This is a genomic window from Listeria sp. SHR_NRA_18, assembly GCF_003856515.1.
Classification (GTDB): Bacteria; Bacillota; Bacilli; order Lactobacillales; family Listeriaceae; genus Listeria_A; species Listeria_A newyorkensis.
This window is the reverse complement of sequence record NZ_QPKR01000006.1, coordinates 1-57,671: the sequence shown is the minus strand read 5'-3', so window position 1 is coordinate 57,671 and position 57,671 is coordinate 1. Positions and strand designations below refer to the sequence as shown.

The 57,671-nt window shown below is 41.6% G+C and carries 54 protein-coding genes; 42 read left to right on the top strand and 12 right to left on the bottom strand.

What is annotated here, in order from left to right:
• The first annotated feature begins 144 nt into the window (after positions 1–144).
• From DUK53_RS10215 to DUK53_RS10205, 3 genes are read left to right on the top strand one after another with little or no spacing between them, the layout of a single operon-like run.
• Positions 145–1,326, top strand: a complete 1,182-nt coding sequence (locus DUK53_RS10215) for a NupC/NupG family nucleoside CNT transporter (RefSeq protein ID WP_036094544.1) — start codon at positions 145–147, stop codon at positions 1,324–1,326.
• Positions 1,327–1,340: 14 nt separating this feature from the next.
• Positions 1,341–2,522 (top strand): phosphopentomutase, encoded by a 1,182-nt coding sequence (gene deoB, locus DUK53_RS10210; protein ID WP_036094543.1) that lies wholly within the window; start codon positions 1,341–1,343, stop codon positions 2,520–2,522.
• A 20-nt stretch (positions 2,523–2,542) separates the two neighbouring features.
• A complete protein-coding gene (locus DUK53_RS10205) occupies positions 2,543–3,844 on the top strand; it encodes a pyrimidine-nucleoside phosphorylase (RefSeq protein WP_036094542.1) in 1,302 nt (433 codons plus the stop codon).
• Between the two features lie 247 nt (positions 3,845–4,091).
• Here DUK53_RS10205 and DUK53_RS10200 read toward each other — a convergent pair whose 3' ends face one another.
• Complete coding sequence (locus DUK53_RS10200) at positions 4,092–4,556, bottom strand: DUF1877 family protein (protein WP_036094541.1); 465 nt, start codon at positions 4,554–4,556, stop codon at positions 4,092–4,094.
• 232 nt (positions 4,557–4,788) lie between these two features.
• Between DUK53_RS10200 and DUK53_RS10195 the strand changes: the two genes are divergently transcribed.
• Together DUK53_RS10195 and DUK53_RS10190 are read left to right on the top strand one after the other, a co-directional pair.
• Complete coding sequence (locus tag DUK53_RS10195; RefSeq protein ID WP_036094539.1) at positions 4,789–5,763, top strand: ABC transporter ATP-binding protein; 975 nt, start codon at positions 4,789–4,791, stop codon at positions 5,761–5,763.
• Positions 5,760–7,271, top strand: a complete 1,512-nt coding sequence (locus tag DUK53_RS10190) for an ABC transporter permease/substrate-binding protein (RefSeq protein ID WP_036094536.1) — start codon at positions 5,760–5,762, stop codon at positions 7,269–7,271. The genes DUK53_RS10195 and DUK53_RS10190 overlap by 4 nt, the downstream gene beginning before the upstream one ends.
• Before the next feature lie 58 nt (positions 7,272–7,329).
• Here DUK53_RS10190 and DUK53_RS10185 read toward each other — a convergent pair whose 3' ends face one another.
• A complete protein-coding gene (locus DUK53_RS10185) occupies positions 7,330–7,689 on the bottom strand; it encodes a Lin0512 family protein (protein ID WP_036094535.1) in 360 nt (119 codons plus the stop codon).
• Between the two features lie 12 nt (positions 7,690–7,701).
• Entirely contained in the window at positions 7,702–8,148 is a 447-nt protein-coding gene (locus DUK53_RS10180) for a MarR family winged helix-turn-helix transcriptional regulator (protein ID WP_036094534.1), read from the bottom strand.
• Positions 8,149–8,296: 148 nt separating this feature from the next.
• On the opposite strand from DUK53_RS10180, the gene DUK53_RS10175 reads away from it, so the two are divergent.
• Entirely contained in the window at positions 8,297–8,737 is a 441-nt protein-coding gene (locus DUK53_RS10175; protein WP_036094532.1) for a universal stress protein, read from the top strand.
• 57 nt (positions 8,738–8,794) lie between these two features.
• Here DUK53_RS10175 and DUK53_RS10170 read toward each other — a convergent pair whose 3' ends face one another.
• Both DUK53_RS10170 and DUK53_RS10165 read right to left on the bottom strand, forming a co-directional pair.
• Positions 8,795–10,051: a nucleoside permease gene (locus DUK53_RS10170; RefSeq protein WP_036094531.1), complete on the bottom strand. Its 1,257-nt coding sequence runs from the start codon at positions 10,049–10,051 to the stop codon at positions 8,795–8,797.
• A gap of 51 nt (positions 10,052–10,102) precedes the next feature.
• Positions 10,103–10,921 carry a purine-nucleoside phosphorylase gene (locus DUK53_RS10165; protein ID WP_036131874.1) on the bottom strand — a complete coding sequence of 273 codons (819 nt, stop codon included), beginning with the start codon at positions 10,919–10,921 and terminating at the stop codon, positions 10,103–10,105.
• A 184-nt stretch (positions 10,922–11,105) separates the two neighbouring features.
• Between DUK53_RS10165 and DUK53_RS10160 the strand changes: the two genes are divergently transcribed.
• Complete coding sequence (locus tag DUK53_RS10160; RefSeq protein WP_201740727.1) at positions 11,106–12,299, top strand: ROK family protein; 1,194 nt, start codon at positions 11,106–11,108, stop codon at positions 12,297–12,299.
• A 181-nt stretch (positions 12,300–12,480) separates the two neighbouring features.
• Here the strand turns inward: DUK53_RS10160 and DUK53_RS10155 are convergent, their stop codons facing one another.
• Positions 12,481–13,344 (bottom strand): alpha/beta hydrolase, encoded by an 864-nt coding sequence (locus DUK53_RS10155; RefSeq protein ID WP_036131872.1) that lies wholly within the window; start codon positions 13,342–13,344, stop codon positions 12,481–12,483.
• A gap of 25 nt (positions 13,345–13,369) precedes the next feature.
• A complete protein-coding gene (locus DUK53_RS10150; RefSeq protein WP_036094528.1) occupies positions 13,370–14,122 on the bottom strand; it encodes a MurR/RpiR family transcriptional regulator in 753 nt (250 codons plus the stop codon).
• Positions 14,123–14,404: 282 nt separating this feature from the next.
• On the opposite strand from DUK53_RS10150, the gene celB reads away from it, so the two are divergent.
• From celB to DUK53_RS10130, 4 genes are all read left to right on the top strand, one after another.
• Complete coding sequence (celB, locus tag DUK53_RS10145; RefSeq protein WP_036094527.1) at positions 14,405–15,748, top strand: PTS cellobiose transporter subunit IIC; 1,344 nt, start codon at positions 14,405–14,407, stop codon at positions 15,746–15,748.
• Positions 15,745–17,061, top strand: a complete 1,317-nt coding sequence (locus DUK53_RS10140) for a 6-phospho-beta-glucosidase (protein WP_036094526.1) — start codon at positions 15,745–15,747, stop codon at positions 17,059–17,061. The genes celB and DUK53_RS10140 overlap by 4 nt, the downstream gene beginning before the upstream one ends.
• A 21-nt stretch (positions 17,062–17,082) precedes the next feature.
• Entirely contained in the window at positions 17,083–17,808 is a 726-nt protein-coding gene (locus tag DUK53_RS10135) for a glucosamine-6-phosphate deaminase (RefSeq protein WP_036131870.1), read from the top strand.
• Positions 17,809–17,955: 147 nt separating this feature from the next.
• Positions 17,956–19,062, top strand: a complete 1,107-nt coding sequence (locus tag DUK53_RS10130) for an acyltransferase (protein ID WP_036131869.1) — start codon at positions 17,956–17,958, stop codon at positions 19,060–19,062.
• Positions 19,063–19,114: 52 nt separating this feature from the next.
• On the opposite strand, the gene DUK53_RS10125 is transcribed toward DUK53_RS10130, so the two are convergent.
• Entirely contained in the window at positions 19,115–19,726 is a 612-nt protein-coding gene (locus DUK53_RS10125; RefSeq protein WP_036094520.1) for an immunoglobulin-like domain-containing protein, read from the bottom strand.
• A gap of 154 nt (positions 19,727–19,880) precedes the next feature.
• Positions 19,881–21,203, bottom strand: coding sequence for a 6-phospho-beta-glucosidase (locus tag DUK53_RS10120; protein ID WP_036131867.1), 1,323 nt, complete (start codon positions 21,201–21,203; stop codon positions 19,881–19,883).
• A 213-nt stretch (positions 21,204–21,416) separates the two neighbouring features.
• On the opposite strand from DUK53_RS10120, the gene DUK53_RS10115 reads away from it, so the two are divergent.
• From DUK53_RS10115 to DUK53_RS10085, 7 genes are all read left to right on the top strand, one after another.
• Complete coding sequence (locus DUK53_RS10115) at positions 21,417–22,169, top strand: MurR/RpiR family transcriptional regulator (RefSeq protein ID WP_036131865.1); 753 nt, start codon at positions 21,417–21,419, stop codon at positions 22,167–22,169.
• 77 nt (positions 22,170–22,246) lie between these two features.
• On the top strand, positions 22,247–23,383 hold the full coding sequence (locus DUK53_RS10110; RefSeq protein WP_036131863.1) for a globin domain-containing protein: 1,137 nt from the start codon (positions 22,247–22,249) through the stop codon (positions 23,381–23,383).
• 361 nt (positions 23,384–23,744) lie between these two features.
• Positions 23,745–26,732 carry an immunoglobulin-like domain-containing protein gene (locus tag DUK53_RS10105; RefSeq protein ID WP_036131860.1) on the top strand — a complete coding sequence of 996 codons (2,988 nt, stop codon included), beginning with the start codon at positions 23,745–23,747 and terminating at the stop codon, positions 26,730–26,732.
• A 170-nt stretch (positions 26,733–26,902) separates the two neighbouring features.
• Positions 26,903–27,172 carry an ACT domain-containing protein gene (locus tag DUK53_RS10100; RefSeq protein ID WP_036094517.1) on the top strand — a complete coding sequence of 90 codons (270 nt, stop codon included), beginning with the start codon at positions 26,903–26,905 and terminating at the stop codon, positions 27,170–27,172.
• A 12-nt stretch (positions 27,173–27,184) separates the two neighbouring features.
• Positions 27,185–28,540 (top strand): PFL family protein, encoded by a 1,356-nt coding sequence (locus DUK53_RS10095; RefSeq protein WP_036094516.1) that lies wholly within the window; start codon positions 27,185–27,187, stop codon positions 28,538–28,540.
• 254 nt (positions 28,541–28,794) lie between these two features.
• The gene (locus tag DUK53_RS10090) at positions 28,795–29,250 is read left to right on the top strand and encodes a MarR family winged helix-turn-helix transcriptional regulator (protein ID WP_161564236.1); all 456 of its coding nucleotides are present in this window, start codon (positions 28,795–28,797) and stop codon (positions 29,248–29,250) included.
• Entirely contained in the window at positions 29,250–29,615 is a 366-nt protein-coding gene (locus tag DUK53_RS10085) for a DUF1304 domain-containing protein (protein WP_036094514.1), read from the top strand. Before DUK53_RS10090 ends, DUK53_RS10085 begins: the two co-directional genes overlap by 1 nt.
• A gap of 23 nt (positions 29,616–29,638) precedes the next feature.
• Here DUK53_RS10085 and DUK53_RS10080 read toward each other — a convergent pair whose 3' ends face one another.
• The gene (locus DUK53_RS10080; RefSeq protein WP_036131858.1) at positions 29,639–30,610 is read right to left on the bottom strand and encodes a LacI family DNA-binding transcriptional regulator; all 972 of its coding nucleotides are present in this window, start codon (positions 30,608–30,610) and stop codon (positions 29,639–29,641) included.
• 163 nt (positions 30,611–30,773) lie between these two features.
• Between DUK53_RS10080 and DUK53_RS10075 the strand changes: the two genes are divergently transcribed.
• The 6 genes from DUK53_RS10075 (at position 30,774) to DUK53_RS10050 (ending at position 37,411) form a co-directional block, all read left to right on the top strand.
• Entirely contained in the window at positions 30,774–32,108 is a 1,335-nt protein-coding gene (locus tag DUK53_RS10075; protein WP_036094511.1) for a 6-phospho-beta-glucosidase, read from the top strand.
• Between the two features lie 484 nt (positions 32,109–32,592).
• The gene (locus DUK53_RS10070) at positions 32,593–33,954 is read left to right on the top strand and encodes a PTS sugar transporter subunit IIC (protein WP_036131856.1); all 1,362 of its coding nucleotides are present in this window, start codon (positions 32,593–32,595) and stop codon (positions 33,952–33,954) included.
• A 506-nt stretch (positions 33,955–34,460) separates the two neighbouring features.
• A complete protein-coding gene (locus tag DUK53_RS10065) occupies positions 34,461–34,682 on the top strand; it encodes a hypothetical protein (protein WP_036061190.1) in 222 nt (73 codons plus the stop codon).
• The gene (locus tag DUK53_RS10060; protein WP_036094508.1) at positions 34,682–34,861 is read left to right on the top strand and encodes a DUF3188 domain-containing protein; all 180 of its coding nucleotides are present in this window, start codon (positions 34,682–34,684) and stop codon (positions 34,859–34,861) included. The genes DUK53_RS10065 and DUK53_RS10060 overlap by 1 nt, the downstream gene beginning before the upstream one ends.
• A gap of 15 nt (positions 34,862–34,876) precedes the next feature.
• Positions 34,877–35,305 carry a DUF3284 domain-containing protein gene (locus DUK53_RS10055; protein ID WP_036094506.1) on the top strand — a complete coding sequence of 143 codons (429 nt, stop codon included), beginning with the start codon at positions 34,877–34,879 and terminating at the stop codon, positions 35,303–35,305.
• Between the two features lie 216 nt (positions 35,306–35,521).
• Positions 35,522–37,411 carry an LTA synthase family protein gene (locus DUK53_RS10050; RefSeq protein ID WP_052164907.1) on the top strand — a complete coding sequence of 630 codons (1,890 nt, stop codon included), beginning with the start codon at positions 35,522–35,524 and terminating at the stop codon, positions 37,409–37,411.
• A gap of 87 nt (positions 37,412–37,498) precedes the next feature.
• Here the strand turns inward: DUK53_RS10050 and DUK53_RS10045 are convergent, their stop codons facing one another.
• Complete coding sequence (locus tag DUK53_RS10045) at positions 37,499–37,699, bottom strand: cold-shock protein (protein WP_036061193.1); 201 nt, start codon at positions 37,697–37,699, stop codon at positions 37,499–37,501.
• 184 nt (positions 37,700–37,883) lie between these two features.
• Positions 37,884–38,585, bottom strand: coding sequence for a Crp/Fnr family transcriptional regulator (locus DUK53_RS10040; RefSeq protein WP_036094505.1), 702 nt, complete (start codon positions 38,583–38,585; stop codon positions 37,884–37,886).
• Positions 38,586–39,128: 543 nt separating this feature from the next.
• Here DUK53_RS10040 and DUK53_RS10035 point away from each other — a divergent pair.
• The 18 genes from DUK53_RS10035 to DUK53_RS09950 all read left to right on the top strand — a co-directional run bounded on the left by DUK53_RS10035 (position 39,129) and on the right by DUK53_RS09950 (position 57,358).
• Positions 39,129–39,779 carry a helix-turn-helix domain-containing protein gene (locus tag DUK53_RS10035; RefSeq protein ID WP_036094503.1) on the top strand — a complete coding sequence of 217 codons (651 nt, stop codon included), beginning with the start codon at positions 39,129–39,131 and terminating at the stop codon, positions 39,777–39,779.
• 24 nt (positions 39,780–39,803) lie between these two features.
• Positions 39,804–40,526: a Crp/Fnr family transcriptional regulator gene (locus DUK53_RS10030; protein ID WP_052164906.1), complete on the top strand. Its 723-nt coding sequence runs from the start codon at positions 39,804–39,806 to the stop codon at positions 40,524–40,526.
• 2 nt (positions 40,527–40,528) lie between these two features.
• Positions 40,529–41,032 (top strand): DUF4352 domain-containing protein, encoded by a 504-nt coding sequence (locus tag DUK53_RS10025; protein WP_036094500.1) that lies wholly within the window; start codon positions 40,529–40,531, stop codon positions 41,030–41,032.
• Positions 41,033–41,046: 14 nt separating this feature from the next.
• Entirely contained in the window at positions 41,047–42,294 is a 1,248-nt protein-coding gene (locus DUK53_RS10020; protein ID WP_052164905.1) for a glycosyltransferase family 4 protein, read from the top strand.
• Entirely contained in the window at positions 42,291–43,610 is a 1,320-nt protein-coding gene (locus DUK53_RS10015) for a UDP-glucose dehydrogenase family protein (protein WP_036094498.1), read from the top strand. Before DUK53_RS10020 ends, DUK53_RS10015 begins: the two co-directional genes overlap by 4 nt.
• Before the next feature lie 21 nt (positions 43,611–43,631).
• Entirely contained in the window at positions 43,632–44,222 is a 591-nt protein-coding gene (locus tag DUK53_RS10010; RefSeq protein WP_373862727.1) for a sugar transferase, read from the top strand.
• Positions 44,188–44,919: a NeuD/PglB/VioB family sugar acetyltransferase gene (locus DUK53_RS10005; protein WP_052164904.1), complete on the top strand. Its 732-nt coding sequence runs from the start codon at positions 44,188–44,190 to the stop codon at positions 44,917–44,919. The genes DUK53_RS10010 and DUK53_RS10005 overlap by 35 nt, the downstream gene beginning before the upstream one ends.
• Before the next feature lie 298 nt (positions 44,920–45,217).
• Positions 45,218–46,195 carry an SDR family NAD(P)-dependent oxidoreductase gene (locus DUK53_RS10000; protein WP_036094493.1) on the top strand — a complete coding sequence of 326 codons (978 nt, stop codon included), beginning with the start codon at positions 45,218–45,220 and terminating at the stop codon, positions 46,193–46,195.
• A 20-nt stretch (positions 46,196–46,215) separates the two neighbouring features.
• Entirely contained in the window at positions 46,216–47,640 is a 1,425-nt protein-coding gene (locus DUK53_RS09995; RefSeq protein WP_052164903.1) for a polysaccharide biosynthesis protein, read from the top strand.
• 7 nt (positions 47,641–47,647) lie between these two features.
• Positions 47,648–48,571 (top strand): hypothetical protein, encoded by a 924-nt coding sequence (locus DUK53_RS09990; protein WP_036094491.1) that lies wholly within the window; start codon positions 47,648–47,650, stop codon positions 48,569–48,571.
• Positions 48,572–48,632: 61 nt separating this feature from the next.
• Positions 48,633–50,129 carry a murein biosynthesis integral membrane protein MurJ gene (murJ, locus tag DUK53_RS09985; protein WP_081964428.1) on the top strand — a complete coding sequence of 499 codons (1,497 nt, stop codon included), beginning with the start codon at positions 48,633–48,635 and terminating at the stop codon, positions 50,127–50,129.
• Between the two features lie 29 nt (positions 50,130–50,158).
• A complete protein-coding gene (locus DUK53_RS09980; RefSeq protein WP_036131853.1) occupies positions 50,159–51,376 on the top strand; it encodes a glycosyltransferase in 1,218 nt (405 codons plus the stop codon).
• A gap of 41 nt (positions 51,377–51,417) precedes the next feature.
• The gene (locus DUK53_RS09975) at positions 51,418–52,530 is read left to right on the top strand and encodes a glycosyltransferase family 4 protein (RefSeq protein WP_081964427.1); all 1,113 of its coding nucleotides are present in this window, start codon (positions 51,418–51,420) and stop codon (positions 52,528–52,530) included.
• Between the two features lie 33 nt (positions 52,531–52,563).
• The gene (locus DUK53_RS09970; protein ID WP_036094485.1) at positions 52,564–53,235 is read left to right on the top strand and encodes a YveK family protein; all 672 of its coding nucleotides are present in this window, start codon (positions 52,564–52,566) and stop codon (positions 53,233–53,235) included.
• 20 nt (positions 53,236–53,255) lie between these two features.
• The gene (locus DUK53_RS09965; RefSeq protein WP_052164900.1) at positions 53,256–53,954 is read left to right on the top strand and encodes a CpsD/CapB family tyrosine-protein kinase; all 699 of its coding nucleotides are present in this window, start codon (positions 53,256–53,258) and stop codon (positions 53,952–53,954) included.
• A gap of 630 nt (positions 53,955–54,584) precedes the next feature.
• A complete protein-coding gene (locus tag DUK53_RS17500; protein WP_159106226.1) occupies positions 54,585–55,391 on the top strand; it encodes an O-antigen ligase family protein in 807 nt (268 codons plus the stop codon).
• A gap of 39 nt (positions 55,392–55,430) precedes the next feature.
• Positions 55,431–56,207 carry an accessory Sec system protein Asp2 gene (locus DUK53_RS09955; RefSeq protein ID WP_036094481.1) on the top strand — a complete coding sequence of 259 codons (777 nt, stop codon included), beginning with the start codon at positions 55,431–55,433 and terminating at the stop codon, positions 56,205–56,207.
• Positions 56,208–56,332: 125 nt separating this feature from the next.
• On the top strand, positions 56,333–57,358 hold the full coding sequence (locus DUK53_RS09950; RefSeq protein WP_036094479.1) for an Mrp/NBP35 family ATP-binding protein: 1,026 nt from the start codon (positions 56,333–56,335) through the stop codon (positions 57,356–57,358).
• Positions 57,359–57,671 lie beyond the last annotated feature (313 nt).

The window sequence follows — 57,671 nt, the reverse complement described above, 5'->3', positions numbered from 1 at the left end:
ATGATATACTACTCAAAGTAAACCGTTTTACTTTTTCGAAAGCTAAATGTAACCGCTTGCTGAAAAAGTATAACTACCATCAGTAAACCGTTTTACTGAACATAGCAATAATTGTTTCATACTTTAAATTATTGGGGGATTCATATGAAATATCTAATTGGTATTATTGGCTTGATTGTCGTGCTAGGAATTGCTTGGATCGCGAGTAACGATCGCAGAAAAGTGAAGTTCAAACCGATCATCATCATGATTGTTTTACAGTTTATTTTAGGATTTATCTTGCTGAACACGAGCGCAGGGAACTGGCTTATCGGCGGGATTGCAGACGGTTTCGGTAAATTATTATCGTACGCTGCAGAAGGTGTGAATTTTGTGTTCGGGGGAATTGTGAACACCGGTCAAATGTCCTTTTTCCTAAGTGTGTTATTGCCGATTGTCTTTATTTCGGCACTCATCGGGATCTTGCAACATTGGCGCATCCTTCCGTTTATCATCAAATATATTGGTCTCGCGCTGAGTAAAATCAATGGAATGGGGAAATTAGAATCCTATAACGCTGTTGCATCCGCGATTCTTGGTCAATCCGAAGTTTTTATTTCCGTGAAAAAAGAACTCGGCTTACTGCCAAAACATCGTCTATATACGCTTTGTGCTTCCGCGATGTCAACCGTTTCTATGAGCATCGTCGGCTCTTATATGGTACTCTTAAAGCCAGAGTATGTCGTCACTGCGCTAGTTCTTAACCTATTCGGTGGCTTCATTATCGCTTCGATTGTCAATCCCTACGAAGTCACCGAACAAGAAGATATTCTCGAAGTCAAAGAAGAAGCGAAACAGAGCTTTTTCGAAGTGTTAGGCGAGTACATTATGGACGGTTTCAAAGTAGCGGTCACGGTTGCTGCGATGCTGATCGGGTTCGTCGCAATTATCGCGATGATCAACGCGATTTTCAGTGGTATTTTCGGACTTTCGTTCCAAGAATTACTCGGTTATGTTTTTGCACCATTTGCCTTCCTAGTCGGCGTACCGTGGGATGAAGCGGTCAAAGCGGGAAGCATTATGGCAACGAAAATGGTATCCAATGAATTTGTCGCGATGACTGATTTGAAGAATGGTAATTTCAACTTCTCAGGCAGAACAACCGCGATTGTATCCGTATTCCTAGTATCTTTCGCAAACTTTTCATCAATCGGCATTATCGCTGGAGCAGTCAAAAGCTTGAACGACAAACAAGGTATCGTTGTTGCCAGATTCGGCTTAAAACTGTTATTCGGCGCCACATTAGTTAGTTTCTTAACAGCCACAATCGTTGGCTTAATCTATTAAGGAGGTTTTTGAAAATGGCATTTAAAAGAATTCACGTTGTAGTTATGGACTCGGTAGGTATTGGGGAAGCGCCAGACGCGGCACAATTTGATGATTTTGACGTTGATACGTTAGGTCACATCGCACGCGAAAAAGGAGGGCTAAAAATGCCGAATATGGCGATGCTTGGCCTCTCGAATATTCGCGAAATCGAAGGCGTACCAGTTGCAGACAAGCCACAAGCCTACTTCACAAAAATGCAAGAAACGTCCGCAGGGAAAGACACGATGACAGGGCATTGGGAAATCATGGGGCTCTATATTGACACACCATTCCGCGTTTTCCCAGACGGATTTCCAGATGAATTGATCCAAAAAATTGAGGACTTCTCTGGTCGCAAAGTGATCGGGAATAAACCGGCGAGCGGTACGGAAATCATGGAAGAGCTTGGTGAAGAACAATTGGAAACAGGTGCTTTGATTGTCTACACGTCGGCGGATTCTGTTTTGCAAATTGCGGCGAACGAAGAACTGATTCCACTCGAAGAATTGTATCGTATTTGTGAGTATTGCCGAGAAATTACGCGCGATGAGCCTTATATGCTAGGCCGCATTATCGCTCGTCCTTTTGTTGGTAAAACGGCGAAAACATTCGAACGTACTTCCAATCGTCACGATTACGCGCTAAAACCATTCGACAAAACGGTGATGGATCACTTGAAAGATGGCGGTTTAGACTCGATCGCAATCGGAAAAATTTCAGATATCTTTGATGATGAAGGCGTTACGAGATCGATTCGCACGAAATCAAATATGGACGGTATGGATAAATTTATCGACCTGCTGACCGAAGATTTTCACGGCATGAGTTTCCTAAATCTAGTTGATTTTGACGCGTTGTTTGGACATCGTCGCGACCCAATCGGTTACGGTGACGCGCTAGAAGCATTCGACGCAAGACTTCCAGAAGTGTTCGCGAACATGCAAGAAGACGATTTGCTACTTATCACGGCCGATCACGGAAACGATCCAACATACCGCGGCACTGACCACACACGCGAATACGTGCCACTTTTAGCTTATTCGAAACAATTCAAAGACGGCGGCAAAGAACTTGATTTGCGCAAAACATTCTCAGATTTAGGCGCGACCGTCGCAGATAATTTTAAAGTGAAAATGCCTGAATACGGCACAAGTTTCCTAAACGACTTAAAATAAAAAAGGATTGGTGAACTAAAATGAGAATGGTAGACGTAATTTCGAAAAAGCGTGATGGTAAAGAGTTAACAACAGAGGAAATCCAATTTGTAGTTGATGGTTATACGGCTGGCAAGATTCCTGATTATCAAGTCAGCGCTTTGGCTATGGCGATTTTCTTTCAAGATATGACGGACCGTGAGCGCGCGGATCTAACGATGGCGATGGTCAATTCCGGCGAAACGATTGATTTGTCCGCGATTGAAGGCATCAAGGTAGATAAGCACTCGACTGGAGGTGTGGGCGACACGACGACGCTTGTATTGGCGCCACTTGTTGCAGCGCTTGACGTGCCCGTTGCGAAAATGTCTGGACGCGGATTGGGCCATACGGGAGGCACGATTGATAAATTAGAGGCGATCGAAGGTTTCCATGTGGAGATCACGAAAGAGCAGTTTATAGATTTGGTAAACCGTGATAAAGTCGCGGTTATCGGCCAATCGGGGAACTTAACTCCCGCTGATAAAAAATTGTATGCGTTGCGCGATGTAACTGGTACGGTCAACTCGATTCCACTTATTGCAAGCTCGATTATGAGTAAAAAAATTGCAGCAGGCGCCGACGCGATTGTGTTGGATGTTAAAACGGGCGCTGGTGCGTTCATGAAAACCGACAAAGATGCGGAAAACTTGGCGCACGCGATGGTTCGGATTGGGAATAATGTAGGTCGCCAAACGATGGCGGTTATTTCCGACATGTCGCAGCCACTAGGTTTTGCGATTGGGAACGCTTTGGAAGTACAAGAAGCGATTGATACGCTAAAAGGCGAAGGACCGGAAGATTTGACGGAATTAGTTTTAATTTTAGGAAGTCAAATGGTTGTTTTGGCTAAGAAAGCGAAGGACTTGGATGAAGCTCGCGAGATGTTGAAAGAAGTGATGGCGAACGGGAAAGCTTTGGCGAAGTTCAAGGACTTCTTGAATAATCAAGGCGGCGACGGTTCGATTGTGGATGATCCAAGTAAATTGCCGCAAGCGAAGTTCAAAATCGATGTGCCAGCGAAGGAAAGCGGCGTTGTGTCTGAGATTGTGGCGGATGAGATTGGCATTGCTGCGATGCTTTTAGGAGCTGGGCGCGCGACGAAAGAGGACGAAATCGACTTGGCAGTGGGCATCATGTTGCGTAAGAAAGTCGGGGATAAGGTGGCAGCAGGTGAGCCGCTTGTGACGATTTACGCGAATAAGGAAGATGTGAAAGCTGTTGAGGCGAAGATTTACGAGAATATTCGAGTGAGCGATAAGGCTGAGGCGCCGAAGTTGATTCATACGATTATTACGGAATAGTAGGAATGAGAAAAACCACCGATTGCAAAATTTGAATCGGTGGTTTTGCTTATTTAGGAGCTCAGTGTGTAGTGGAATGTAATGAGACTGCCTTCCTTGCTCTGCGTCATACTCCGGCGCCTTCGGATCTGGCTTCAACAGCCAGCCTCTCGGAAATTTCGTGGCCTCCGCAAAAGTCAAAGGAGGACTTTTACTGCGCCCCCTAACAATTTCTGTCGAGGCTAACGGGCTGTTTCAGCTTTTCGTGTTATACAACATAAAATATAATGCAATCATCGCTCTGTGCGACTTTATTAAAAAATGTTCGCAAGGCTTGGAAATTTATTCGTAGTTCTTTCTCTAGCTTCTCTTTTTTGGTCCGCCAAGTTATCCCGTATAAACCGGCTTTTTTCAGTTCTTTAAAGCTGTATGTTGCGACGAATTCTTCTTCGGTGATGCTGAATAAGGCGTCTTTTGCCATGCGCACTTGTTCTGGATAGATGAAGTAAACGGTTGCTAGAGAGTCGCGAATTTCATTTTCGATTTTAAGTGGGACGATGTAGCCCCACGGAGATTTGCCGTTTTTGGTTTTCCCGCAAAAAATATAATGAATAATCTCCCAATATTCATCTAGTGACAGAAGCATCGGTAGCGTAAACACGGACTCATATCCCGCTTTTATTTCGCGCATTCCCGGCTCGTCAATATAATAGTAGTACCCATGTAATGCCATTTTGTCATTCCCCTTTCAAGTTGTCCCTTGTCTGTTTTATTGCTTGATAAAGAGTTACTTCACTGTGATAAAGTTTATTATGCGCAATTTTAGTTGATTTGTCAACGAAATGCTTAACTGTGTAATTTTGTAGTCGATAGTGGTAGAATTAAGAACAAATGTTTCTAGTTTTGAAAATTAGGGTAAGATAATAAACATGTTTTTAATGACAAAATGGAAGGGAAAGTGACCCATGATACGCTTCGAAAATGTAACGAAACAATATCAAAATGGTGAACATGCCGTCAAAAATATCGATTTAGACATAAAAGATGGCGAGTTTTTCGTATTGATTGGACCGAGTGGTTGCGGTAAAACGACGACGCTGAAAATGATTAATCGGCTTATTCCACTGACAACGGGCACAATTTATATCGATGAAAAGCGAATTAGTGATTATAACATTCATGAATTGCGCTGGAATATTGGCTATGTACTGCAACAAATTGCGCTTTTTCCACATATGACGATTGAGGAAAATATCGCGGTCGTGCCAGAACTGAAGAAATGGGAGAAGGAAAAAACGCATGATCGGATTACCGAATTGCTGAATAGCGTTGGACTAGACGCGGAAAGTTATCGGAATCGGAAACCGTCTGAGCTCTCCGGTGGGGAACAGCAACGTGTTGGCGTCGTTCGTGCTTTAGCGGCGGATCCTGAAATCATTTTAATGGATGAACCGTTCAGCGCGCTTGACCCGATTAGTCGCCAGAAACTGCAACAAGACATCATCGTTTTACAACGCCAAATCAAAAAAACCATCGTGTTCGTCACGCATGACATGCAAGAAGCGCTGATGCTAGGCGACCGAATTTGTATCATGAAAGATGGGGAAGTCGTGCAATGCGACACGCCAAACGAAATTTTGCAAAACCCAGCGAATGAATTTGTGCAGAATTTCTTGGAATCAGGCAACGTGAACAAACACGTATTGTCGTCTAAATTCACCGTACAAGACATGGTGGAACAAGGCTATTTCGAGGCGCAATCTATAGATGGAGAAGCCGATTTTGCAGAACGCATCGCGGTGGAAGTGTTACTACAACAACTAGCAAACCAGGCGTACGTATCCGTTGCGCGAGACGGCAAGCCAGTTGGAACCATCACACAGCAACACGTCATCCAATTCTTGGCGAAGCAACTAGAAAGGGAGGCTGAGCGCGTATGAGTCAATTAATCGATACGTTTCAGATACGACAGGACGCTCTCTGGGCCGCTTTAGTCCAGCACATTGAATTATCCTTTGTGTCGCTATTTATCGCCGTATTCATCGCTGTACCGCTTGGAATCTACCTAACGAGTCACAAGCGCGCGGCAGAACCAATCATCCAAGTGACCGCTATTTTACAAACAATTCCATCACTTGCCTTGCTCGGTTTACTTATTCCACTAGTCGGAATCGGCACAGTACCAGCGATTATCGCGCTTGTTATCTATGCCTTACTACCAATTTTGCGGAATACATATACTGGTATTAAAGAAATTGATCCAGTTTTGATGGAAGCCGCCGAAGCAATGGGAATGAACAAATGGAAAAAATTATATAAAGTCCAATTACCGCTTGCGATGCCAGTCATTATGGCCGGAATCCGTACAGCGATGGTCTTAATCATCGGAACTGCGACACTGGCTGCCCTCATCGGAGCCGGCGGACTAGGGGATCTGATTCTACTCGGAATCGACCGCAACGACAACAGCTTAATCCTACTCGGAGCTATTCCAGCAGCACTACTCGCGATCCTGTTCGACGTCATTTTGCGCTATATGGAAAAAGCAACGTTCAAACGCACACTCATCACGATTACCGGCGCACTCGTTATCACCGCGAGCATCATCATCGTGCCTTACTTCACCGGCCCGCAAAAAGAGCTTGTTATCGCCGGAAAACTAGGTTCTGAGCCCGAAATCCTAATCAATATGTACAAACAACTCATCGAAAATGATACCGACTTAAGCGTCACCGTCAAGCCAAATCTCGGTAAAACCAGCTTCGTTTACAACGCCTTAAAATCAGGCGACGTCGACATTTATCCAGAGTTCACAGGAACCGTTTTAGAAACCTTCCTCAAAGAACCAGCGAAAAATCACGACCCACAAGCCGTGTATGAACAAGCGCGCGACGGATTGGCGAAAGAGAATATGGCGTTCCTAAAACCGATGAAATACAACAACACATACGCCGTCGCGGTCGCACCAGAATTCGCAAAAGCCTACAACCTGAAAACTATTTCCGATTTAAAAGCCGTGCAAAACTCCGTCAAAGCAGGATTCACACTCGAATTTTCCGATCGTGACGATGGCTACAAAGGCTTGCAAAAACGATACGGTTTGCAATTCGACTCCCTAAAAACAATGGAGCCAAAACTGCGCTATTCCGCACTGAAAGCAGGCGACATCAACACACTCGACGCCTATTCCACAGACAGCGAAATCGCCCAATACAAACTCAAAGTACTAAAAGACGACAAACAACTATTCCCGCCATACCAAGGCGCACCACTCATGCTCAAGTCAACCTTAGAAAAATACCCAGAATTAAAAGCACCACTAGAGAAACTAGCAGGCAAAATCACCGACCAAGAAATGAGTGAAATGAACTACGAAGTCAACGTCCAAGGCAAATCAGCAGAAGAAGTAGCCAAAAACTACCTCCAAAAAGAAGGTTTGCTGAACTAAGCAAAAAGGAAGGCAGGAACTGGTGATAACTCACCGGTTTCTGCCTTCCTTTTTTGAATTAAAAGCCAGTTTCGACGGATGCATTCACGATATACATCAAATCATTCTTATCCGCTTTATCTGCAAGAAAAATCCCGCTCGTCGTCAACATTCCACCCGGCATCGTTTCCACCGTGACCGTCCCATAAGGAATAATCGCTCGAATCGCGTTCTCATCAAGCAATTCCGCGTCCGTCGGCAAAGCAAGCTTCACGTTGACAACCATATTATTCAAATCCTTACCCGGCAACAAATCCTCAATACCAGGCATCGAATTCGTAAAAATGGCATTTCTCACCGCTCGAATCGCGGCTTTCGTAATATCTTGGCCATGCACATCCACACCAAAACCAGTTTGGATAAACAATATTTTCTCCATCTCATCACGCTCCTATTTAAAGAATGCTAATCCTGGTCGTTCCTTTGCATACTGCTCTAAAATATGCGTCCAAACCTTACCTTCTGGATCATCACTCGCCGATAACGCAGCCGCCATCTGACGCCGTTGAGCCTCCCCAAGCTCAGCCTCAATCGCAGCTCCTGCCTCCGTCAAAAACACGCAACGCACACGCTTGTCCTTGGCAGACGGCTCCATGGTAATGTATCCCTTTTCCTTCAATTCTAACAACGGCTGATGTAGCGCCTGCTTCGAAACCTCGAGCAACGTCAACAACTCATTCATCTTAACACCCGGCGAATGCGCCACAAAAAATAAAATTCGGTGATGCGTCCGCGTAATGCCATACTTTCCAATGAGCCGATCCGCCGTTTCAACAAACGTCTTGTAAGCAAAATAAAATAGAGCGATCTGTTGATTTAATCGATCCTCTTTATCCATAATGTATCCCCTTTTTACTAAAATATAGATTCAGTATAGCACAGATTGCGCAAAGTAGGAATACACGAAACAGCGCCAGCTAACATCTCAAAACGATGCATAAAAACTGTAGTTTGCGGGTATTGTCGTAAGGAAGGAGTGGATGATGATGGGAAATAAATATCAACGTATTTTAGTAGCTTTAGATGGGTCAACACAAGCCGAAATCGCCTTTTTAAAAGCCGTAGAACTAGCCAAAGCAACAGATTCAGAACTTGGAATTGCAAGCATTGTAGACATCCGGTCATTCTCGCCGAACATCTCATACGATGGCGGACTAGAAAAAGCAGCACACGAAGAATCCACTGCCAGACTCGCCGAATACAAAAAACTCGCCGAAGAAGCCGGTATCGAGCAAGTACACACGTTCCTAGAAATCGGAAATCCAAAAACCCTACTCGCCCGCGATATTCCCGCCAAATTCGACGCCGATGTCCTCATTTGTGGCGCAACAGGCCTCAACCGCATCGAAAAAATCGTGCTGGGAAGCGTCTCCGCATACGTCCTACAACACGCAATCTGCGACGTCCTAGTCGTCCGCGAGAAGTAAAAAAAGCATGATACCAGCCAGCTCCGAATTTTGAGCTACTGCTATCATGCTTTTTAATCAATGCGTAATCTCTAAATCTTTCATTTTCTCAGGTTCATGTTTGTAGTGGAAGGTGAATTTGAAAACAATTGCCAGAATTAGCGTATAGGCCGCAAAAATCAGCCAGATAGTTTGCCAATCTTTCACGCCATCAATCGTATAATAATCGACAACCATACCGCTCAAAATCGCACCAACGTAGGCACCGACACCGTTTACCATCGTCATAAACAACCCTTGCGCACTCGCCCGAATATCCTTACTCACTTCTTGCTCCACGAAAATCGCGCCAGAAATGTTGAAGAAATCAAACGCACAGCCGTAAACAATCATCGAAAGTAGCAACAATACCGTACCAAATGGAGACGGATCGCCGAATGCAAACAGGCCAAAGCGCAACGTCCACGCAATCATGCTGACCAACATGACCGTTTTGATGCCGTAGCGTTTCAAGAAGAACGGAATCGCCAAGATAAACAGGACTTCCGCCATTTGTGAGACGGACAATAGAATCGACGGATATTTCACGACCAAGCTATCCGCAAACGCCGGATTCAAGCCGAAATCATGCAAGAACGGGTTACCAAACGTATTCGTGATTTGTAAAACCGCCCCAAGCAACATCGCAAATAGGAAAAATACCGCCATTTTTGGCTTCTTAAAAAGAACAAATGCATTCAAGCCGAGCATGCTCACCCAGCCTTGGTTTTTCTTTTTGTTCGCCGTCGGAATCGTAGGCATTGTCAGCGAATAAAGTGCAAGTAGGAGAGACGCGCCAGCCGCGATATAAAGCTGCACATTACTAAGCTCAAGTCCCGCAAAACTGATCGTCCACATCGCGATAATAAAGCCAACCGTTCCGAAAACACGAATCGGTGGGAAATTTGTTACCGTATCCATCCCAGCCTTTTCCAAACAATAGTAGGAAACCGTGTTCGACAGTGCCAAAGTAGGCATGAAGAACATCGCGTTCACCAGCATCACCCAGAACATCACAGTCGGATCCGACACAGTAGCCGCGTAAAACAGCGCCCCCGCACAGATAACATGGCAAGCGGTGTACAAATAATTCGCCTTAATCCATTTATCCGCTACAATCCCCATCAAGGTAGGCATAATCACGGCTGCGATTCCTTTAGAACTATAAACAATTCCAACCTCGACGCCCGAAAAGCCAAGCGTGTTAATCATATAAGAACCGAGCGTAATCAGCCAGCTCCCCCAAATAAAGTACTGCAAAAAAGACATAAAGCGAAGACGCGTTTTAATCCCCATGATGTTCTCCCTCCAAAAACTTATTTTCAATATGATAAAAAGAAACCGTGATTAGAAACGAGCAACAACTTCGGCAACTAATTTCAAGAAAGTAGCTTTGACACGTTCTGCCGTCTCAATAACTTCATCATGACTAAGCGGCTGATCCAAAATACCACAAGCCATATTCGTCAAACAAGAAATACCAACTGTTTCAATACCAGCATGGCGAGCAATCAAAGCCTCTGGAACCGTTGACATACCAACTGCATCCGCTCCAAAACCGCGAATCATCCGAATTTCTGCCGGCGTTTCGTAAGTAGGTCCAGTCCACCAAGCGTAAACACCCTCACGCAAAGTCACATTTTGATCCGTAGCCACGTCTTTTACAATGCCGCGTAACCGCTTACTATACACTTCTGAAACGTCCAAGAAACGCACACCAAGCTCTGGATTATTTGGCCCCATCAACGGATTGTTCGCCGTCAAATTAATATGATCCGTAATCAACATCAAATCACCAGGATTAAAATCTGTATTCACCGCGCCACATGCATTCGTAATAATCAATTTCTCCACGCCAAGCGCTTTCATAACACGCACCGGGAAAGTCACTTCATCCAGCGGGAACCCTTCATAATAGTGGAATCTCCCCTTCATCGCGACGATATTTTTGCCACCGATTTGACCGATAACTAGCTCGTTCGCATGACCAACCGCAGCAGACTTCGCAAAATGAGGAATATCGTTGTACGGAATGTGAATCGCATCCTCAATTGTATCCGCAAAAGGCCCAAGTCCAGATCCTAAAATAATACCAATCGTTGGTTTAACCACTGTCAACTGTGCAATGTAACGGACAGCCTCATTAATTTGTTCTGTTTTATGCATTGTCATTTCCTCCTCGAAATCATTAGGCATTTACAAAATTATATTGTAAAGCGCTTTCAGGATAATCTTAACACGGATGAAACGGAAAGTAAATAACTTTTTTTCATTTTGATAAAAAGAGTTGGAAATTGCTTTTTTGTTAGGTATTTGATACATTTTTACTATACAAGAGGGGGTCGTGGCTGTGGAAAGCAATATGTTGGAGGCGTTCCGAACAACGCAGAATTCAAAAATTAAGAAGTTGAAGACGCTATATAATTTGATACGAAAGCACGCGTCCATCACGGTAGAAGAATTGCTAGCTGAGACTGGCATGAAGCCGGCTACATGCGCGCGCTTGCTCGATGAACTGAGTAAAAGTGATCTGATTAACAGCGGCGAATTAGGTGCCTCAACAGGAGGAAGAAAACCGATTTTATACCGCATTAATCCCGAAAAAGCGTATTTGATAGGCATTGAAGTCACAAATATTTATTCTACGATTGTGCTTTCTGATCTCAATTTGAAAGAAATGGGACATAAGAAAATCAAAATGGGTGCGCCGATGTCGATATACAGAACGCTCGATATGTTTGTGGAGCAGTTGCTGGATTTGCTGAGTGAACACGAGAAACAGATTGCCGAAATTCTTGGGATTGGGATTTCTATCGATGACTTATTCGATCAGGTGAGCCAGAATACAGACGTGACGCCGAGTGATATCGAGCATTATTTAGCCGCGAAAATCCCGACTTATATCATGGTTGGAAGTGGTGTGAATTTTGCGGCGCTCGCAGAATATCGCGTCCATTATTGGCAGACGAGCGAGCGCTTTTTGATGACGACGTGTGATATTGAAATTCGTAGCGCGGAAATTGTGGCAGGCGTTGTGACATCAGGAAGTAACGGCATGACGAGCGCATTTGGGCACACGATTATCGACACGAACGGTTCGCGCTGTTATTGCGGCTCTTACGGTTGCCTGCACACGTACAGCTCCTTGCCAGCGATTAAGGCTAAAATTCAGCACGATTTGAAGCAGGGGAAGGCATCCATGTTGACGGAACTGGTAGAAAATCCAGATGAAATCGATTACTTCACGATTTTCCAAGCGCTAGAACAGGACGACCCAATGTGCCACGAAATTCTGAAAAATGCGGCTTACTATTATGGTATCGCGCTATCTAATCTGATTTTGACGACCCAACCCGACACCGTTGTCTGCGGCGGAACCCTCGTCCCAAAAGCCACGTTTTTCGAGGACGTTAAAAATACCGTAGAAGAACGACTGAGAGCCTTTCCAAAAATAAAAACCACGATCCATCCAGCGAAAGAGTCCTATGAAATCGTGGCTCAAGGCGCAGGCGGCATGGTTTTAGAAAAATTCTTAAATGAATAGAGAATGGCGCTGCCTCGGATGCAGCGCCCAGCGTGTTGACAAACACTCATTTTCGTCGTTAAAAGCTCCGTTCCAGTGCTCTTGTACTCTAGTACACTCCGCGCTGGTACTCGTTTTTGCCTAGAAACTAAGTATTTGTCGACACGCTGAAGTTTGGAGAAATATCACATTAAGCATTTTTTTAACTATGAGCAAGTTCGACTTCTTTCTTATCTCCCTTGTACGTATACAAAAACCAAGCCACTTTTTTCTGGATATCGGGGTTCGCAAACATCGTTCTGTGGTCATATTCGGCGCCTTTATAATAGCTTTCCAAGTACACTTTAGCAGTATCTTTAAAAATAAGGCGCGACCCCAAAGCACTCAGAACCGGGACGATATCATCCGAAAAACTCCCATCATCAATATCCGCAGCAATGGACAACACTAGCAAATTAGAATCTATTTTAGTGCGATTATCTTCGTATGTTTTCAAAAGAGGCGTCGTCACAGGAACATCGTCAAACGCCAAATCCCCGTCATTATCCTCCTCATCCAAATCATTATACGGCGCACCCATCGCAACTAAACGCTCGAGTGTCGGCGTTGTCTTGGCATATTTCTGCGAGTAAGTCGACAAGACCAGCCCGCCATTCGAATGTCCAACACCATCAAACGTAGCCAAATGATACCGTTTTTCGAGATCCTGCATGGCGATGCGAAGCCAATCTGTTTGCTGTTCAATGGACGCATCGATACTATCCGCGAACCCAATTTGAACGATAGGATGTTTGGCATTTTTAGTAAATACGCCATGATAAGTCAGCTTGCCATCCGTCCCAACCTCGAGTTTAATCCGCTCATTCGAAAGTTTGTAATCCTTGATAAACGTGTCGCTAAAGCCATCAAACGTATCGGTGCTACCGCCAGTTCCATGAACGAGAATGAGGGCGGTTTCCCCAGAGAGATTTGGCAAATTTTCGAGTTCTTTTTCCGAGGCCTTCGAATTCCCACATCCCGCCAAAACGAGAAGAAGTAATCCAAGGCCGAGTATCCATTTTTTCATGTGACTAAATCCTTTCTTTGGCGTGTTATTTCGCTTCACTATCCAGTTTACGCCTGATTTCCCGCGCGATACATTCGACTGTATAAAGCGCCGGAAGTTGGGACGTAATATCAGCACCTTGATACGTTTCCCGGTGAATATAATACGGGATATTAACGTCGGAAAGTCTTGCCACCGTTGACTTTTCGCTATTTGTGATCGAAAGAATTTTGCATTGGTGGGCGTTGATATGTTGAATGTATTTAATGACTTCACTCGTTTCGCCGGAGACCGAGACCGCGATGATGCACAGTTTCCCGGAAAGTCCTTTAGAAAGGTGATTAAATGGGTGGTTCAGCGGGTCCTCGATGTGCAAAGCGAGCGTGAACAACGAGGAAAAATAGAGCGCACCATACTCGGCGACAATGCCCGACGAGCCAACGCCGACAAATAAAACCAGCTCGGCATCTTTCAACAACTCGGCAGCCTGCGCAATCCGCGACTTAAATTCCGCCTGTGATGTCCGTTTTAAAAAATCAATATATGTTGTTTCATCCGCCAAGTCCACCTGCGTCGCACTCGATTGTTCCGCATACATCCGCAAACGCACCCGAAACTCCGAAAAACCACTGCATTCAAACTTACGGCAAAATCGTAAAATCGTCGCTGTACTAACATGTGTCGCATCCGCTAAATCACGAATCCGCATCAAACTAACCTTGTCCAAATTGGCGGTGACATACTTATAAATCATCATGTCCACATCGCTCAATTCAGGCGTCTTATCCAAAAATAGCACAACGTTTCGACCTCCTCTAGGAATCAACCTATATCAAAAGTCTAGCATATAACATCTAGCGTTACAACCTGTTACTTTCGCGACACAAGTTTCATCTTTGCAAACGCTTTTCTAAATGGCTATGCGCTATATCAATTCCAATGAGCAGCATCTATAATAAAGACAAGAAAGCGCTATCTTTTTTGAGGTCCTGTGAAGGAAACGAATTAGGGCCTCAATATGCAGAGAAACGAAGTGAGTCTGTAGTCATTTCAATTTAAAAAAAGGTGAGGAGAAAAGACAATGAATAAGTTTTACGCATTTTTGGAAAACCGTTTGGCGCCAGTCGCAGCGAAATTATCGGCGCAACGACATTTAGCATCGGTTCGTGACGGTATCATGCTAGCCATGCCATTTTTAATTATTGGTTCTGTTTTTATGATTATTCAATATTTACCGATTCCAGGTTATGAAGACTTTATGGCGAACATTTTTGGTTCCCAGTGGCAAGTGAAACTCGGGTATCCCGTCGAAGCTTCCTACAATATTATGGCGATTCTAGCCTGTTTTGGCGTCGCTTACCGGCTCGCTGAGAAATATAAAACCGCCGATCCCTTGATGAGCGGAGCGGTTGCCCTTGTTAGTTTTATCCTAACGATTCCACAAATCACGTCCTTCACACCAGAAGGTAGCAAAACGGCGTACGATGTTGGCGGTGTCATCCCAACGATTCTTACCGGGAGTCAAGGCCTGTTCGTCGCAATCGTTATAGCCCTAGGTGCCACCGAGATTTTTCGCGTGATTTTCGAGAAAAACTGGGTCATCAAAATGCCGGATGGTGTGCCCGAAGCCGTCGGAAAATCGTTTATTGCCCTGATTCCAGGATTTATCACGATTACAACGGTCTGGATTTTACGCCTGCTCATCGAGTTAACACCATTTTCGAGCATCAATGAAATTATCTCGACAGTCATCGGTATCCCTATGCATTATATTGGAAGCACATTACCTGGCATGATTGTAACCGTTATCATCATTGCTCTACTTTGGAGTATCGGCTTGCACGGCGACGCCATCATCGGCGCCTTCACCAATCCCGTTTGGCTTGCCAACATGGACGAAAATCGCGCCGCATTCCAAGCAGGCAAAGAATTACCGAACGTCGTTACGCAACAATTTTACGAATTATGGATTGTGCCCGGCGGAACTGGCGCCTTGCTTGGCCTCGTTATCCTGCTATTCTGGCGCGCGAAAAGTAAGCAAATGAAGCAACTCGCCAAAATTTCCGGACCAGCGAGCGTATTCAACATCAGCGAACCAATCGTATTCGGTGTCCCAATCGTTTTGAATCCCTATTTCATCATTCCATTCGTGCTCACACCAGTACTTCTCGTAATCATGACCTATTTCGGTATGGAATCCGGCCTTGTCGCAAAACCAGCCGGCATCGCGCTTCCATGGACCACACCGCCAATCATCAGCGGCTTCCTAGCAACCGGTGGCAAAATATCCGGATCGATCATGCAAATCATCAATATCCTCGTTGCCATGCTCATCTACTGGCCATTTTTCAAAGTCTGGGATGCGCAAAAATATAAAGAAGAACAAGCTTTAACAAATGAAGAAGTTGGGAGTCCTAAAGCATGAAAAAATCATTGAAAATCGCAACAATCGGCGGTGGATCAAGCTACACACCCGAACTAATCGAAGGCTTCATCAACCGCTACGACGAATTACCAATCAGCGAACTATGGCTTGTTGATGTTGAAGAAGGCCGCGAAAAACTAGAAATCGTCGGCGCGTTAGCAAAACGAATGGTGGAAAAAGCCGGCGTCCCAATCCAGATTCACCTCACGATGGACCGCGAAGAAGCCTTAAAAAACGCCGACTTTGTAACGACACAATTTCGCGTTGGGCGTCTCGAAGCCCGGATGCTAGATGAAAGCATTCCGCTAAAATACGATGTCATTGGCCAAGAAACAAACGGCCCCGGCGGACTTTTCAAAGGATTGCGGACGATTCCAGTCATCCTCGACATTTGCCGTGACATCGAGCGCCTATGCCCAGACGCCTGGCTTGTCAATTTCACCAATCCAGCAGGAATGGTCACTGAAGCCGTGTTGCGCTACAGCAATATCACGAAAGTCGTCGGATTATGCAACGGTCCAATCGGCATCGAAAAAGGCATCGCCAAAGAACTCGGCGTCGACACATCCCGCATCTACGTAGAATTCGCAGGCCTTAACCACATGGTCTTCGCGAAAAACGTCTATCTCGACGGCAAAAACGTCACGCCCACTGTCATGGAAAAAATGACAAAAAACGAAGACGGCATTTCCCTAAAAAATATCGCAGACGTCGGCTGGGACCCGCTATTCCTAAATACGCTCGGCATGGTCCCAATCGGCTATCTACGCTATTACTACCAAACATCTATCATGCTCGCTGAACAAAAAGCTGCTGTTGCCAAAGAAGGAACCCGAGCAGAAGTCGTGAAGCGCGTCGAAACCGAACTTTTCGAACTATATAAGAATCTTGATTTGGCCGAAAAACCGAAACAACTCGAACAACGCGGAGGTGCCTATTACAGTGAAGCCGCTTGCAATTTAATCCATTCCATTTATAATGATAAGCGAGACATCCAAACCGTCAATACACGCAACAATGGCGCGGTGGCAGGCATTGATCCAGATTCCGCCGTCGAAGTAAACTGTGTCATTACCAGTCAAGGCCCGATTCCGCTAACAACGGGCCCACTTCCAATCGCGGTAAACGGCCTCGTCCAGTCCATCAAGTCCTTCGAGCGCCTAGCTGCAGAAGCCGCCGTGACAGGCGATTACAACACAGCATTACTCGCGATGACCATCAACCCACTCGTGCCAAGTGATGCGGTCGCGCACCAACTTTTAGATGAGCTACTCGAGGCACACCAAGCGTATTTACCACAATTCAATAAATAAAGAGAGGAAGATGGAACCAAGATGAACGCATTAAATTTGAAAGTACTAGCAGATTACGAAACGATGAGCGACGCAGCAACAGCGCTTGTCATCGAAACATTCCAACGCGCACCAGAAGGCCTATACTGTTTTGCCGGAGGAGACACACCAGTTGGCACATTACGCCGACTCGTTGCCGCCCACAAAGCCGGTGAAATCGACTTGCAAAAAGCCTATTTTGTAGAGCTTGACGAATGGGTAGGACTAGACGGAGACGACGAAGGCAGCTGCCTGAACTATCTCGAAACCGAACTCTTCGGCCCAGCACAAATCGACCCGTCCCATTACCACTACTTCCACGCCAAATCCGCCGATCTCGAAGGCGAATGCCGCGCAGCAGACCTATTCATAAAACAACACGGCGGACTCGAACTCATCTTACTCGGCGTAGGCGTCAATGGCCATCTCGGCTTCAATGAACCAGGCGTCAGCTTCGAAAACTACGCCCACATCATCGACCTCGACAGCACAACACAAAACGTCGGCCAAAAATACTTCACAAAAGAAGTCGACCGCACAAAAGGCATCACACTGGGCATAAAACACATTCTCGAAGCAAAAACGGCCATTCTAGTCGCAAATGGAGAGAAGAAACAAGTCGCAATCACCCATTTACTAGAAAAAAAAGTCACCGCTGAATGGCCAGTAACCGTTCTCAGAGAACACACCAATGCCAACATCTTTATCGATAAACTAGCCCATTCCTAATAAGAGAACCTTGCGCTAATAAAAGCCGGCGCAAGGTTTCTTTATGTAAATATTGAGTATTCTCCTAATATGTAGTATTCTTAAGAAAGAAATGATACATAAAAGCGTTATCAAATAAACAAATATGAAAAGGGAGAAAAGATCGAAATGGAGAGAAAAGACAATCTAGATTTGTTAAGGTGTTTATCGATTTTAATGGTCATCGTTATCCACGTATCCGCAACACATCTACTTGGAAATGCTGCTAAAATGAACACAAATTTCGATATCGCCAATTTTTACGATTCGATATCGCGCACAGCTGTGCCATTATTCGTGCTATTAAGCGGCTACTTCACATTACGAAAAAGCAAAAACCTAAAAATGTACTTCAAAAAACTAACATTAGGCTTAATCATCCCGACACTCGTTTGGATGGTGCTCTACGAAGTATTCGAATTCCTAGATGCAGGCGGTTGGAACGGCTTCATTCAATTCGTAAAAGACGGCGGATTATGGGGCTCATTCGACAACCTATTCCTAAACAATCTCGGCAGACATCTCTGGTTTATGCCGATGTTCATAGGGTTACAGATTCTAGCGCCACTACTTATCTTTATCCGAAAACAAATCGGTGAAGTAGCTTTCTTCATTCTCGGTCTATTTTTCCTAGCAGTCGGACTACTCGAAGCCTTTTTCGCATTCCGAGGAACAGACATGATCATCGCCAACGTACTCAGCTGCGTACTCTATCTCGGCTACTTCATCCTTGGCTACAGCTTACCAAAAACCATCCTATCCCGATTAAAAAAAGTAATTTGGTTTGCATTTTTCGCGCTTAGCACAGCAGCCATCTACTTTCTCACCAACTGGGCTATGGAAAATCGCGCAGACATCAGCTTTAAACCACTCTACTTCTACGATTACCTATCAATAGTTGTCGTCATCGCAGCGTTTTCACTCTTCATGCTATTCACCAAGATCCAGATCCGCAACACCGGCTTACAAAAAATATCGCGTAGCATCACACCACACATCTTCTTCATCTATTTCGTACACCTCATCATTCTGCGCTACGTCACACGATTCTTCGCAGAAATAATGCCAGTAGAAGATCACTTATCGTGGGCCATTCCACTTATGAGCATCATCATTTTCATCCTATCCTACCTCAGCAGCCTCCTATTCAGCACGCTAAAATCACTATTCGTAAAAAAGAAACAACCGGGACCACTAGATTTTAAAATGACGAACTCCCCGATCGAAAAAGTATAGCAAAAAGAGTTTGAGTATCGTTCCTAATCAGGACGCGTACCCAAACTCTTTGCTATTTCACCGTTACATAAATAGTTTTTTCCGTCGTCAATCCGTAAAAATTCGAAGCCGTATACGTTACGAAATATTTACCAGGAACATCCGAATTCAAATCACTGCTTTTCACGTGTAAGAAAATTCGAATATCGCCAGCAAGTTCATCAAACGCCGATACATTCGTCCAATAATCGAAAAAAGTTCCGCGAGTAATGCTTGCATCCTCCGCTTCGATAATCGGTCTAGCAACAACATTCACTTCGACGCGACGCTCTTTCCAACGACCGTCACCAGCAATGGCGCGATACGTCACGTGATACGTTCCAACTTTATGTGTATCCACATCATTTTCAGTCACGAAAATGGAATTTGTTAAATCCGTGTGATTATCATCATCATACGCAGTTAAAGAAATCGGTGGCATCATTGGATCAAAATCGCTATGCTTCTCAATGAAATACCGGTGCGCATGCAAAGAAATACCTTTAATACGATCACTGCCAGAAATCGCAAGTTTATTCTTATGCGGAATTGTTTTCGCTTTTGCCGAGTGGTGGGCAAGACTTGCAGGAAGGACAAGCATTAGAGCGGATGTAACGAGGGCAGTTGTGGTCATTTTTTTATACATGTGTGTTCACTCCTAAGTTATCTTATACACTTATTATACAGCAAAATGGTATTAAATAGTGTTAACAAATTAACAAAAATTGTGGCGATAATGTGTACTTTTCGACATAAAATAAAGACGCAGCGTTTTTATAAACGCCGCGCCTGGAATCATCTTATTTATTTTGGAAGAACAGTGGTAAATGCTCTTTGTGCGCTTCCAGTAACTCGTCAAGTAAAATACGAGCATCTGTATCGCTTGGTACGAGAGGGTTCACCGTCATAGCTAACAACGCTTTATCGTAATCGCCAGTTACCGCAGCATCGACAGTCAAACGTTCCACTGTCTTGATTTGCTGGATAATCCCGTTAATCGCAACAGGAAGGTGACCGCTTGCGAGTGGAATCGGACCTTGACGCGTAATCACGCAGTTCGTTTCAATCGCAGACTCAGGATCGATATCCAAAATCGCACCATTATTGCGCGTATTCACGATTTGAATATCCCGTTTATCATTATAAATCGAGTTAATCAAGTTACACGCCGCTTCACTATAATAAGCACCGCCACGTTGTTCCAATTGTTTCGGTTTATCCGTCAAATTCACATCTTTATACAACTCGAAAAGTTCCGCTTCGACATTTTTCACGACTTCGGCACGCGTGCCATGTTTTTCATACGCGGCTTGTTGATCTTCCAGCTGCGTACGGGTTTGCCAGTAGTAGCGCAAGTAATCGATTGGAATCATGTTTAAAGTGCGTAAGAACGTTGCATCCCAACCAGTTGCGTTAATATTTTTCAGCGTTGAGCCAGATTCGCCCTCGGTCATTTTAGTCACAACCTCAGCGGTTACATCTTCGCCATCTTTATAAACCGTTTTCGCGAAAACCATATGATTCAAGCCGACAAATTCCACATAAATTTCCGTATGATCCACGCCTAGAATATCCGCAATGTTTTTCTCAATGCCGATTGGGCCGTTACATAAACCAACTACTTTATTGATATTACTGTAACGCAACACGGCTTCTGTAACCATTCCTGCAGGATTCGCAAAGTTAATCAACCAGGCATTCGGACAAAGACGCTCCATATCCTTACAAATATCAAGAATAATGGGAACCGTCCGGAACGCTTTAAACATCCCACCAGGACCATTCGTTTCTTGACCAACAACACCGTGCGAGTTCGGAATACGTTCATCTTTCACACGCGCATCCAATTGTCCCACGCGTAATTGTGTTGTTACGAAATCCGCATCTTTCAACGCTTCCTCACGATCCATCGTCAAATGTATTTCCATATCCACGCCAGCTTTTTCAACCATCCGCTTCGCTAAATTACCAACGATTTCGAGTTTTTCCTTACCAGCAGGCACGTCGACAAGCCACAGTTCACGTACTGGGAGTTCCTTTTGACGTTTGATGAAACCTTCAATTAATTCGGGAGTATAACTTGAGCCACCGCCGATTGTAGCGATTTTAATACCTTTAGCCATCATTTTTTCCTCCAATATATTTAAGATTTGATTATGTTTTGTTTAACGCTTTCTTCTCCCATAGTATAGGCTGAAAATGAAAAAATAGCTATTAATTCGCGAGTATTTGTTAAGGATTTTTGAAGTTGGAAATTGTTCCTTTTATGTAACGCCTTGTCACATCGGATGGCATCGTGCTAAAATAGTGATATAAAGAAGATCGGGGGCATCAAAATGCTTTTTTTAGATAAAACGATTGAACTGAACGACACCGAAATGACTATTTATAATTATATCGCGACGAATTTAGACACCGTCACGTATATGCGGATTCGTGATTTAGCGGATGCGACACATGTTAGCACCACTACGATTCTGCGTTTTTGTCGCAAGTTTGACTGTAGCGGTTTTTCCGAGTTTCGGGTGAAGTTGCAGATGTATGCGCAAGAGCGGACGAAGATCAACGTCGACATGTCGGACGAAACAACGTATATCGATTTCCTGAAGCGAACGGCGCAACCAGAATTCAAAGCGAACATTGCTGCGTCTGCGAAAATTTTGCGCGATGCCGAATTAGTCTTGTTTGTTGGCATCGGCTCATCAGGCATTATCGCGGAGTACGGCGCGCTCTATTTTTCTTCGTTGTTCACGTTGGCGCTCCACATCGAAGACCCGCTAAATCACCCATTTTACCACTTGTCGAGCAAATTATCCGATAAAATATGCATGATCGCGATTTCCGTTTCAGGCGAAAACGAGGACATCATTAAATACATCCACCAACTCAAAATGCAAAAATGCAAAATTATCACAATCACAAATAGCGCGAAGTCAACGATGGCGAAATTATCTGATGCGAATATTGCCTACTATATAAATAAAGAAATGTACCAAGAAGCGGACATCACCTCCCAGCTCCCAGCGATTTACACCGTGGAATGCATCGCGCGCGAAATCCGAACACAACTCGATCGCGAAGGTAAATAAGGGAAAACCCTGAGAGATTCGCGGGACATGATATGGTATGATAAATGTTGTATACCATTTTTTAGGGGGGATTAAGAATGACGACGATTACAGAGGAACAAAAACAAATCGTGAAATCCACAGCACCAATTTTAAAAGAACATGGGAAAGAGATTACATCGATTTTTTATAAAAAGATGTTTGCGGCGCATCCAGAACTGCTGAATTATTTCAACCTTACGAATCAAGAAATTGGAACGCAGCCGTTAGCGTTGGCGAACACCGTTTATTTAGCAGCAGAAAATATTGAGCAATTAGAAGTGCTACTGCCACAAGTCAAAACCATCGCACACAAACACCGCAGTCTAACGATTAAAGCAGAACACTATCCAATTGTCGGCGAATACTTATTAAAAGGAATCGCGGAATATTTAGGCGACGCGGCAACACCAGAACTCTTGGACGCTTGGGGCGCAGCATACGGCATTATTGCTGACATTTTCATCGAAGTCGAGCAGGAGATGTACGACGCGCTGGGCGACGAGCGAAACCGTGATTTTATCGCCTTCAAAATTATTGAAAAACGCCAGATTGCACCGAATATTTTTACATTAAATCTAGCTCGAAATGATGGTAGCGAACTAGTCGATTTCACGCCAGGGCAATATATATCGCTACGTGTGAAACTGAATGAGTTATTTCACAATCGCCAATACAGTTTGACGAAAGCGTTTGATGGAAAAAGCTATCAAGTCGCGATCAAACAGGAAAATGAGAAAGATCCAGCTGGCGTCGTTTCCAATCATATTTTTGAGAATTACGAAGTTGGAGACACGATACTTGCGACGCTTCCAGCAGGAGATTTCGAATTAGATAAAACGGCGAGTAGCCACGTTTTCATCGCGGGAGGCATTGGGATAACACCGATTGCGGCGATGATTGACAGTTTAGAAGCAGCAAACGAGGCGCAGTTGATACATTGCGTGAGGTCGAAAGAGTACGCCGTATTTGCAGAAGAATTTCGCATGAAGCTAGGCGCGAAATATCACTTATTTTCCAATAGATATGTGACAAAAGCTGATTTAGTTGAAATGGTGAAACAAGGAGCGGCGATTTATTTATGCGGGCCTGTGCCTTTTATGAGTGCAGTTGAAAAGATTTTATTAGAATTAGGGCACAAGCAGTTGGATATTCATTTTGAAGCATTCCAGCCAATGTTGAGTTTAATAAGATAGATAAAATATAAGTCCCAATTTAAGCATTATCAAGCTATGACCTAGGCTGGATAATGCTTTTTTGTGTCTAATATTGTGTCAAGCGCTATGTGCTTTTTAAAGGGTATAGTTCTATACTCATTCATGAAGGTCATATCAATTTAAAGTATAATTGTGGTAATCTTATATTTTGGTCTTAGGGTTATCTTCGTTAAATTGCGGTATAAATTTATAAACAGAATAATTGTCGCTAAAAATACATATTTGAGGTCTCTTAAAGGGAAGTATAGTGTTTTTTGAAAATAGCATTATTGTTATGATTTGTTTATTGATACGAATTGCAAAGATACGTGTCCTGATAAATAAGGAGGAGTAAATAGTAATGAAATTAAAAAAAATAGGGGTAACAACTGTGGTGATGTTAGTATGCACTGTATTACCAATACAGCCTTTTGTTTCGGCATCAGAAAACCTAGCGATATATTCAACAAGAGGAGAGGATAAATTAAAAGAAATACAAAAAGCGGTTTCAAGTGCTACACTTCAAAGCAATCTTACCAAACCTTTAGAAATTCCCAAATTAGCTGCTGATAATGAAACTATTCAATTAGTCAATGGTAGCTTTGAGAATCCTGTTATTGATAAAACTTATGCGCTTTTAGACGCATCTCTAGTACCTGGCTGGAATACGACGGCTGTGAGTAATTTAATAGAGATACAGCGTAATTATGGAGGTGTTAAGGCAGCAGATGGTGATCAACATGCGGAATTAAACTCTGATTCTGTAGCGGCACTATACCAAGATGTAGAAACTATACCAGGAAAAACTATTCGCTGGAAGGTTTCACATAGAGGTAGAAGTGGTATTGACACAGCGGTTGTGAAATTCGGGGCCCCAGATAAAGACCTATCACTGATTACAACGATGAGCTCTGGTAATAAAGCATGGGTCAATTATCAAGGAACATATACAATTCCAGAAGGGCAGACCGTAACTCGCTTTGAATTTGAGGCTATTTCAACAGCTGATGGGAATAAAGGGAGCGGTAATTTTATAGACGACATTGTATTCTCGACGCCATCTGTTCTTAGGATGAGTGATTCAGTGGCACAAGCAAGTATCAAGAAAAATGATACAACAATATATGAGGTTAGTTTAAATAATACAGGTGGCATGGATGCGGGGAATGTCAAACTTGAAATTCCGTTACCAGAGCAACTCGCTTATATTCCAGATTCTGTGTCAGTGGATGGTAATGTGACAAATGACGTGACATATGATGCTTTATCTCATACGGTATCCGTTCATCTAGACAAAGTAAACGTGAATTCTACATCTGTCGTTAGCGTTGGTGTTAAGGCTTTAACCGTAACAAATAATGAAGTTAATATAAAAACAAAAGTTTTATATGAGGACGATGGATTTAAAGATGCAGAGTATTCTGCTAGTTCAACTGGTACAGACTTGATGATTGTTACTGGGGAATTTCCGGTAATCAGATGTTCTGATACGACAATAAAAAAAGGAAAATTATTTAATTCTCTTGCTGGCGTGAGTTCATCTGATTTAGAAGACGGCGATTTGACAAATAAAATCAAGATAGTCGAGAACACAGTTAATACTGCGGTAGTTGGAACGTACTACGTGACTTATAGCGTAACCGATTCAGACGATAACACAACAACAAAAACAATCGCTGTAACGGTGACAAGCAATGATGCGCCTACAATTTCAGCGACAGACAAGACCTTGAAAAAAGGTAGCATGTTTGATCCAAAAGTGGGCGTGACAGCAACCGATACAGAAGATGGCAATCTCACTCCAAAAATTTCAGTGATAGCAAACGATGTCAACACAAGCGAAGTCGGGACATATCACATAACCTATAGTGTCACAGACTCAGACGACAATACGACGACAAAAACAGTCACTGTGACAGTAACAAGTAATGATGCACCTATCATCGAAGCATCCGATGTTGTACAGCACATCCACAAGGCATATAACGTGAAAAAAGATGTGACAGCATCCGATACAGAAGACGGTGATATCACTAATAAAATCATTGTTACGAGCAACGATGTCGATACAGAAAAAGTGGGTGTGTATCACGTGACGTATAGCGTGACGGATTCAGATGATAATACAACAACGAAGACGATTCAAGTGACCATTTTGACAAATGATGCACCGGTAATTACGACAAACGATGACTATTTGAAAGTTGGGGATATATTTAACCCAATGGTCGGCATCACAGCGAGTGATTTGGAAGATGGCGACTTAACAGATAATATTAGTATTATATCAAACAATGTCAACATGGAATCAGAAGGTCAGTATGCAGTGGTTTATTCTGTCACAGATTCTGATAACAATACAACAAGCGTTACGCGCCATGTCTATGTCAGAACGAACGATAAACCTGAAATTCACGTATCTGATCAGACCATCAAAGCAGGTTTGCCCTTTGACCCAAAAGCCATTGTTTCGGCGAGTGATTTAGAAGACGGAGACGTGACGCACTCTATAGAAATTGTTTCTAATGACGTGAATACAGCTGTTACAGGGACATATCACATTACGTATAGTGTGACAGATTCTGATAAAAACACAACGACCAGAACAATCAAGGTCACCGTTCTGACTAATGAAAAACCAATGATTATCGCCACAAATCGTATTGTCAAAGCACATTTTCCATTTGATCCAATGTTGGGTGTTTCAGCGAGTGATTTGGAAGATGGCGATCTGAGTCCTGCAGTTAAAATCATCGCAAACGATGTGAACATTGATGTACCAGGAGATTATCATATCACGTATAGCGTGCTCGATTCTGATGGCAACACAACGGAACAAACATACACGGTGACCGTTTTGACGAATGAAAAACCAGTCATCCATGCGAACGACATCACGCTAACATTTGGCCAAGCCTTCGATCCAATGGCGGGCGTGACGGCAGAAGACTTAGAAGATGGCGACATTACCAGTCAAATCCAAGTCATCAGTAATGACGTCAATCCGAATGTAGCAGGCATCTACCACGTAACGTACAGCGTGACAGACAGCGACGGCAACGAAACACAGTTCACCATCACCGTCCTTGTTGGCGCGCAACCGATCGTACCGGTAGATCCAATCTCACCAGTGGCACCCGCTGTTCCAACAACACCAGCGAAACCAAGCCCAAGCGTGAAACCAGCACCATCCGCAAGCCCAGTTGTCCCAGTGAAAGTGGCACAACCAACGAAAGCAGCACCGACCAACGCATTACCAACAACAGGCGATAGCGACACCACATCCACTGTTCTTTTTGGAGGCTTACTAGCCGCACTTGGCGCGCTTTTCTTGCGTAGAAAAAAATAAGGATATAGCAAAAGTAGCACAAACACGATTCTAGACGTGTTTTGTGCTACTTTTTTGTTATTATAAGAAACCGCAATACACACTCAAGATTTTATTTTCAAAAAATTAGTGAAATTCAGCACGATAAGAAGTATAATAGAATCTATCAACTAAAAAAGGAGCTGGATTTATTGAAAGCAATTTTAACAGTTATCGGGAAAGACAACGTTGGTATCATCGCCGGCGTCAGCAATGAGCTTAGCGAGCTCGAAATCAATATTTTAGATGTATCGCAGACGATTATGGATGGCTATTTCACCATGATGATGATGCTTGACCTCAGCACGACGACAAAGGCATTTGACGAGGTAAAAGAGCAACTTGCAAAAAAAGGCACGGATCTACAAGTCAAAGTCAGCATTCAACGCGAAGAAATATTCAATTCAATGCATAAACTATAAGGAGGTGCGGATATGGAGACGAAACAAATCCTAGAAACAATTCGAATGATTGAAGAAGAAAAACTAGACATTCGAACAATAACGATGGGAATTTCACTGCTTGATTGCATCGATAGTGACGGCGAGAAAGCACGCGCGAAAATATACGAAAAAATCACTACATATGCAGAAAAACTGGTCGAAACAGGCGAACAGATTGAATCTGAATTCGGGATACCAATTATCAATAAACGGATATCTGTGACGCCAATCGCGATTATTGCAGGCGCTTCTGCGGACAAAGATTATGTTGCTTTTGCCAAAACACTAGATGATGCGGCGAAAAAAGTCGGCGTCAATTTTATCGGTGGATTCTCGGCCTTAGTGGAGAAAGGGTACACAAAAGGCGATGCGATTTTGATTGCGTCGATACCTGAGGCGCTTGCACAAACAGAACGTGTTTGCTCTTCGGTAAATATTGGATCCACACGAACAGGAATCAACATGGACGCCGTTCGAGACATGGGCGAAGTCATCAAGAAAACCGCCGAATTGACGATCGATACACAAGGCCTTGGCTGCGCAAAACTAGTCGTGTTCGCAAATGCAGTAGAAGATAATCCCTTCATGGCAGGCGCTTTTCACGGAGTTGGTGAGGCCGATTGCGTCATCAACGTCGGGGTTAGCGGACCCGGAGTTGTCAAGCGAGCGATTGAAAAAGTAAAAGGCGAGAGTTTTGATAAAGTTGCTGAAATGGTCAAACAAACCGCTTTCAAAATCACGCGAATGGGCGAACTCGTTGGACAAGAAGCATCCAAGCGTCTAGGCGTACCATTTGGCATTGTAGACTTGTCCCTTGCACCAACCCCAGCCGTCGGAGATTCCGTCGCACACGTCTTGGAGGAAATGGGCCTCGAAACCGTTGGGACACACGGAACAACCGCCGCGCTCGCCCTTCTAAACGATGCCGTCAAAAAAGGCGGAGTTATGGCATGCGGTCACGTCGGCGGGCTGAGTGGCGCGTTCATACCCGTTTCAGAAGATATTGGCATGATCGAAGCGGTCAATAATGGCTCACTAAACCTAGAAAAATTAGAAGCGATGACAGCGATTTGCTCCGTAGGCCTTGACATGATTGCGATTCCAGGAGACACACCAGCAACCACCATAGCTGCCATGATTGCCGACGAAGCAGCAATTGGAGTCATCAATAATAAAACAACAGCCGTTCGGATCATTCCCGCAGAAGGAACAAAAGTTGGTGATATGGTCGAATTTGGCGGTTTGCTTGGAACAGCTCCCGTTATGAAAGTAAATAAAAATTCATCCGCCGAATTCATTGCACGTGGTGGGAGGATTCCAGCACCGATCCACTCCTTCAAAAACTGAGGCGGAGCGAAGCGAGGAATGCTCAGATGCTAGGCAAAGCCGAGCACCGAAGCGGAGTGTACGATTTGTACACGAGCATCGGAGCACAGGCTTTAACGACGCAGGTGAGCGTTCCTCGCTTCGCTCTGGTTTGGTGGTGTATTCAAAGAATATTGGTTTTTCAATGTACTAAAATCCAAAAGGTTGCATCTCATTCTAAAATAGTTCATAATGGAACTATACCAAATGGAACTAATGTCAAAGGAAGTGGTTTTTTGTCGGATTTACAACAAGCAGGAGATGTTATTAAGGCGGTCGTTAGTATCAATAATACGCTTGTCCAGATTACTCGGAAATATGAATCAGAGCTTGGTTTGACATTTTTGCAGTTGGCGATTGTGAATACCATTCGTTTTCATGAGGGTGGGACGTTGAAGCAAGTAACTGAGCAATTATCGCTGTCAAAAAGTACCGCGAGTACCCAGGTTGATCAGCTTGTCGTAAAGGGTGTGATTCACCGGGAAACTTCAAAAATAGATCGTCGAGAAACCGTGCTCAGCCTCACAGAACGAGGTGCTCATGCGGCGCAAAAAAGTATCACCATTTTACCGTTTTATCAAGTAACTACGGAACAACTTCGGGCAAAAGAGCCTGAGGATGTCCAGAGCCTCATCGAAACATTAGGGCAGCTACTGGAAGAGTTGCAACATTTGAAAGGGGAGAGGAAATAATGGCAATGTTAACTACTATTTTCATTCTAATCGTGGCGCTACTGCATTTCTATATTATGTACTTCGAAATGTTTGCCTTCACGAAACCAAGAACATTGAAAACCTTCAACATGACAAAAGAAAAAGCGGAAAATGGAAAAGAACTTGCGGCAAATCAAGGTTTGTATAATGGTTTTCTAGCGGCTGGCCTCGTTTGGAGTGTGCTATATCCAGACCCAGCTATCGGCCTGCAAATTGCGATTTTCTTCCTAAGTTGTGTCGTCATCGCGGCGCTTTATGGTGCGGCAACCGTGTCCAAACGCATCTTTTTTGCGCAAGGGATGCCAGCGATTATCGCGCTAATTTTGACAATCATCACGATGTGAAAAAAACGACATGAGACCAGCTCTCATGTCGTTTTTCGCGCCACCAATCGAAATTCCAGCTCCTGCAAAGGCTCATCCTTATCATCCAGTCGATTCGAAATAATCCGAAACGCATTCTCAGCCTGCAAATCAATCGGATAATGAATCGTCGTCATATCGAACAAGCGCGCCACATTATTCGTATCATCAAAACCAACGACCGCCACATCCTCAGGAACCCGAATCCCAATCCGCCGCGCCTCCGCAATGAATCCCGACGCCAAATAATCCGTCGGGCACAAAATCGCGTCAGCCTTCACATCCTGCGCCAACCACCAATGCGCAATCTCCTCGCCATGCGTAATCCGCCCCTTATTATAAAAATGCTCCATCTCATTCGCATCCAACCCATACTTCTCGCAAAAATCAGCAAAAGCCCGCATCCGGCCACGCGTATTTTTCCCAGACATCCGTCCATAAATATTCACAATGCGTCGATATCCTCTAGTATACAAATGTTCCAAACCGAGCATATAACCATCATATTGATCCATAAAAACCGACGCCACTTTTTGCAGTTCCACCCGTTCCCACGTCACAATCGGTCCATATTTCGCATAGCCCTCAATCACATCCCAAGGACTCACCCGCAACACAAAAACAAGCGCATCCAACTGCTTATGCCGCAACATTTCAAGTGCTTCCAGTTCCCGCGCCTGATCCCCATTCGTCACAAAAACAGTCACATTATAGCCCTCACTCTGCGCCGCCATCGAGAAACTCCGCAGAAAAACGCCCATCGAACTATCAAACGTCAACGCCACAATCCCGAGCATCATCGTTTTTCCCTTTTTGAGAGAAACCGCATTTCGATTCGGCGCATAATCAAGCTGATCCACAATCTTTTGCACCTGCGCCCGCGTCTCATCACTCACATAGCCACGCCCACTCACAACCCGAGAAACAGTCGCCGCAGAAACCCCAGCCAATTTTGCGATATCCTGAATATTTGCCATTCGACCCAACTCCTTACCATCAGTTCCCCTCCAGTATACCGCAAATTTCTCCCTAATCAAAAAGTTTTTAAATAATCCTTGACCTGTAATGCATTACATAAACTACAATGAAGACGAGCAGAAATAAGAAAACGCTTTACAAAATTTCAGGAGGTATGTGTAAATGAAGAAAGGCGTAAAAATCGTAACCATTGGTGGAGGATCAAGCTACACTCCAGAACTAGTAGAAGGATTTATTAAACGTTTCGACGAATTACCAATCAGAGAATTATGGCTAGTCGACATTGAAGCAGGCCGTGAAAAATTAGAAATCGTTGGCGCAATGGCAAAACGTATGGTGGAAGCAGCCGGAATTGACTGCGAAGTACACCTGACACTCGATCGCCGTGCCGCGTTAAAAGATGCAGACTTCGTAACAACACAATTCCGCGTAGGCTTACTTGACGCACGTATTAAAGATGAAAGTATCCCATTAAAACACGGCATTATCGGCCAAGAAACAAACGGAGCAGGAGGCATGTTCAAAGCATTCCGCACAATACCAGTTATCCTAGGCATCGTAGAAGATATGAAAGAACTATGCCCAAACGCGTGGCTTATCAACTTCACCAACCCAGCAGGAATGGTAACAGAAGCCGTTCTTCGCTACGGAAAATGGGAAAAAGTCATCGGTCTATGTAACGTTCCAATCGGCGCCATCAAAAGTGCATCCGACGTCCTCAAAAAACCAGAAGAAGACCTATTCTTCAAATTTGCCGGAATCAATCACTTACACTGGCACCGCATTTTCGATAAAGACGGCACAGAGCTAACAGAACAAGTTATCGACGGCCTATACGCACCAGACGCAAACCCAGACAAAGTCGTAGAAAACATCAAAAATATGCGCTTCCTATATGAACAAGTTCGTAATCTAAAAATGTTGCCATGCCCATATCACCGTTACTACTATATGACAGACGACATGCTGGCAGAAGAACTAGAAGCATTCAAAACAGAAGGAAGTCGCGGCCAAGTCGTAAAACGCTTAGAAGAAAGTCTATTCGAACTTTACAAAGATCCAAATTTAGACCACAAACCAGAAGAATTATCCAAACGCGGCGGCGCTCATTACAGCGATGCAGCCTGCGAAATCATCAACTCAATCTACAATAATAAAGGCACGATGATGGTTGTATCCACACGCAATAACGGAGCAATCGACGACGTACCATACGATAGCGCCATCGAAATCACAAGCGTTATCCGCGCACACGGAGCAGAGCCAGTCAACTTCGGAAAGTTCCCACCAGCACAACGCGGCCTACTGCAAGTCATGAAAGCAATGGAAGAGCTGACAATCGAAGCAGCCGTAACAGGAAGCTACGATACAGCACTCCAGGCATTCACACTAAACCCACTAGTTCCAAGCGGCGACATCGCCCAAACGGTGCTAGACGAGTTACTTGAAGCTCACAAAGAACACCTACCACAATTCTTCACAAAAGTAGAAGCATAAAATAGTCATCAAAAACACACAAGTCATCGCGGCTTGTGTGTTTTTATGCAATTCAATTTCGCCATAAAATCAAGATTGTGAAATTAAATTACAAAATAGAAATATAGGTATCACATTAAAAGTCTATACATACCAAGTGTGTACAGCGTTTTTTCTCTTTACACAGAATGTTCCTATGTGTGTAAACGCTTCATATTCACAAAAGAATCCAGTCATATGAAGCGCTTCCAGTATATTTTATCCCTTTTAAAAACTTGGCACGCTTTTTGCATTATAGTTAAGTGAATCCATAAAACCTTAATCCGAATACGAGAGGAGGACATCCCTAGCCATTCACAGGTCGCATGGAGGTTGTTCGCATTCAGTCGCTAAAAAGCAGACAAAATCAATAAACTCGAAAAGCAAAAAAGGGTAGCAGTTTAAACGAGTTTATTTCGAGGAATGCCGATAAACCACAAATCGTTTCAAAATAGGGAGGATAATTATGAACGGACTAACTAATTTTTTAGAAAAGTATTTCGTACCAGTTGCAGCTAAAATCGGCTCGCAAAAGCATTTAGTCGCGTTACGTGATGCATTCATTTCAACAATGCCTATCACAATGGCCGGCTCAATCGCAGTTCTTTTAAATGCATTTTTCAGGGATTTCCCAACGTCATGGGGTTGGACAGGATTTGTCGAAGCCATGCAGCCACTTATTGGTGTCAATGGATATGTTTGGGCAGCGACTCTTGCAATCGTTTCCTTAGTATTCTCGGTCTCATTAGGTTATAACTTATCGAAAGTGTATGAAGTTGACCGCTTAGCCGGTGCACTTGTTTCACTTGCAGCATTCGTTATGAACTTGTCACAAACAGTAGCAGTAGATCCAATCAAAAACGCGATCTTAGCAGCTAATCCAAAAGCAGACGTTTCGATGATTCAACCAGTTTGGGGATTCCTTGATTTAAACCAAGTGAACGGTACTGGTTTGTTTACAGCCATGTTATTCGGTTTTATTTCTACTATTATCTACGCAAAATTAATGCGTGCCAACATCACTATCAAAATGCCAGACTCCGTACCGCCAGCAGTAAGTAAAGCATTCGCAGCGATTATTCCTGCGTTAGTAGCCCTTTACATCTGTGCGATCATCGACTGGTCATTTGTAAAACTTACAGGTCTTGACGTTATCACTTGGATTTCTAAAACAATTCAAGAACCGTTACTTGCCTTGTCACAAGGTTACGGCGCAGTATTATTAGTAACATTCCTAGTTCAATTACTATGGTTCTTCGGTATTCACGGACCAAACGTACTGGCTCCAGTTCTAGAATCACTTTGGGGTACAGCACAACTTAACAACATTAACGAAGCAGCAAAAGGTGTTGCAGGGTCAGATCTTCCATACCAATGGGTTCGTGGTTCTTTCGATGCTTACGTATGGATGGGTGGTTCAGGTGGTACACTTGTACTTATCATCGCCCTACTCATGTTCTCTAAACGAGCGGACTCGAGAACCGTCGCAAAACTATCACTCGGGCCTGGTATATTCAATATCAATGAACCGATCATGTTCGGTTTACCGATTGTATTAAACTCTATCTACCTCATTCCATTTATCATTGCACCAATGGTAATGGTAACAGTAGCTTACTTTGCAACAACACTTGGACTCGTTGCCCCAGTTAAAATCGCCGTGGTATGGGTAATGCCACCGCTAATAAACTCATTCCTTGCAACCGGAGGAGACTGGATGGCGCCTGTCATATCGCTCATAAATATGGTAATAGCCTTCTTGATCTGGGTACCATTCGTTATTACAGCGAACAAGGTTGGTGTCCCCGAAGAAGAAATGAAAGCCTAATGTCTTTCAGCGGAACGACAAACGCTCATCTTCGTCGTTAAAAGTTCCGTTCCGATGCTCTCGTACAAGTCGTACACTCCGCTTCGGTACTCACTTTTGCCTAGAATCTAAGCATTTGTCGTCCCGCTGAGGTTTGGAGGCACGAAGTGGCTTTGTTTAGGAATAAGATCAAATATAAAAGATTAATTTTTAGTGAATTTGAGAATGTTTCAAGTTAGGTCGAAATATGGGAAATCTTGCTTTGAACGAAGAGCCTGAATTTAGACTTACGCAAATCGAGCGAAAGCGTTTGTATTCCGGGAGTTTTGTAGAAGCCGGAAGCGGAGCATACGACTGTATGTGAGAACCGGAAGTCTGCTAAACTCCCGGAATGCGAACGCTTGCCGCCGATTTATTAGGAAGATACTCAAAACTTCACCATTATGTGAAATCGTGTTTAGATGATTCTTTACACTCCACACACCGAAAAGTATAATAAAGGTAATACGTAGAAGGAGGTAATGAAAATGATCGTAATTAGTAGTCCTATGAAACGAGATTTTTTTGTAGAAACATTGGAGAATTATAATGAGAATGGTGTCACTTTTAAAAAGGTGGACGAAAAAGGGATTAAACTATACTTCGAAACGACTGCCGAAGATGAAGAAGCTGCGGTTAGAATCGCGAAGGATGTTATGAAAGCAACGGATATTGGCGCTGTTCTTTACTTCCAGGTTACTGTGGAGTAATGATGAAAAGCGCTGCAAACGGACTATTTATAATGAGCCTTGGCTTAATTATTATCGTGTTCAGTCCTACGATGGGCGGTAACTCGACTAATTTGCCAATGATGTTTACCGGAATTTTAGTAGTTATTCTTGGGGGCCTGATGGTTTTCCTGAAAAAGAAGAAAGACAAGAAATCATAAAAGGGAGATGGCGTTATGAACGTTTCCAAAAAGCTATACATCTCGCAAAAAGAATGTTTTCATACAATCGCAAAGTCTGTTATCTATGACGTCAAGCAAGCAACTGGAAAAAACCTGCCGATGCAAAAGTTAAAAGGGCTGAAGTATCGCAGAACGATGTCCAATGGAGCTGCAGTTGAAACCAAGATTACCGAGTTTCAATTTCCAAATGTCTACCAATTCGAAACAACAAGTCGCGTAAACCTTCATCGGACAACGTATACAGTCACTGAAATTAGTGATCATGTCTGTGAAGTCACTTATAAAGAAGAAATTGAAGCTGAGAAGTGGATGCAGAAAATGAACAATATGCTGGTAGGTACCATTTTCGCATTTTTGAGGAAAAAAAGGGTAACGCGTTTGCTGAAAGCCATGGAAGATTCGGTGATTACAGCGAGCAAATAAAAGGGGATCATCAGGCGGTATTACCCCAATAATTGTGGTATCCCAAGTGCCATCAATAAGAAATATCGCTTTTTGATATAGAACAAGAGCAGTGAGGCATGTCTCACTGCTCTTGTTCGTGGCGTTTGTACTCTATTTTTCACTATAGTATAATACGTAAGAAAGATGAAAGCGGAAAAAACATAGCTTTTTAGGCTACAGAGGAGATTTTTTATTATGACTGCACCAGAAAAGAGGAAACAACCAAAGCATCCATATCTAGTTAGATCACTCAGAACACTAGGTCTTGGGCTCATCCTATCCGTTATTTTGCACGTGTTACTAGACGCATCGCTCAGTGGCTTCAACTTATCAGCCACCTTTGACATGATCAAAACCTATCCAATTCCATTTTTGCTAGGAATCTTAGTTCTTATGCTAGTCTACCTATTCCTTATTTCGCTTATCGGAAACGTGTGGGCGAGTAGCACGATTTTTGTCGGTACTTCCATCGTTGTAGCGTTCGCAAACAATCAGAAATTCTTGGAACGTGGTGAACCGCTTTACCCACAGGAATTCGAAATGATCACACAATGGCGTTTTATGCTTTCGATGCTCTCCACCTGGCTCGTGATACTCCTTTTCCTCGGAATCGCTATCATCATCGCCATCGCCTGGATACTCGACCGCTACTCCCGAAAAATTTCAGCCAAGTACTACGGCCGCGATTTCAAATACTGGGATCGGAAAACGCTTATTATTCGCGTAGCAGGGCTCATTTTCAGCGGGGTTCTCCTGTTCTCACTCACGAACTTCCAAAGCTCGGATAATTGGCTCAGAAAGGCGTACAACATCGATGCCCAGTGGAAAGACGTTGATCCGAAAGAAAGCTATCAACAATATGGCTTTGTTGGTGGCCTCATTTACAGTGCAACAGCAAATATTATGGACAAACCTGTCAACTACACCGAATCTCACATCAAAGATATCACGAAAAAATACAGTAAAATAGCAGACCAAATCAATGCAACCCGCAAAAATAAACCAATGGATGACGTCAATATCGTCTACGTTATGAGCGAAAGTTTCAGCGATCCGACACGATTACACGGCGTAACAACCTCATCAGACCCAATCCCAGAAACCCGCAAAATTATGGAGAAATACCCATCCGGATATAGTTTGTCACAAGGATACGGCGGCGGCACAGCCAACATCGAATTCGAAGCCTTAACAGGACTTTCTATGTATAATATTAACCCGCAAATCACATCACCATATCAGATGTTCCTATACCAAAAAGAAAATTTCCCATCCTTGGTGAGTTCGTTAAAACAAAATAACTATGAAACAATCGCGATTCATCCATTTAAACCATCTTTCTACAGGCGCACAGACGTATACAATGCATTAGAATTCAACAAGTTCATCAGTCGAGATGAAATGCAGCACACAGAGACGCTGGACGATAGCGAGTACATTTCAGACGCATCTGCATTTCAAGAAACATTAGACCAACTAAGAGCGCATAAAACATCAACTTTCATCCACCTTGTGACGATGCAAAATCACATGACATACTGGGATAAATACATCAATACAATCGGTGTAGAAGGCGTACCAGAGAAAAACAAGCAAACTGTAGAAACCTATCTTCAAGGCATCAAGTACTCCGATGACGCTCTGAGAGACTTCGTAACGGAACTCGACAACATGAAAGAAAAAACAATGGTCGTGTTCTGGGGAGATCATTTGCCAAGCGTATTTCCAGAAGAAATCGTGAACCAAAATACCGAGCGGACAATGCACGAAACACCGCTATTCATGTACGCAAACTTCGACATACCAAAGGAAGACTACGGTACAATCAGCCCGATTTATTTCGTGCCTAAAATGTTAGAACTGACAGATAGCAAAGTTTCGCCGTACTACGCATTACTGACAGAAATGAGCAAAGAAGTCCAAGGTTTAGAGAAGAATGTTTTAATTAACGGCGATAACCAAACCATCATTGAAGACCAATTATCCCCGAAAGCGAAAGAATATCTGGAAGACTACAAGCTAATCGAATATGATTTAGTAAGTGGAAAAGGCTACTCTAAGCCAGCTCTATTTAAAGATAAATAAACGAAAAGGGGATTTCAGTCTGAAATCCCCTTTTCGTTTACACAAAAAAAGAGACTCACAAAAGTGAGTCTCTTTTATCAGCTAAAATTACGCTTTTTCAACGTTAGCAGCTTGAGGTCCACGTTGACCTTCTTCTACGTCAAAAGTAACTTTTTGGCCTTCGTCTAAAGATTTGAAGCCTTCACCTTGGATAGCGCTGAAATGTACGAATACATCGTCACCGTTTTCGCGTTCGATAAAACCAAAACCTTTTTCGCCGTTAAACCATTTTACTGTACCTGTTTCCATATCTAAATTCCTCCTCGTGCACACTGGCACATAATATTACTATTCCTGCTTAGCGGTACGAAGTGGAAAGTTATTCACTAATCATTTCTTCACCAACAAAAATAAGTCTAGTTAAATATACCATGCTTTCTTTAATAAAGCAAACATTAACTCTTTATTATCTTCTTTATCATGAATTAAAATCCTAAAACGGTTCTGGTAAGCTATCTGCGCCTAATAATTCTTTCAGTTTTTTTACATCAGAAATAATCCAAGGCTTCTTGTTAGATATTAAAATTTTCTCTTCCCGCAGACCTAATAATACTTTGGACGTATAGCCCTTAGAAGTATTCGACAGCTCGGCCAATTGCTCATAAGTAAGGAATACCGGTAATTCCACGACATTCACATCTTTATGAAATCCTAAATCAATTAGAGATAATAAACTAAAGTAGATTCGCTCTTTTGAATTGAGGCGATCTTTTACAGCCAACGCATATAACTCCCTACGAGTGCGAGCGACATAATGTAATAAAATATAATTCCTAGGATCTTCAAGTAATAACATTTGTTTGAAAAAAGAAAAATCAATACGCCACCACCGGACATCGGTTAATGCTTCTAAACGCGATTTTGTAGGCACATCTTCGTTAAATAGCGGGAGGAACGGAAGATCTCCAGCTTGCACAAAAAAACTGAATTTTTTTCCAGTTTCACCTTCGTAAGTATATTTCACATAGCCACTAGCAATTAAGTAAATATGATCCCGTCTTTTGTCGAATAGCAAATCTTGCCCCATTGGAAATCTTTCTTCTATACAGTGGTGATTAAACTGCGCATCTTTTTTTAGTAGCTTTAAGATATTGGCACTCGTTGCGAAATTATCAATCGTTTCTTTCAGGTACATAGTGGTTACCCCCTCAATAGGAATGTTATACAAAAAGAACATTTAGTGTATGTATAGTCATCTGGAGCACTAATTTCATAAAAAGAGTACTAGTATCGTTGTTATCAAATTGTACATGATTGGCAAAAAAGAAGCCTAAATATAACATAATAGACATTTTAATATGAATCTAGAGGAATAAAATCGATAGGAATTAGTCGTTGAAGTAATGGATGGATGTAAGAAGTATTGCAACGGAAGCGTTATACTGAGGGTGTTAGAAAAACAGCAAAGCTAATGAAAACCGTGGAGTACTTAGCTTTAGAATAACATACAAGTGACTTTCATGTACATGAATTTACTCAAGCATGCGTTATTTCGGATAACTTGGACGATGGTGGCAGCATTAGTAAGAAAAATAGTCAAAAAATGCATTTTAGGCAATAATGTAACACAATGTACAATATTAGTGCCCATAAACAAGAAGTATTGTATTTTTTTTAAAAGTATTCAGTGATAACATACAGATATGGCACTGGATAAAACTAAGAGAGGTGAGCTTTCATGGCTACATTAGAAAAAGATATCAATTTACAACAGATTCTTACACAATATCATGATAACAACCAACATTCTAATAACATTCGAATGATGGATGTTAAAAAAGGAGATACCATATGGGATTTCTCGAGTAAGTCAGATGTATATTTGTTTAATATGAAAGGAATTGTATATTTCGAAGAGAAGATAGCTATCCCTACGAAAGAAAAGAGTATGCTAAATGCGTTTCTTCTATTCAAAAATCAATCATGTGATCTAGAATGGCTTTCCATCGACAAAAACGCAGAGAAATCTTTGACCGCTTTATCAGAGTGCAGAATTATACTGGTTAATAAAGTTTTCTTAAATCGATTACTTGAAAATATGTCGAGATCATCTGAGAAGTACCATATTAGATCACAACAAGAAATGTTTAAGCAATTATTACAAATTAAATCATACTGGATGTTGTTACCGGCAGAGCAACGAGTGTTTGAGGTTATTGCTTGGTGTATTACTTCAAATAATTCAGGCGCTTTACCGAATTGTATTACGCAGGAAATAATAGCAAAACTTAGCAACTCAAGTAGAGAGTATGTCAATCTAATATTGAGCAAATTCAAGAAACAAGGTGTGATCTCTCTAAAACCAATTGTTATAACAAAAGTTTTCTAAAGTTTTTGGAAGGAAGTAGTATAAATGAGCACACTTTTTGCTGAGCTATATAATCGAGAGACTGTGGAAGGTCGGTTTAACGCTAATCGATTACTTGAGCTTCTGAAAGAAGATCCAGTTTATAGAGTAGCATATAAGAAAATGGAAATCCCAAAAAATACAGAGCTAAACGCAGCGCATATATTAGACGAGCATATTCATTTTTTGGAAAAAGGAATTGTTGCCTATGAGTATGAAGATCAGATTATATCCTTTTCAAGTGAAGGGGACATTCTTGGGATGAACGATATTTTTATACCAAAGGCAAATAAGTACAATGTTAGAACAATCACGAAAACTATAATATACACATTTTCGAAACAAGATGTGTTAAATAATATATTTAACATGCAAGAAGGGTGGCTTTTCCTGTATTTGAATAATCAAAATTATAACATCCTAGTGGCAGAAAAATATATGCTGATGCGCCAAATTGGAAAAACCAGGCTGAAAAATATTTTGATGGATATCGCTGAGAAGTATGGATATCAAGATGGAGATCGTATAAAGATACCAGGATGTTTTACAAGAAAAGACATTGCTAACTATGCAAATTTAAGTATGAATTCTATGTCTCAAATTTGCAAAATGCTAGAGAACGAGCAATTCTGTGTTATCAAAGCAAAGCAATTCATTCTATTAAATAAAAATACTAAAAACAGGAAAGCTTCCACGGATAACAGTAGTGTGAAGCAACGAAAGGACTAATCATGAAAAAATTAACTAAAATTACAAATACTGCAGCAATTTTAACTTGTTCAGCACTTCTTTTGACCGGATGTGGAAATACTAACGATTCATCATCACAAGCTACAAAACAGACAGAGACGAAAAAACAAGATCAAGCAGACCTTAATAAAATGAAAAGCACAAAACAATTAGAAATTACACCGACAAAGGTAAGCAACGAAGTGTCACCTGAAGAAAATAAAAAAGGAAATAAAATCGTAAAAATCCACTATAAGATTAAAAACACATCAGCTAAAGATTTCACGGTTGCGGCCAACGATTTCATTATTAATATTGGCGAGAACTACTACTACATGGGAAGTGGTATCAATTACGCAGATGCAATTAAGCCAGGCGCAACTTCGGAAGGTGACGGCTACTATGAAATTCCAAAAGATTATAACGAATTTAAATTAATGTATCAACCGCTTAGCATTGAAGAACGTGCTGCATGGGATATTATTGTTCCGCAAGACAAGAAATAAGGAGCGTTGAACTATTGAAAATATTATATCTTCATCAATATTTTGCTACCCGTAATTCACATACAGCAACGAGGTCCTATGAGTTTGCAAAGAAGCTCATCGAAAAAGGTCACGAAGTATGTATGCTTACGACAGATACATTTTTAACTGGAGATACACCATATAAAGAAGAAAAAAATGTGAAGTATTATCGTATTGATGGCATTGAAGTTATCGCAGTCAAAAATAACTACTCCAATTATATGGGACTAGTGAAGCGAGGGTGGTCCTTCTTTTCTTACATGCAACAAGCGTACAAAATTGGTAAGAAATTGACAGGAATGGACATCATGTTCTCGACTTCTACACCGCTAACCATCGCTATACCAACATTACGACTACAAAAGAAATTGAAAATCCCCTTTGTATTTGAAGTGAGAGATTTATGGCCAGAAGCCCCAAAACAAATGGGGGCCATCAAATCCGATTTTATTTTAAATAGACTCAGCAACTTAGAATCAAAAGTTTACCAAAAAGCAGACCATATTATCAGCCTCTCTCCAGGGATGACGGAAGGAATTATCGAAGCAGGTATAGATCCAAATAAGATTACGATGGTATCCAACTTATCAGATCTAAACCTATTCGATCCAGAAAAAGACTACGCGAATGAGAAGCAAGTATGGCTCGAGAAATTTCAGCTAGAAAACAAGTTCCTTCTATTACATCTAGGCGCAATGGGAGAAGCTAATGGATTGGATTATATAGTGAAAGCAGCGAAACTATTGAAAGAACAGAACCGCGAAGATATCAAAATTGTGATCGGCGGCGATGGGAAAAGTAAACCGAGATTAGAAGCATACTGCGCGGAGCATCAATTGACAAATGTCGTTTTCTTAGGACATGTTCCGAGAAGCGATGTTCCAATGATTACGAGTTTAGCCAATATTACGATGACATGTTTCAAACCGTTACCGATTTTGGCAACAAACTCACCGAACAAGTTCTTTGATTCGATGGCAGCTGGTAAACCAATTATTGTGAATTCGAATGGTTGGACAAAAGATATTGTTGAAAATTATGGTATTGGACATTACGTAGATCCAGAAAAACCACAAGATTTGGCGGATTTACTCATAGATTTAGAACAACATCAGGAAACATTGGGAGAGTTGCAACCGAGAATAAGGCAGATTGCAGAAGAGCATTACAGTGCAGAGAAACTTGCAAACAAGGTAGAACAAATTTTGGTAGGATCGCTTGAGAGGAGCAAATTATCGTGAATATAGTAGTTATTGGTACGGGATATGTTGGATTAGTTACAGGTGTGGCGCTGTCAGAAATAGGACATGACGTTTGTTGTATTGATATAGATGCGGATAAAGTAGCGAAACTTAAGAAAGCTATTTCACCGATTTATGAACCAGGTATTGAAGCCTTAATCGAAAAGAATATCGAAGCTGGCAGACTTTCATTCAGTACCGATTTAAAAGCGGCTGTGGCGGATAGTTCGGTTGTCTATCTGGCCGTTGGTACACCACAAAAGCAAGATGGTTCAGCAAATCTTGATTACATCGAAGCAGCAGCAGCAAACATCGCCCAATCGATTGTTCAAGATACGATAGTTGTCGTGAAAAGTACTGTCCCAGTCGGAACAAACCGTTATTTGAAAGAGTTTATACAGAATCAGACACCATATAGAATCTCGATTGTTTCCAATCCTGAATTTTTAAGAGAAGGCGTTGCAGTACATGACGTGTTCCATGGCGATCGGATTGTGCTTGGCGCAGATGATACGGCAGCACTTGAAAAATTAGAAATGATAAATCAAGGCTTTCAAATTCCGATTTTTAAAACGGCTCTGGAAAGTGCAGAAATGATCAAATACGCTTCCAATGCCTTTTTAGCAACTAAAATCAGCTTTATTAATGAAATTGCGAACATTTGTGAAAAAGCTGGCGGCGACATTCGTGAGGTTAGTGCAGGTATGGGAATGGATAGTCGAATTGGAAGTGCCTTCTTACAAGCGGGTATCGGATATGGCGGTTCTTGTTTCCCTAAAGATACGTTGGCGTTGAATCATATTGCTAAAAATGTTGGCTATGATTTCGGCTTAATCCAGTCAGTGATTGATGCAAATAAGGTGCAACAATTGAAGTTAGTGAAGGTTCTAAAAACGCATTATAGTAACTTAGTTGGGAAGCAAATTGCGCTTTTAGGAGTTGCATTTAAACCAGAAACAGACGATATTCGTGAAGCTGCATCCGAGGTTATTATTGAAGAGCTTTTACGTTGTGGCGCGAAAGTATCTATTTTCGATCCAGTTGCTTCTGCCAATATGAAAGCTGTATTTGGAAACGCGATTCATGTGGCTGACACCATTTCGGAGGTCTTGTATCAAGCAGATGCAGCATTAGTTGTGACAGAGTGGAATGAAATTAAGAACATCCAGTTGGCAGAATTCACATCGCAAATGAGTCATCCGGTTGTGTTGGACGGGCGACTAGTATTCGATAAGTCGGAAATGAAGCAAGCGGGTATTAGCTACTATTCTGTTGGAACTGGTGAGCTAGAAATCAACGAGCCAGTATATATTTGAGGGTGAGGTTAAAAAGTTATGTTGAGAATTAAGGCAATCATAGACATCATCGTAGCTGTCATTGCCATCGTTATCCTATGTATTCCGATGGCTGTATTAACACTAGTTCTTGCCATTTACTACAAAGGAAATCCGATTTACATGACGCAAAGGCCGGGGCTTTACGGGGAGGCATTCCGGTTGTACAAATTTAAATCGATGAAAGAATTATATGACGATGAAGGCAATCTTTTACCAGATGAACAGAGGCTAACACGGGTAGGGAGTCTCTTGCGAAAAACGAGCATTGATGAATTACCGCAATTAATAAACGTTGTAAAAGGTGACATGAGTCTTGTTGGACCAAGACCATTACTGCTGGAATATAACGATTTATATACCGAAGAAGAGCGCAAACGATTAGATATGAAACCTGGAATAACGGGCTGGGCGCAAGTGAATGGAAGAAATGAAATCGATTGGAAAACAAAATTCCGAATGGATGTTGCATATGTGACGCAATATTCTTTACTTTTTGACATAAAAATTATTTTGCTAACCATCAAAGTGATTATTAAGAAAGAAGGCGTTAGTCAGGATGGATTTGTTTCCGCAGAGCGATACAGAGGTTAGAAAGAAACTTGTTATTATTGGTAGCGGCTCCCAAGGAAGAATGATCCGTAACGTTATTGAGAACTACGGTTTAGGATATTATTTTTGGGGATTCTTAGATGAACAGTATGAATCGCTGTTTTTGGAAGATGGTGTCGAGCGAGGACCTATTTCGCTAGCCCAATCACTTTACCAAGATGAGAATACATCCTTCATCATTGCCATCGGAGACCCGGAAAATAAGTTCGAAATGGCTCAAAGTCTGGGTTTTCCAGAAGAACGATATGCGACAATTATTCATCCTTACGCGTATGTGGATCCTTCCACGGATGTTGGGTATGGTGTGTATGTATCGGCAAATGCAACAGTGATGCACCAAGGAACGATTGGAAATCATACATTTATTTTAGCGGGTGCAACATTGGAATACGAGACACGAGTTGCGGATTGTGTACTCATCGCCGCTAATACGACGATTTCAGGCAACGTAGCCATTCAAAATCAGGTGTTTGTAGGCGCTGGCTCTGTTATTACACAAGGAAGAAATATTGGTTCACATACAATTATTGGTGCTAGTGCGACTGTACTAAAGGACGTGCCTGAACACAGCATTGCCATTGGTACGCCGGCGGTAGTGAAAGTCAAAAGTAACGAGAAAAGTGCTGTGAATAAATTGGTTAAATCGACTACAAAAACACATGTTGTTCACGGTGAATAATGAGTAATAATACATTCCGATAGGTGAATAATTTTGCATAAAAGGTATCATTTTCTTTGTTCATTAAATGTCCATTATTCTATAAAAAAGCGTCGTATATATAATAATGGACATTTTAATGTATATCGAGAGGAATATCCAAGCGCAAAAGTTACTCTTATAGTAACAAAGGGCTGAAAGATGCATAAGTTACGAAGCGTTATACTTAGGGTGTTCAAAAAACAACGACACCAAAAAATCATCAAGTTAAATGAAATAATCGAGTAATAAATCAAATAAATTATTGGAGTGATACGCCGTGAAAAAAACAGTTTTAGTAACAGGTGGAGCGGGATTCATCGGCTCACATATTTGCCAAATGTACTTGGCTGAAGGATATCAAACAATTTGTGTAGATAATCTAATTTCAGGAAAAGAAGCAAATATTGCAGAGCTAATGAATCATCCAGCATTTCACTTTTATAAGGTAGATATAGGTAATGAAGCGGAAATGGAAGAATTGTTCATCAAGTTCAGACCGCAAGTAATCAATCATCACGCGGCTCAGAAATCAGTACCATACTCACTCGAAAATCCAATCTATGATTTAGATACAAACATCGGTGGGTTGCTGAGATTGCTAGCGCTGGTTCAAAAATATCCTATCGAAACATTGGTATTTGCGTCATCAGGCGGTGCGCTTTCGAAAAAACTAGAAGGCGACGAGCGGTCAGCCGAAAAAGATACACCGCAACTCATTTCTCCATATGCGCTAACGAAATACGCTGGGGAACAATATATTAATATGTACAGCGAAAAATATGGTTTTGATTATACGGTTTTACGTTACGCCAATGTATTTGGACCAAAGCAAGTTCCAGATGGAGAGAGCGGTGTAGTTCCTATTTTCTTGAAGAACTTAAATGAAAGTAAGAGATCGATATTGATGGCTTATCCAGACATGCCAAGAGGTTGTACACGTGATTATATTTACGTAGCAGATGTGGTAGAAGCTAATAAATTGGCGAGTCAAAAGCCGCTAAATAAAGTGGTTAACATTGGCTCGGGAACAGAGATTTCGATTCTAGATGTTTATGAACAAGTTCTTGATATATTCGGAAAGTCAGAACCGATTGAAATTGTAGGGCCGCGGCCTGGCGATATTAGAAGATCGATACTAGATACAAAAATTGCGACAGAAGAATTAGAATGGAAAGCAAACTATACATTACGACAAGGTTTGCAAGAATTATACGCATTTAATTTAGACCGGGATAAAGAACTTACATTCCGTTGAATAAACGAGGAGGAGCGAATATGAATATGATGAGGACATTAATTATTGGTGCAGGAGCTGGAGGGAAATTTGTTATCGAGCAGCTGCAGACAACTAAAAATAGTCGCTACCAGCCAGTTGTCATTTTAGACGATGCTAGTCATAAAGTGAATTTAGAATTGAGCGGAGTTCCAGTGAAGGGAAACTTAGCAGACTTAAGCAGGGTCATCACGAATGAAGACATCAAGCATGTTATTCTAGCTATCCCAACATTAGACACGATGATGCAAAGTAAGATTATCGACGAGCTAAGAGAATACGATGTTACGTTATTTGTTCTCCCATCTGTATTTTCGACGAGAGAAAGTCAAAAAGTAGCGATTCCAGAATTGGACTACAAAGATTTGATTCGAGATAGATCTGAATTTCAGCTAGACTACAATGATATAAAACGAAAAATTCGTCAAAAAACAGTTCTTATTACAGGTGCAGGCGGATCGATTGGTTCTGAAATAGCCCATCAAATTTTTAAGTGTCAGCCTGAAAAAATCATTTTATTGGGTCACGGTGAGGGCAGTATTTATCAAATTGATAGTGAGTTGCAGCAAGAAAAAATGATAAAGGCTTATGATATCGAGATTATACCAGTGATTGCAGATATTCGAGATGAGTTACGTATGACACAAGTTTTCAAACAGTACAAACCAAATATTGTGTATCATGCTGCAGCGCATAAACACGTTCCGTTGATGGAAAATAATATTTACGAAGCCGTCAAGAACAACATTATCGGGACATACAATGTCATCCAAGCTAGTAAGCAAAACGCTGCGGAAGAATTTGTGATGGTATCAACAGATAAAGCTGTTAATCCTAAGAACATAATGGGCGCTAGTAAACGATTGGCAGAGAAATTAACACTTGAAAATGATATGACAAGCAGAACAGTGTGTAATGTTGTCCGCTTCGGTAATGTATTGGGTAGTCGAGGTAGCGTCTTTCCAAAACTTTGGGCGCAAATTCATCAAGGTGTGCCGCTTACGATAACAAATCCAGAGATGAAACGTTATTTCATGACAATTCCTGAGGCAAGTAAACTGGTTATTTCGGCGAGTATGCTCAAACGAAGAAATGCTATTTTTGTGCTAGATATGGGTGACCAGCTTGGGCTTTCGGGTATGGTCGATCAGCTAATTGAACTTTCTGGGAAAAATAAACGTGACATCAGTATCCAATATGTCGGCGTTCGCCCAGGAGAGAAGATGGAAGAGGAATTATTTAATCAAGAGGAGCTCTCAAGTAAAGTGACCGACAAAATGTATGAAGGAAATTACTATACGAGTATCAGAGAGCTAGATAGTATCAAACATTTAATGAAAAATTATACAACGATTGAGCACGAAACATTACGCAGCTTGCTATTAACATTAGCTAATACGCATAACGCGTTACAAGAAACGATGTGAAGAAGATATGGAAGCATTGATTCGATTAAAACAAAAAAACTTAGCAGATTACGAGTATATGATTCTAACATCAACGGCTAACAAGACCAATACCAATCAACTTTTACCAGATCGTTTGAGTTCAGAAGGCTCTATATTAAATATTCAAGTAAGCACGGATGTATTTGCTATCGCTGTTTTACGACTAGTGGATGGTGTCATTCCTCATATCTTTGTTGATGTGGAGCGTAAACAAGCGATTAATCTGTGGGAAATCGCGAGTGAAATGTGTCATGACTCAGCGATTCATCCGTTGAAAGCCAACGATGTTACAGTCGATGCAGCTGCGAGCATTGTTATCAATGAACTACAAAATAATTTTGAACAATGTAGGGTCATGATATATGGAACGGGTAACTTGGCTACCAAAACAGCCCTGAAGCTTGCTGAACTAGGTATGCATGTCACACTTGCTGGCAGAAATGTTTCAAAAGTAACTCGAATTGTGCACGTCCTAAATGATATTTTACCGAGTCACACACCGTTGCCCATTCAAGTTTTTCAAGCGAATAGGACAGACAAGGTGGATGTATTGATATCCGCCATATCAGCCCAAAAGGTGTTAGATGAAACCTGGTTAAACTATTTACAGCCTGATGGTTTTGCGCTAGATATGGGTTTAAACAATTTTTCAGAGCAGTTCATCGACAAAATCTTGCTATCAGAACGTGCCTTATACCGCGTAGATATTCAAGCAAAGATTGGTACAGCTATTCTGGATTTGAAAACAGAAGATTACTTTTTCAGTAAAATTCGAGGAAAAATTAAATGGTTGGATCACACTGCTGTAGCGGGTGGCATTATTGGTAACGAGAATGATGTTGTTTTAAACAGAGTAACCCCGCCGTATGTGGTGATTGGGACTTCCAATGGTACCGGTGGATTGAAGTAGGACATAAAGATAATGAAGGAAGGCGAACAGGCGATGAGAAAGCAAGTTCCAGTACACACTATTGAAGAAGATTAGATTCTATCAGACTTTTTCTATTATTATCGTCCTTACGATGGTCGTCCAAGTTATCTCCCTGCTAAGGACGACCGCATTAGCCACGAACTTCGGGATAAGCAATGACATGGATGCTTTTAATTTTGCGAATACAGCGATGGTTTGCCTAGTTAATATTATGGGGCCATCGGTTGCAACGGTCCTGATTCCGTTTTTAGCGAAGATGAAAGACGGTATAGAAGATAGGAATATATTAAACACGTATATTACAGCAATCATGGCCATTACGTATATTCTACTTTTAACATATTTTGTCATCGGTAGTATTTATTTCTTTGCTGGAAGTTCGAGTCATGGGCTTACCTTCCAAGAGCTAACGTTTATGCTGACTTTTATTTTAGGAATTGCCCAGTACACCAGGCTCATTTCATCCATTCAAACCGCTTTTCTACAAATGGACGGTAAGTTCATCATCATCAAAATAGTAGCGGTGGTTTCGGCGATACTTAGCTATATTTACATTATTATCACGCCAAACTTAAGTATTATGGAAGCCGCGGTATGCATTGGTTTATCTTATGTAGTGGAATGTATCGGCTTAATTTTTAGTAACAAAAACAAGAAATATAAATACCGAGCAAAATTCAAATGGGCCGATGCTGAATTTCAAAAATTGATGCGCTTAACGGTTCCAGTCACACTCAATTCTGTTATTTATCAAGTCACCGTATTGTTACCGAATATACTGGCTCGTTTTTTCGGAGAAGGTTACATCTCTACGATGGTTTACGCGAACCAAATTATTAGTATCATGCAGACCTTGATTATTATAAACCTAATCTCGATGCTCTATCCAACATTGACGCGCAGTTTTAATAGAAGCATTGAAGAGGCGAAGAAAAAGCTAGTTCTTTTTATAAATGGCTCGAATATGCTAGTAATACCAATGATTAGCGGCATGATGCTGCTGGGTGGATTAGTCATTAAAGTGCTGTTCGAACGAGGCAATTTCACACATGATTCTACTATTATAGTATGGCAGTTTCTTATTTTTCTAAGTTTAGCCTTACCATTCGTTGTCATCCGAGAGTTTATCTTTAAAGCATTTTACGCGATGGGTGACACAAAAACCCCCGTCAAAAATTCACTGATTGTCATCATTATCCAGATCATATTCTTGGCGGCAGGTTCGTTTTGGATTGGCGTCTATGCGATCATGCTTTCCCCATTACTCGCAGCCGTACTATCAACCGTACTTGGCTACAGAGATTTACGCAAAAAAATCGGACCGCTCAGTGAAAATAACGAGATGATAAAGCAACATGTACTCACCATCTTTAATTCGCTAGTCATGTGCGCCGGGATTTGGGGCGTCATGCAAGTCGTTCATTTCAATACAATCGTGAACCTGATTATCTACATTGGCGTTGGGATAGTGATTTATGGCATATGTGTCCTACTAACGCAAAGAAAGTATGTCAAAACACTACTAAATAATCGTTAAAAATAAAACTAATAGAGGATGAATCCAACTTGAAAGTACTATTTCTAATCTCTTCATTTCCTAAACTATCTGAAACATTCATTTTAAACCAGATTACAGGTTTTATCGATAGAGGTATCGATGTTGAAATCCTATCTTGGAATAAAGTTGATAATAAAAAAAATCATGCACAAGTATCTGAATACAATTTACTTGAGAAAACCCATTTTCTAAACTTTCCAGCAAGCAAATCCAAACGTTTAGCTGGCGGCATGAAAATATTTTTGAAACAAGTATGGCGTTCGCCGAAAGCGGTTTTTAACGCCTTAAACTATAAAAAATACGGAAAAATGATTTTTACAACGCGTTTCCTATATGCGCTACCTTACTTTATCGAGAAAGAACAACATGATGCGGTCATTTGCCACTACGGTCCCAATGGAAGCGTCGCAGCTTTTCTGAAAGATCAAGGATTACTTCCAGAGAAAACAGCGGTCTTTTTCCACGGTCACGATATTACTTCTTTCATAGAAAGCCGTGGCAGCGATGTTTATGACACACTGCTAAATTCAGATATCGACTTACTGCCTGTGAGCGAATTGTTTGCCGACAAACTTCTGCAAATTGGCGCTGATTCAAACAAAATTCGTGTGCATCATATGGGGATTGATTTGAACGAATACAGCTTGGTTTCACTAGCACCACCTGGCGACACCATGAAATTCCTCTCGATCGGACGTTTAACAGAGAAAAAAGGAATGGATGTAGCGATTCAAACGATAGGCGAGTTGAAAAAACGCGGTCATCAAGTTTCCCTAGACATCATTGGAGAAGGTGAATTACGCGCTGAAATGGAAGCTTTGATTGAGTCACAAAAACTAGAAAACGAAGTGAAACTCATCGGTTGGCAATCACAAGCAGAGATTAATCACGCGATTCAAGAAGCAGACATGATGCTTCAACTTAGCAGAACAGCAACAAACGGTGATAAAGAAGGTATCCCAGTTGTTTTAATGGAAGCTATGGGCCGAGGCAAGTTAATTCTATCGACAGAACATAGTGGTATCCCAGAGCTAATCACAGATGGTTTAAGCGGCTGGCTAGTACCAGAGAATAATGTTGCAAAATCAGTCGAAAAAATATTAGAAATCAAAAATAACCCAGATACTTGGCTTCCGGTATCACTTAATGCACGAGCAAAAATCAATGAACAATTTAATATCATGACGCTAAATGATCAATTAGCAGGATACTGTAGCACAAAATAAGATAATTAGGAGGGATTGGAATTAGAAATCCAAACAAAGTTATGATGGCTAGCTCCGTTCACGTATGGAGTGACACACGGATTTATTTTAAAGAAGCGAGAACACTTGCAGAACAAGGTTTAGAAGTTGATTTTTATGCTATAGATCATCTTAGCGAGAAGGCGGATATCCCGAATTTGACGATGCATTACATGAAGCCACAAAAAAGATACAACCGTTTTGTGCATTGGCGCTTTCTATATAAAGAAATGATCCAGTCTGATGCGATGTATTTCCACTTCCATGATCCCGAATTATTGTTTGTAGCGCGAGCATTGAAGAAGCGTTTAGGCGATGACATCAGAATTACGTATGACATGCACGAACATTTACCAGCAGCGATAAAAACAAAGCAGTGGCTCCCAGCTTTTATAAGACCGACATTGTCCAGCTTAGTAGAACGCGTGGAGAAAAAACTGATGAAGTACTGCGATACCGTTATTTTTGCAGAGTTGTCCTACAAAGAGAACTACACAGAGTTAGGTTTAAATAAAGTAGATGTATTAAACTATCCAATTCTGCCGAAAAGCGATGCCGCACCAGCAAAAGAAGAAGTTTTCACCCTTATCTATGTGGGTGTTTTGATTGAACAACGTGGCTTATTCAATATGTTGGAGTTAGCGAAAGCGTTGAAAGAGAAGCAGACCATCGATTTTCATTTTAAATTAATAGGCCCTATTTTTACGAATGAAGAAGTGGTGAAGCAATTTATCGAGGACAATGATTTAAGCGATAATATCACCTTATATGGAAGAATGCAGTACAAGGATATTTGGGAGCACTACGCAACGGCGCATGTTGGTGTATGTCTGCTTCATCCAACGCCGAATAATCTCAACTCGCATTCCACGAAATTATTCGAATATATGGCCGCAGAATTACCGATTATCGCATCTGACTTCCCAGATTTCACTGCCATGTTAACCGAGCACCAATGCGGTAAGACGAGCAATCCAGACGATTACGAAAACATGGTCCGTATTGTTCAAAGTTACATCGCAGACCCAGAAGGCAATAAAGTGATCGGCTCAAATGGAAGAACAGCATTCGACACGTACTACAACTGGAATCACGAAGGAGAAAAGCTACTAGCCATTTACTCAAATGAAAATTAGTATCCCATTACTAGTTAATAAGGAGCAATGAATATGAAATTAAAGAATCTCACGTTAGGAAATCTATGGAAAACTTTCAAAAAAAGCTTCGTATGGTTGATACTAATTGTTTGTTTGGCGCTGGCAAGTGTCTACACCTATAGTAATTATGTTGCAAAACCTGAGTACACCTCGTCTTTCCAAATCCTATTAAACGCAGAACAAACAGATGCACAAGCGAAATCATCAGAAGGTGTCCGAAATAATATCCAGTTAATTAACACCTTCACATCCGTTTTACAAAGTGGAAAAATAATGGACTTAGTCAAAGAGAATGTAAAAACAGACGATTCTTCGGCTAAACTTTCTAGCCAGACTAAGATTACCTCTAATGAGAACTCACTAGTATTAACGATTAACTATACAGATACGGATAAAAAGAAAGTATCAGAAATATCGACTGCAATGCAAAGTGTTGTAAGCAAAGAAATACCTAGCATTTTTAAAGGAACAACAGTTACAGTCTTAGAAAAATCATCTATACCCACAACTCCAAGCAATAATTCTATGTACATTCTAGCAATTATGGTCGGGTGCTTACTGAGCGCTACGCTATTATTTGTCTTGTGTTCCATGGATACAACCGTTCAAAACGTGGAGCAATTAGAAACTATTGGCTTACCTTTCCTTGGCGATATACCAAAATTTAAGAGTTCAGAGCTCTAAAATAGAGAGGATTATTTTACATGCTTATTAAAAGAAAAGAAAAAAACACCATCATTACGGATGGTAATGAGATGACAATGCAAAAAAATTCGGTAGCCTATGAGAAATTCAGTTCCATTCAAACGAACATCCAATTTATGGAGCGCAAGGCAGGAAGCGTACAAACAATCGCAGTTACATCGGCAAATAAAGGAGAAGGTAAATCGTTCTTCATCACCAATTATGCGAACACATCCGCTTTATATAAGCAGAAAACCCTGTTAATCGATGTAGATTTTTACAATCCAAAAATCTCAAAACAATATAAAACAAAGCTTATGCCAGGATTATCTAATGTATTGGTAGACATGATTAGTTTTGAAGAGGCAGTCATTCCTTTAGAAAATAAATACCTATCTTTCTTACCTATCGGGACATTACCACCAAATCCACTGGAATTATTACGTTCAGATGAGTTTAAGGCGTTATTGACCGATTTGAAAGAAAAATTCGATGTCATTTTACTAGATTGCCCGCCTATCAATTTGTTTACGGATGCTCGAGTAGTCGCGGCAGAGAGCGATGGTGTTATTCTATTGATCAACAGCCAAACAACAAGTGAAGAGGATGTCAGGAAATCCAAGTCATTACTCAATCAAGTAGATGCAAACATTTTAGGCGCTGTGTTAAATAATAAGCGTTACAACCAAAAACAGATGGCGTCTTACAACTATTATTAAATAAATCCATGAAGGAAGTAGTGTATCTATTATATGAAAGTAATGATGAATAAAGTATCTCAAAATAGGGTTACATTTCGCGGGATAGTTATCGCAGCCATGATTCTACTGAGCATCCTATCACCGATATTCCCCTTGTTACTTATTGTCCCAGTACTAGTCATTGGACTTCTCTATGTTAATAAAATCAATGTGGATAAATGGATGTATGGCCTCTTTATAGCTGTTATTATGGCAGGCTTTTGGGGGGCATATGCATCGCTCCCGCAACTTCCGAGTCTGTTCTTATTCCGAATACTAATAGCCATCCATTTCATTCTATTCCTGTTTAGCAAAAAAGATTTCTCGACTATCAAATTACTTAAAGTGCCGCTCATTTGTATGGCAGTTTGGATACTTTATTCTGTGCTAACTTTGCTCTGGACAGCGGATTCGTCACTTAGTTTGAGCGCTATTTACTTTCAAATAGAAACCTGCTATATCGTTTTTATGTGCGTCTACTACATTACATCATGGGAAAAAATGCGCCAAGTTCTTCTATATATATCATGTAACTATGTTGTCTCACTTGGAATCGGATTATATGAAGTTATTTCAGGGAAACATTTACGTTTTTCAGCAGGTACTCTGTTGAACTACGAAGACTCAAGACCAACAGGCTGGTTAGTTAACACGAATGACTACGCGTCGTATCTTGTTATTTATTTTGGCTTGGCCTCCCTTTATTTACTGTCTTCAAAAAAGAAATGGCATTTTGCGCTCTGGCTAGTAATGCTCGCCATTGTCACCTTGTTAGTCATCGAGTCACATTCCAGAACAGGTTTCTTGGGATTGGTAGCCATAGTCGCATTGGTACTTTTCAAAGTATTACGGATACAATATTTTCTATTAGCTATATTTGCTGGTGCAGTCGCATTTTGTAGTAAGACTATCTATTCCAGCTTCGTAAGTTCAGATCTGACATCACAATTAGTCGATTCTTTTACAGGAAAAGGCGATTCAACCGAAGAAAGAATGTTCATGTATAAATTTGTTATCCAGCTATGTAAAGACCATCATTTTCTCGGAGTAGGCGTTGGGAATACACCACGATTTCTGTTCGAAGCGCTATATGGCACTGCAAATGTTGACATTACAGGCTCGCAAACGATGGCAGCCCACAATTTTTGGCTCAGTATTATATCGGACATCGGTCTCATAGGCTTCATTCCGATTCTGATTTTCTTCCTCTACTATCTCTATCAAGCAGCGACAATCTACATTACAAACAGTAATTTAAAAGGCGCTATCCCCGCCGCAGTGCTTTTAGGATTTATCGGCGTATCTGTCGGAAGCAGTAGTATTTTTGAAATGCGCGTTATTTGGATCGCCCTTGGTCTAGGCCTGGCAGTCATTTGCTTACTCCAACGCGAGAAAAAAGCAAAGCAGATCGAATGAAATTTTTAGAAAATTAATTAGATAATCGGAGTGTTAACCATGAAAAAAAGTATCGCAAAAATATATTTCAAACTGAGAAGTCGGGTTTACAAAGCGCCAAACAAGCAAAAACTAAACTATATATTAGAAAAAAGTAACCAAGAAGATGCTCCGTTACTCGTTATTTTTAGCGCATTTCCAAGAACCGGAATGAAAGCAACCTACAATTACTTGCGAACGCTTAAAGATGTAGATACGCATAAACTATTCATTCTAGATAATTTTGGCTTTCAACAAAGAGGCGCGTATTATTTAGCTGAAAACGGCGATTTCAAGATTCGCACTGCAGTAGAATCGATTATTGCGGACGTTCAAAATAAGCTAAAGTCTAAAAACACTATTTTTATAGGGACAAGTAAAGGTGGTTTTGCAAGTCTGTATTTCGGCATAAAGATGAGGGCAGACTACATTATTAGCGGTGCACCACAATATAAACTAGGCAATTATTTAAGCGACATCCCAGAAAAAGCCCCAGTCCTATCAAGCATCATGGGAAACACAGATAAGAGTAGCATTGACCACCTCAACGCCCTATTACCTGCAAAAATTAAGCAAGCGAACGGCTCATTGCCCAAAGTCTACGTTCATTATTCCGAACAAGAACACACCTATGAAGAGCATGTAAAAGACTTGATACAAGATTTGAGTGTTGCCAACTACGATCTCACATTAGACATTTGTGACTACAAAATACATCAAGAAGTAAGTCAATTTTTCCCACCATTCCTGATTCAATCACTTAGCCAGATCATCACCAAACTAAAAGCAGAACAGTAATCCCGTTCGAAAATAAGAGCCAACCGAGATCCGATGGGCAAATTCTTGGCGAAAATAGAAGGGCGCATGATATAATGAAGTAAGCGCTTATATTTTCGTCAGGTAAATCCATAGGGGGCAAATTTATGCTAAACGAACAACAAATCACAAAATTATTAGAACGTATATTAGATCCAGTATTAGAGTTCACGCTACAAGAAACTGGAGGCATCATGGAAGTAAGTGTCACAAATAATAGTGTGGCATTACAAATCGCGTTAGCAGATCCAGAGCTTCACACAGATCAGTTCACTGCAAACATAACAGAACTACTAGGAGAATTCGGATGTGAGGATATCCATTTTGAGCTTGCCTACTTACCAGTTTCCAAGATAGAACAACTACTAGCAGCAAAGAATAATATACTGTCTCCCGAAAGCAAAACCCAATTCATAGCGATTGCTAGCGGTAAAGGTGGCGTAGGCAAATCAACAATCGCAGCCAATCTGGCAGTAGCTCTAAAACGCACTGGGAAAAAAGTTGGCTTGCTAGATGCTGACATATACGGATTCAGCTTGCCTATTTTGATGGGAACAAAAGATGTCCCAAAAACAGTAGATGAAAAAATTATCCCAGTCACTACATATGGCGTACAACTAATTTCGATGGATTCCTTTGTTGAAGATGGCGAGCCTGTCATTTGGCGTGGACCAATGCTTGGAAAAATGATTAAAATGTTTTTAGAAGATGTCCATTGGGATGCCCCCGATTATCTAATTATTGATTTACCTCCTGGCACAGGAGATATCGCACTAGACATCCATACGCTGCTACCAACGTGCAATGAACTCATTGTCACAACACCCCATCAAGCAGCCGCGACAGTTGCAGCAAGAGCGGGAATCATGGCTATAAAGAATGAACATCATATTTTGGGGGTTATTGAGAATTTATCCTATTATCAAACAGAAACAGGCGCGAAGGCATATTTATTTGGAGAAGGCGGCGGAAAAAAAGTGGCCACAGAACTAGAAACAGAATTATTAGGAACATTCCCGATAGAGCAACCAGAACACAACAAGAATGGCTATCTATCAGGCATTTACGAAGCAGAGAGCATACAAGGTAAACGCTTTTCGGAACTAGCAATAAAAATAAATCACTATTTATAAAAAAAATATGCAAAAAACTATTGACGAATGGATAAATAGTTGGTATATTTATAAACGTTGCTGATGCACATAACGCAAAACGCAACACGAGAGATTGACCTTTGAAAACTGAACAGAAACAAAGATAAAACCAATAGAGACAGTGATGTTTCTAGGTAAGAATCGCAGGGCGGAAATAGAAAGCTGTTTCCAAAAGTAATACTAGTAAAGTAATTTGCTAGCGAAGTCAATTTGACGCAAGGATCTTATTCACGGTGTTGAATAAGTATTCAGATTCATCTTTATTTTAAAGAGAGTTTGATCCTGGCTCAGG

Excerpts from the sequence above, each read along its gene's own strand:
- DUK53_RS10135 (WP_036131870.1), top strand. The coding sequence starts at position 17,083 with ATGAACGCATTAAATTTGAAAGTACTAGCAGATTACGAAACGATGAGC.
- DUK53_RS10185 (WP_036094535.1), bottom strand. The coding sequence starts at position 7,689 with ATGGAGAAAATATTGTTTATCCAAACTGGTTTTGGTGTGGATGTGCAT.
- DUK53_RS10115 (WP_036131865.1), top strand. The coding sequence starts at position 21,417 with ATGCTTTTTTTAGATAAAACGATTGAACTGAACGACACCGAAATGACT.
- DUK53_RS10075 (WP_036094511.1), top strand. The coding sequence starts at position 30,774 with ATGAAGAAAGGCGTAAAAATCGTAACCATTGGTGGAGGATCAAGCTAC.
- DUK53_RS09990 (WP_036094491.1), top strand. The coding sequence starts at position 47,648 with ATGGAAGCATTGATTCGATTAAAACAAAAAAACTTAGCAGATTACGAG.
- DUK53_RS10195 (WP_036094539.1), top strand. The coding sequence starts at position 4,789 with ATGATACGCTTCGAAAATGTAACGAAACAATATCAAAATGGTGAACAT.
- DUK53_RS10035 (WP_036094503.1), top strand. The coding sequence starts at position 39,129 with ATGGCTACATTAGAAAAAGATATCAATTTACAACAGATTCTTACACAA.
- DUK53_RS10140 (WP_036094526.1), top strand. The coding sequence starts at position 15,745 with ATGAAAAAATCATTGAAAATCGCAACAATCGGCGGTGGATCAAGCTAC.
- DUK53_RS09970 (WP_036094485.1), top strand. The coding sequence starts at position 52,564 with ATGAAATTAAAGAATCTCACGTTAGGAAATCTATGGAAAACTTTCAAA.
- DUK53_RS10120 (WP_036131867.1), bottom strand. The coding sequence starts at position 21,203 with ATGGCTAAAGGTATTAAAATCGCTACAATCGGCGGTGGCTCAAGTTAT.
- deoB (WP_036094543.1), top strand. The coding sequence starts at position 1,341 with ATGGCATTTAAAAGAATTCACGTTGTAGTTATGGACTCGGTAGGTATT.
- DUK53_RS10095 (WP_036094516.1), top strand. The coding sequence starts at position 27,185 with ATGGAGACGAAACAAATCCTAGAAACAATTCGAATGATTGAAGAAGAA.
- DUK53_RS10050 (WP_052164907.1), top strand. The coding sequence starts at position 35,522 with ATGACTGCACCAGAAAAGAGGAAACAACCAAAGCATCCATATCTAGTT.
- DUK53_RS10080 (WP_036131858.1), bottom strand. The coding sequence starts at position 30,610 with ATGGCAAATATTCAGGATATCGCAAAATTGGCTGGGGTTTCTGCGGCG.
- DUK53_RS10170 (WP_036094531.1), bottom strand. The coding sequence starts at position 10,051 with ATGGGGATTAAAACGCGTCTTCGCTTTATGTCTTTTTTGCAGTACTTT.
- DUK53_RS10040 (WP_036094505.1), bottom strand. The coding sequence starts at position 38,585 with ATGTACCTGAAAGAAACGATTGATAATTTCGCAACGAGTGCCAATATC.
- DUK53_RS09965 (WP_052164900.1), top strand. The coding sequence starts at position 53,256 with ATGCTTATTAAAAGAAAAGAAAAAAACACCATCATTACGGATGGTAAT.
- DUK53_RS10110 (WP_036131863.1), top strand. The coding sequence starts at position 22,247 with ATGACGACGATTACAGAGGAACAAAAACAAATCGTGAAATCCACAGCA.
- DUK53_RS10105 (WP_036131860.1), top strand. The coding sequence starts at position 23,745 with ATGAAATTAAAAAAAATAGGGGTAACAACTGTGGTGATGTTAGTATGC.
- DUK53_RS09950 (WP_036094479.1), top strand. The coding sequence starts at position 56,333 with ATGCTAAACGAACAACAAATCACAAAATTATTAGAACGTATATTAGAT.
- DUK53_RS10060 (WP_036094508.1), top strand. The coding sequence starts at position 34,682 with ATGATGAAAAGCGCTGCAAACGGACTATTTATAATGAGCCTTGGCTTA.
- DUK53_RS10030 (WP_052164906.1), top strand. The coding sequence starts at position 39,804 with ATGAGCACACTTTTTGCTGAGCTATATAATCGAGAGACTGTGGAAGGT.
- DUK53_RS10085 (WP_036094514.1), top strand. The coding sequence starts at position 29,250 with ATGGCAATGTTAACTACTATTTTCATTCTAATCGTGGCGCTACTGCAT.
- DUK53_RS10025 (WP_036094500.1), top strand. The coding sequence starts at position 40,529 with ATGAAAAAATTAACTAAAATTACAAATACTGCAGCAATTTTAACTTGT.
- DUK53_RS09995 (WP_052164903.1), top strand. The coding sequence starts at position 46,216 with ATGAATATGATGAGGACATTAATTATTGGTGCAGGAGCTGGAGGGAAA.
- DUK53_RS10215 (WP_036094544.1), top strand. The coding sequence starts at position 145 with ATGAAATATCTAATTGGTATTATTGGCTTGATTGTCGTGCTAGGAATT.
- celB (WP_036094527.1), top strand. The coding sequence starts at position 14,405 with ATGAATAAGTTTTACGCATTTTTGGAAAACCGTTTGGCGCCAGTCGCA.
- DUK53_RS10045 (WP_036061193.1), bottom strand. The coding sequence starts at position 37,699 with ATGGAAACAGGTACAGTAAAATGGTTTAACGGCGAAAAAGGTTTTGGT.
- DUK53_RS10125 (WP_036094520.1), bottom strand. The coding sequence starts at position 19,726 with ATGTATAAAAAAATGACCACAACTGCCCTCGTTACATCCGCTCTAATG.
- DUK53_RS09955 (WP_036094481.1), top strand. The coding sequence starts at position 55,431 with ATGAAAAAAAGTATCGCAAAAATATATTTCAAACTGAGAAGTCGGGTT.
- DUK53_RS10070 (WP_036131856.1), top strand. The coding sequence starts at position 32,593 with ATGAACGGACTAACTAATTTTTTAGAAAAGTATTTCGTACCAGTTGCA.
- DUK53_RS10055 (WP_036094506.1), top strand. The coding sequence starts at position 34,877 with ATGAACGTTTCCAAAAAGCTATACATCTCGCAAAAAGAATGTTTTCAT.
- DUK53_RS10155 (WP_036131872.1), bottom strand. The coding sequence starts at position 13,344 with ATGAAAAAATGGATACTCGGCCTTGGATTACTTCTTCTCGTTTTGGCG.
- DUK53_RS10200 (WP_036094541.1), bottom strand. The coding sequence starts at position 4,556 with ATGGCATTACATGGGTACTACTATTATATTGACGAGCCGGGAATGCGC.
- DUK53_RS10065 (WP_036061190.1), top strand. The coding sequence starts at position 34,461 with ATGATCGTAATTAGTAGTCCTATGAAACGAGATTTTTTTGTAGAAACA.
- DUK53_RS10165 (WP_036131874.1), bottom strand. The coding sequence starts at position 10,921 with ATGCATAAAACAGAACAAATTAATGAGGCTGTCCGTTACATTGCACAG.
- DUK53_RS10180 (WP_036094534.1), bottom strand. The coding sequence starts at position 8,148 with ATGGATAAAGAGGATCGATTAAATCAACAGATCGCTCTATTTTATTTT.
- DUK53_RS10190 (WP_036094536.1), top strand. The coding sequence starts at position 5,760 with ATGAGTCAATTAATCGATACGTTTCAGATACGACAGGACGCTCTCTGG.
- DUK53_RS09975 (WP_081964427.1), top strand. The coding sequence starts at position 51,418 with ATGATGGCTAGCTCCGTTCACGTATGGAGTGACACACGGATTTATTTT.
- DUK53_RS10175 (WP_036094532.1), top strand. The coding sequence starts at position 8,297 with ATGGGAAATAAATATCAACGTATTTTAGTAGCTTTAGATGGGTCAACA.
- DUK53_RS10005 (WP_052164904.1), top strand. The coding sequence starts at position 44,188 with ATGGATTTGTTTCCGCAGAGCGATACAGAGGTTAGAAAGAAACTTGTT.
- DUK53_RS10205 (WP_036094542.1), top strand. The coding sequence starts at position 2,543 with ATGAGAATGGTAGACGTAATTTCGAAAAAGCGTGATGGTAAAGAGTTA.
- DUK53_RS10130 (WP_036131869.1), top strand. The coding sequence starts at position 17,956 with ATGGAGAGAAAAGACAATCTAGATTTGTTAAGGTGTTTATCGATTTTA.